Source organism: Pseudomonas japonica (assembly GCF_013522925.1).
Classification (GTDB): Bacteria; Pseudomonadota; Gammaproteobacteria; order Pseudomonadales; family Pseudomonadaceae; genus Aquipseudomonas; species Aquipseudomonas japonica_A.
The window spans coordinates 1-56,900 of the sequence record NZ_JAAMQU010000015.1 but is presented as its reverse complement, the minus strand read 5'-3'; the positions used below and the strand labels follow the sequence as shown (position 1 = coordinate 56,900).

Genomic DNA, 56,900 nt, shown 5'->3' with positions numbered 1-56,900 from the left:
TTACCTTGGGCGATCGGGCCGACAGTGGCGTAGTGCGCCCGGGCGCCGACAAGGCCGATATCCTGGCCACCTTCGACGTGAGCGAAATCCCCGATGCCAAGGCCTGGCTGGCGGAGCGGGACCTGGAAACCGACGCGCATTGCATCCTGCGCCGGGTAATCACCAGCGAAGGCCGTTCGCGCGGCTACATCAATGGCGCGCCCAGCCCGCTTGGGGATTTGAAAGCCCTGGGCGAGCTGCTGATCGACATCCACGGCCAGCATGAGCACCAGTCGCTGCTCAAGCCCGATACGCACCGTCGCCTGCTGGACGAATTCGCCGGCGCCACCGACCTTGCCCGTCAAGTGAACCTGGCGGCGCAACGCTGGCGGCAAACCCGGCAGGAAATCCACCGGCTTTCCAGCACCAGCGATGAGCAGCGCGCCCGCCATCAGTTGCTCAGCTATCAGCTCGAAGAGCTGGAAAACCTGGCGCTGGGCGAGAACGAACTCGAGGAGTTGGAAGAAGCGCAGAAAAACCTCGCCAACGCCGAGGGCCTGTTCGCTACCAGCCGCCAGGTGGTGGAGCAATGCAGCGAAAGCGACTCGGGCAACATCCTCGACGCGCTGGGTGCCTGCCTCAACCGGCTCACCGCCATTGCCAACCCGCCACGGGCCCTGCAGGAAGCAGCGAACCTGCTGGCAAGCGCGCAGATCCAGGTCGAGGAAGCGGTGGGCGAACTCAACCGGTTCGTGGATAACTTCGAAGCAGACCCGGCTCGCCTGCAACTGATTGAAGAGCGCCTGGACACTATCTATACCCTGGCGCGCAAACACCGGGTGCAGCCGACCGAGGTAGCCGCACTCCAGCAGAAAATCTTCGACGAAGTGGAAAGCCTGGCAGCCAGCGATGAATCCATCGAGCGCCTTGAGGGCGAGCTGGCAGCCTTTGCCCGGCACTACCAGGAAAAAGCCACCGAGCTCACCGCTTTGCGTGGCGAGGCAGCGAAGCGCCTGGCGGCGTCGGTCGAGGAAGAAATCCATCGCCTGGGCATGCCCGGCGGCACGTTCCGCATCGAGCTCAAGCCCCACGGCGGTAATGACCTGCACCCCAACGGCCAGGAAAGCATCGAGCTGATGGTCAGCGCCAACCCGGGCCAGCCAATCAAGTCACTGGCAAAAGTGGCGTCGGGCGGCGAGCTGTCGCGTATCAGCCTGGCCATTCAGGTAATCACCGCGCAAACGTCCCGCACCCCTACGCTGGTGTTCGACGAAGTGGACGTGGGCATCGGCGGCCCCACCGCGGAAATCGTTGGCCAACTGCTGCGCCGGCTCGGGGACCGCGGGCAGGTACTGACCGTGACCCACTTGCCTCAGGTAGCTGCTCAGGGCCATCACCACCTGTTCGTGCACAAGCTGCGCGGCAGTGACGAAACCCGCACCGCCGTACGAAGCCTGGCCAAGGCTGAGCGCATCGAAGAAGTGGCGCGGATGCTCGGCGGCGTGGACCTCACCAAGGAATCCCTCGCCCACGCGCGCAAGATGGTGGTCAGCGCCAAGGGCTGACCGCAACGGCTGCTCACCCGCAGACACAAAAAACCCGCCTTTCACGGCGGGTTTTTCATACAGGCCTGGATTATTTGCCCTTGCGGACGTACAGCACCAGGTTGTGATCGACCAGCTCGAAGCCATGTTCGGCAACGATTTCCTTCTGTCGTTTTTCGATTTCGCTGTCGAAAAACTCGATCACTTCACCTGAATCCACGTCCACCATATGGTCGTGGTGGCCACCGTCGGCCAGTTCGAATACCGCATGACCACCATCGAAGTTATGGCGAACCACGAGCCCGGCAGCTTCGAATTGGGTCAATACGCGGTAAACCGTCGCCAGCCCAACATCCTCTCCCGCTTCCATGAGGGCCTTGTACACGTCCTCCGCGCTCATATGGCGCTGCTCGGCCGAGTCAAGCATTTGCAGGATCTTGACCCGTGGAAGGGTCACCTTGAGGCCTGCTTTTCGTAATTCGTTGTTTTCAACCATGGTCAGCTTTCTCGCCGATGCTGCTTCGCAGCTTCATTCATTGCGGGTATGATCGGGGCTTTGTTGACCCAGCCAAGATAGTGGAAGTCGCCCACCGATGCAAAACACCAAGCACTTGCTTACCAGCCTCACCTTCGTGAGCCTGCTCGCACTCGCCGGTTGTTCATTCCCCGGGGTTTATAAGATCGACATCCAGCAGGGCAATGTCGTCACGCAGGACATGATAGACCAGTTGAGGCCTGGAATGACCCGCCGGCAAGTGCGGTTTATCATGGGCAACCCGATGCTGGTGGATACTTTCCACCCAAACCGCTGGGATTACCTCTATAGCATGCAGCAAGGCGGTGCCCGTCGGCAGCAGGAACGCGTAAGCGTGTTCTTCAACGAAGCGGACCAGCTCGCCAGCCTTTCGGGCGATTTCATGCCTGGCGTGAGCCGCGACGACTCGATCCTGGGCAAGGACAACAACGCCGCTCCGGCCGAGGAAAACGCGCCTGTGCAGCCGCAGCAACCAGAAGCGCCAGCCAAGCCAGGCTCGCTGCTGGAGCAGATCCAGCGCGACGTGGACCAGGCCAAGCCGGTGCCGGTGCCAAGCCCCGCGCCGATCGAAACCTCCCCGCAGTAATTCGCGGATGCAAAAAAGCCCGGTTCGCCGGGCTTTTTTTCGCCTTGGGTTTTATGCCCAGCGCCAATCAGCAGCCGGGCACTCGAACCCGGGTCAGCCGTTCAGCTGCTTCGCTCGCTGGCAGAAGGCATCTACCAGGGTATTCGCCGCCTGATTGAACAGCGGGCCCAGGGTGGCGCGCACAATCGGGCCGTCGTAATCGAAGGAGAGGTCGAGGCTGATCTTGCAGGCCTTCTCGCCCAACGGCTTGAACACCCAGATTCCGTGCAACTGGGTGAAGGGCCCTTCCTCGAGGTTCATTTCGATGCGCTCGCCGGGTATCAGCGCATTGCGCGTGACCAACCGCTGGCTCAGCCCGCCCTTGGCGACCTCCAGGCTGGCGCGCATGAAGTCGTCACTGCTTTCGATCACGCGAGTAGACGAACACCAGGGCAGAAACTCCGGATAGCGCGCCACGTCATTCACAAGGTCGTAGAGCGCCTTGGCCGGATACGGAAGCAAGGCAGAGCGTTGAATATGTGTGGTCATGAACGCGTCATTTTCCAAAACTGAGCGGCGAATACGATGAGAATGCCGCACGGCGCCACATAGCGCATCAAAAAGAAGGTCAGCTGGAACATTAGCGGGTTACGCATGGCCAGCTCATCCCGTACCGCGGCGCGACCCATTACCCAGCCGGCAAACACCACAAAACTCAGGCCACCCAGCGGAAGCATGATCCGCGAAGTGAAGAAATCGATTACTCCGAAGAAATCCAGCCCGGTGTCGGCCCCCCATTGATAGAGGCGGAAGCCGGCAGCATCGTTCACGAAAAATTTGGCCTGCTTCCACAGGTTGAACGAGAACACCGTACCCAGCCCGAACAGCCAGCAGGCCAGGGCCAGCCAGGTGGCGACCCAGGCCCGGGATATTTTATAGCGCTCCACCATATACGCCACCATGGGCTCGAGCAGCGAAATCGCGGAGCTCCAGGCGGCCACGCCCACCAGAATAAAGAACACTACACCCATCAGTTGGCCGAAGGGCACACTGCCGAAGGCATAAGGCAGGGTCACGAACATCAGGCCAGGCCCTTCGCCCGGGTTCAGGCCCGCGGCGAACACGATCGGGAACAGCGCCACACCGGCCAGCAGGGACACAAAGGTATCCAGCAAAGCCACCGACACGATAGTGCCGCCGATGGACGCGCTGCGCGGCATGTAGGCACCGTAAATCATGATCGACCCCACGCCCACGCTCAGCGAAAAGAACGCATGGCCCATGGCGGGGAGCAGGCCATCGAGCACCTTGCTGGCGTCGAAGTCGAACATGAAATGCACGCCTTCCATGAAGTGCCCGGTGGTCATGCTGTAGCCCAGCAGGATCAACAGCAGTACGAACAGCAACGGCATCATGATCCGAAGGCTGCGCTCCAGCCCGCCGACCACACCCTTGGCGATGACCACCGCCGAGGTGAACATGAACACGCTGTGCCAGAAGATCAGCCGCAGGGGATCGGCGATCACGTTGCCGAAATAGGCGCCCACCTGATCTGGCGTAACGCCTTCGAAGTCGCCCTTGGCCATGTCCACGATGTAATCGAAGGACCAGCCGCCCACCACGCTGTAGAACGACAGGATCAGCAGCGCCGTGAGCATGCCGGCGAAGGCGGCCCAGGACCATGCGCCTGGCTGGCCGGCTTCGCGGGCAAGCATGGCCAGCGCGTTGGCCGGGCTTTGCCGCGCCCGCCGGCCGATGAGGGTTTCGGCCAGCATGACCGGCACGCCGATCAGGGCGATACAGGCGAGGAACACGAGCACGAAGGCGCCGCCGCCATACTCGCCAACCATGTAAGGAAACTTCCAGATACTGCCCAGCCCGACCGCGGAACCGGTAGCAGCGAGGATGAATACCCAGCGGCTGGCCCAGCTTCCATGGACGGACACCTTTTCACTCGACATCCGTTTACTCGCCCATGAACAAAAAAGAGCGCGCATTGTCCGGGATATACCTCGGTGGCTCAACCCGTGAAGCACTGGTGAAACACTTCGAAACCGTAGCCGCCGCTTGAAGTTATCCCTATAATGCGCGCCCTATGGCTAAGCAAAAGAAGCATCCCACAGGGACGATCGCGCTGAACAAAAAAGCGCGCCACGACTATTTCATCGAGCAACGCATGGAGGCGGGGCTGGTGCTCGCCGGTTGGGAAGTAAAAAGCCTGCGTGCCGGCAAGGCGCAGCTGGTCGACAGCTACGTGCTGCTCAAGGACGGCGAGGCCTGGCTCTTCGGCTCGCACTTCACGCCGCTGACCGCCGCAAGTACCCATGTGATCGCCGACCCTATCCGCACCCGCAAGCTCTTGTTGAACAAGAAAGAGCTCGAGCGCCTGCATGCCTCGGTACAGCAAAAGGGCTACACCGCCGTGTGTACCGCGCTGTACTGGAGCAAGCACCTGATCAAGTGCGAAATTGCGCTGGGCAAAGGCAAGAAGGAATACGACAAGCGCGACACCGAGCGCGAGCGCGATTCCAACCGCGAAATGCAGCGCGCCGTACGCAGCAAGGGCAAGGGCGAAGAGTAACGCCGCTCCCTAAACTGTAGGAAGCGGGCGGAGCTCGCGAAGGGTTTCTCGCTCTTTTCGCGAGCTCCGCCTGCGGCTGCGCTTGCTCCCACAGGGGGTGGCGCAGGCAGTTCAATCTGTGGGGGCAAAAGCTTCGCGAGTCAGGCACTCCCCTACAACCCCTTGCGCCGCTCCGCCCTGGCCAGCCGCTGCGCCTGCTGCTGCACCTCTTCCAGCACTTCCTGCACATACAGAATATGCCGGCTCGACACTTCCCGGGCTTTCTCGGCCTGGCCCTCCATGATCGCCTGATACAGCTCCCGGTGTTGGCTGATCAACATGGCTCGGGTTTCTGACCGCTGCTTGTACATGCCGCCAATGTTGGTGACCACGTTGCGCTTGAGCAGGTCGAACAGGCCACGAATGGTGTGCAGCAACACGGCGTTATGGCTGGCCTCGGCGATCGCCAGATGGAAGCGCGCATCGGCGGCGCCCTCCTCTACCTGGCTGGCTTCATCGGCGCGGGCGTAGCAATCCTGCAGCGTATCGAATGCGGCCGTCAGCCGTTCGCGGTCCACGTCGGTCGCCCGCAACGCGGCGTAATACGCACAGGAGGCTTCCAGCGTGTGGCGAAATTCCAGCAGGTCGTGCTGGGCGCTGGCGCTGTGTTCGAGCAATTCCAGTAAAGGGTCGCTAAAGGTCGTGCCCAGGCTGTCTACCACATAATTACCGCCACCCTGGCGGCTGACCAGAATGCCTTTGGCTGCAAGCTTCTGGATGGCTTCGCGCAGGGACGGCCGAGACACGCCGAACTGCTCGGCCAGTACCCGCTCCGCCGGCAAGCGCTCACCAGCTTTGAGCGTGCCCTCGAGAATCATCCCCTCAAGCCGCTCGACAATATCGTCGGACAAGCGCCGCTGCCGAACCTGATCAAACCCCATCTACCGCCTCCCATGCCTCAGCCGTAAGGGCTGATACCGCGATTTTACCTGCCTGCGAACGATCGCGCCTTAGACCTGCTTACGAGGCGCTACGACCAAAGTCTCGACCAAGGGAAATTGACAGGCCAACCACGGGCACCCTAACCTACCCACCACAACCTGTAAATTGGTATTACCAATTTACCCAAGCGACCGCCTGCCAATAACAACTAGAGGCCGCCATGCAAACCTGGGAACAACTCTACAGCCCGCTGGGCAGCCTTGGGCTGTCTGCCACCTTCGCACTTATCCCCATCGCGTTTTTCTTCGTGGCCCTGGCCTGGCTTCGGCTTAAAGGCCACGTGGCCGGTAGCCTTACGCTGCTGCTGTCGCTGCTGGTAGCGATCTTCGCGTTTCGCATGCCCGCCGACATGGCGCTGGCCGCCGCCGGTTATGGCTTCCTCTATGGGCTGTGGCCTATCGCTTGGATCATTGTGGCCGCGGTGTTCCTGTACAAGCTGACCGTGCAGAGCGGCCAGTTCGAAGTGATCCGTGCCTCGGTGTTGTCGCTGACTGAAGACCAGCGGCTGCAAGTGCTGCTGATCGGCTTCTGCTTCGGTGCCTTCCTGGAAGGCGCGGCAGGTTTCGGCGCCCCGGTGGCCATCACCGCCGCGCTGCTGGTAGGGCTGGGCTTCAATCCCTTGTATGCCGCCGGGTTGTGTTTGATTGCCAACACCGCACCCGTGGCGTTCGGCGCGCTGGGCATTCCGATCATCGTAGCCGGCCAGGTGACTGGCATCGATGCGTTCAAGATCGGCGCCATGGCGGGCCGGCAATTGCCGTTGCTGTCGGTGTTCGTGCCCTTCTGGCTGGTGTTCATCATGGACGGCTGGCGCGGCGTACGCGAAACCTGGCCGGCAGCACTGGTGGCGGGCCTCAGCTTTGCGGTCACGCAATACCTCACCTCCAACTTCATTGGGCCGGAGCTGCCAGACATCACCTCTGCGTTGGTCAGCCTGGTGTCTCTCGCACTGTTCCTCAAGGTATGGTCACCAGCGCCAAGCACCGCGCAGTTGGCAGGAGCAAGTGTCGGCGCCGCAGTGGTTACCGCACCCGCGCGCCAGGCTTGCCCCCACTCAATGGGCGCTATCCTCAAAGCCTGGTCACCGTTTCTGATCCTCACCCTGCTGGTTACGGTGTGGACGCTCAAGCCCTTCAAGGCCCTGTTTGCCGCTGGCGGCTCGCTCTACAGCTGGGTATGGAGCACCCCAATCCCACACCTGGACCAATTGGTGATGAAAGCGGCGCCCATCGTGGCGGCACCTACGGTGATGCCTGCGGTGTTCAAGCTTGATCCCATCTCGGCCACGGGCACTGCGATTTTCCTTTCCGCCTTGGTGAGCATGCTGGTGCTTCGCATACGGCCGTCTATTGGTATTACCACTTTTCTCACCACGGTGAAGGAGCTGCGCTGGCCGATCCTGTCCATCGGCATGGTGCTGGCCTTCGCCTTCGTCACCAACTACTCGGGCATGTCCTCCACCCTGGCGCTGGTGCTTGCAGGTACCGGGGCGGCCTTCCCGTTCTTCTCGCCCTTCCTGGGTTGGCTTGGGGTATTCCTCACGGGCTCGGATACCTCGTCCAACGCGCTGTTCAGCTCACTGCAAGCCACCACCGCGCACCAGATCGGCGTGAACGACACCTTGCTGGTAGCCGCCAATACCAGCGGCGGGGTCACCGGGAAGATGATTTCGCCGCAGTCCATCGCCGTGGCCTGCGCCGCCACCGGCCTGGTGGGGAAAGAATCCGACCTGTTCCGCTTCACCCTCAAGCACAGCCTGTTCTTCGCGGCGCTGGTAGGGCTGATTACGTTGGCCCAGGCGTACTGTTTTACCGGCATTCTGGTGCATTGAAGCTTTACTGAAATGGCACGCCGGACACCCCGGCGTGGCGACCGAGCCCGACCATGGCAATAAAGAAGCCGGGCCATTGTGGAGAACCTGCCTGATGAGCGAGCTTTTTTACAACGCGGCCCCGAACGCCACCCGCCTTGCCGCGCCTATTCCAGCGCCGCGTGAGTACCCGGCGAGCAAGCCGGCGCGGGTGTACCTGTTCGGCACTTGCGTGGTGGACGTGTTCTTCCCGCATGCCGGGCTGGACGCGATCCGCCTGCTGGAGCGTGAAGGCATTGCCGTGGATTATCCACAGGGCCAGAGCTGCTGCGGCCAGCCCGCCTATACCAGCGGCTACACCGACCAGGCCCGCACGGTCGCCGCTGCCCAGTTGGAACTGTTCAAACAGCCGTGGCCCGTGGTGGTGCCGTCGGGCTCGTGCGCCGGGATGTTCCGCGAGCATTATCCGGCGTTGTTCCGGGACGACCCGGCCCGGCTTGCCCAGGCGCAAGCCCTCGCCGCGCGCACCTATGAGCTGGCGGAGTTTCTGCTGCATGTGTGCCAGGTGGAGCTTCGCGATCAAGGCTCGCCGATCAAGGTGGCGCTGCATACGTCCTGCTCGGCGCGGCGGGAAATGAACACCCATGTGCACGGCCGCGCCCTCCTTGCCCAACTGGGCCAGGTGGAGCGTGTGGACCACAGCCATGAAAGTGAATGCTGCGGCTTCGGCGGCACATTCAGCGTGCGCATGCCGGACATCTCCGGCGCCATGGTGGAAGATAAAACTCGCAACCTCATCGACTCTGGCGCGGATGAAGTGATCACTGCCGATTGCGGCTGCCTGATGAACATCAACGGCGCTTTGGAAAAACAGCGCCAACCGCTACGGGGCCAGCACCTGGCGAGCTTTCTGTGGCAGCGCACCGGAGGTGGCCAATGAACAGCCAAACCCGCATTCCCGCTTTGGAAATTCCTACAACCTTCCGCGAGCGCGCCCACACCGCATTAGGCGACAGCCAATTGCGCGGCAACTTCCGCACCGCCATGGATTCGTTGATGACCAAACGGGCCCTGGCGTTTGCCGATGCCGATGAACGCGAGGAACTGCGCGTACTAGGCAACGCGATTCGCGCGCGGGCGCTTTCCAAATTGCCCAACCTGCTGGAAACCTTGGAGCGCAACCTTACCCGCCAAGGCATTCAGGTGCACTGGGCCGAGACCACCGAGCAAGCCAACGAGATTGTGCTGGGGATTGTGGCGAAGCATGAAGCGCGGCAGGTGATCAAGGGCAAGTCCATGGTCAGCGAAGAAATGGAAATGAACGACGTGCTGGCCGCCAAAGGCATCGAATGCCTGGAAGCCGACATGGGCGAGTTCATCGTGCAGCTGGACCACGAAAAGCCTTCCCACATCATCATGCCGGCTATCCACAAGAATGCCGGGCAGGTGGCGTCGCTGTTCGAAAACAAGCTGGGGGTGGAATACACCCGGGACGTGGATGAGCTGATCCAGATCGGCCGCCGCGTGTTGCGGCAGAAGTTCTTCGAGGCGGACATCGGCGTCTCCGGCGTGAACTTCGCGGTCGCCGAAACCGGCACCTTGCTGCTGGTGGAAAACGAAGGCAACGGCCGCATGGTCACCAGCGTGCCGCCTGTGCACATTGCCGTGACCGGTATCGAAAAGGTGGTGGAAAACCTGCGCGACGTGGTGCCGTTACTGTCGCTGCTCACGCGCTCGGCGCTGGGCATTCCCATCACCACCTACGTGAACATGATCTCCAGCCCACGCAAGGCCCACGAGCTCGATGGCCCGCGCGAGGTGCACCTGGTGTTGCTGGACAACGGCCGCAGCCAGGCCTTTGCCGACAGTGAATTGCGCCAGACGCTGAACTGCATCCGCTGCGGCGCCTGCATGAACCATTGCCCGGTGTACACGCGGGTGGGTGGCCACACGTATGGCCAGGTATACCCCGGCCCCATCGGCAAGATTATCACCCCGCACATGGTCGGCCTGGCGGCGGTGCCGGACCACCCCAGCGCCTCCTCGCTGTGCGGCGCCTGCGGCGAAGTGTGCCCGGTGAAAATCCCCATCCCAGCCCTGCTGCGACGGCTGCGCGAGGAAAACGTGAAGCCGCCCAGCGACACGCCGCTGCTGCGCGGCCAAGGCAGCAAATACTCCCGCAAGGAACGCCTCGCCTGGAATGCTTGGGCGCGGCTGAACAGTTCGCCCACGCTGTACCGCGCCTTCCTGAAAATGGCCACGCGGCTGCGCAAGCTCACCCCCGCGAACATCGGCCCATGGACCCAGAACCACAGCGCGCCCCAGCCGGCGCCACGGTCGCTGCATGAACTGGCCGCCGAGCACCTCGCCAAAGGGAAAACCACGCCATGAGCGCCCGCGAAAACATCCTTGGAAAGCTGCGGGCGAGCCTGCAAGGCACCACACCGATTGTGGATAACTTCGACGAGGCCCTGGTCACTGCGCCTTGGTCCTACCCAGCGGAAGAACGCATCGGCCGGCTGCGGCAGTTGATGGAAACGGTACACACCGAAGTCCACCTCAGCACTGCGGCGCAATGGCCTTCATTAGTAGCGAAGCTACTACGCGACCGCCAACTGGACAGCCTGCTGATCGCACCGCGCACGCCCTATGGCCAACAACTGCTCAGCGCGTGGGAAGGCGACACGCAAGCACCGCAAACCAAAGCGTACGACCGCCCGATCGAGGCATGGAAAAGCGAGCTGTTCGATGACACACCGGCCAGCCTCACCGGCACGCTGGGCGCCATCGCGGCGACCGGCAGCCTGATCCTCTGGCCCACCGCCGACGAACCCCGGTTGATGAGCTTGGTGCCGCCGGTGCACTTCGCGTTGCTCAAGGCCAGTGAGATCCACAGCAACTTTTATGAAGTGATGCAGCGCTTCAACTGGGCCGGCGGCATGCCCACCAATGCCTTGTTAGTCTCCGGCCCCTCGAAAACGGCGGACATCGAACAGGTACTGGCCTACGGCGCCCACGGGCCGAAGGACCTTGTGGTGCTGATCCTGGAGGACGCATGACCCTGCCTGCCCGCTTCCTCGCCCATGCACAGGCGTTGATCCCCGCCGAGCGGCGGTTCGACGACCCGATGGCAACGCTGGCCTATGGCACCGACGCCAGCTTTTATCGGCTGCTGCCCAAGCTGGTGATACGGGTGGAAGCCGAGGCGGAAGTGATCAGCCTGCTCAAGGCCGCCGCGGCCGACAAGGTTGCAGTGACCTTCCGCGCGGCCGGCACCAGCTTGTCCGGGCAGGCCATCAGCGATTCCGTGCTGTTGGTGCTGGGCGATCACTGGAACGGCCGCGACATTCGCAACCAGGGCGAGCAGATCCGCCTGCAACCTGGCGTGATCGGCGCCCAGGCCAATGCCTGGCTCAAACCTTATGGCCGCAAGCTGGGGCCGGACCCGGCGTCCATTAACGCCTGCAAGATCGGCGGCATCGTCGCCAACAACGCCAGCGGCATGTGCTGCGGCACCGCGCAAAACACCTACCACACCCTCGCCGGCCTGCGCCTGGTGCTGGCAGACGGCACCTGCGTGGATACCGAAAACCCGGACAGCGTTGCGCTGTTCAGAGAAAGCCATGCGGACCTGCTCGCCACGCTGGAGCAATTGGGCCAGGAAGTACGTGCGGACGAAGCCCTCGCTGCACGTATCCGTCATAAGTACCGGCTGAAGAACACCACCGGCCTGAGCCTCAACGCGCTTGTGGATTACACCGACCCTCTGGATATCCTCAGCCATTTGCTGGTGGGCTCCGAAGGCACCCTGGGCTTTATCAGCTCGGTGACCTACAACACCGTGGTGGACCTGCCCCACAAGGCCACCGCGCTGGTGGTGTTCCCCTCCGTGGAAGAATGCTGCCGCGCCGTTACCGCATTACGCAGCCAACCCGTGGCCGCCGTGGAATTGCTCGACCGCCGCAGCCTGCGCTCGGTGCAACACAAGCCCGGCATGCCAGCGTTCGTGCAGCACTTATCCCCGGGCGCGTGCGCCCTGCTGATCGAAAGCGCGGCCGGCTCTACCGAAACATTGCAAACGCAGGTCGCGCAGGTAGTCGCCACCCTCGCCTCGTTCGAGGTAGAGCAGCGCATCGCCTTCACCACCGACCCTACGGAAAACGCCCGCTTGTGGGCCATTCGCAAAGGCACCTTCCCAGCCGTGGGCGCGGTGCGTGAAACCGGCACCACGGTAATCATCGAAGACGTGACCTTCCCGCTGGAGCGCCTGGCCGAAGGCGTGAACCGCTTGCTGGCGCTGCTGGAAAAACACCGCTACGACGAAGCGATCCTGTTCGGCCACGCCCTGGAAGGCAACCTGCACTTCGTGTTCACCCAAGGCTTCAACAGCCCCGAGGAAATTGCCCGCTACGAAGCCCTGATGGCAGACGTCGCCCAACTGGTGGCAGTGGAATTCGGCGGCTCGCTCAAGGCCGAGCACGGCACCGGCCGCAACATGGCGCCGTTCGTGGAACTGGAATGGGGCACCCAGGCCTACCAGCTGATGTGGACACTCAAGCGCCTGCTGGACCCCCACGGCATTCTCAACCCGGATGTGGTGCTGAGCGAAGACCCGCACATCCACCTCAAACACCTCAAGCCCATGCCCGCCGCCGACGCGCTTGTGGATAAATGTATCGAATGTGGCTTTTGCGAACCGGTGTGCCCGTCCCGCGGGCTTACGCTCAGCCCACGCCAACGCATCGTAATGTGGCGGGACATTCAGGCACGCCGGCGCGATGGGTACAACACCACAGCGCTGGAGCAGCAATTCCAATACCACGGCATCGACACCTGCGCCGCCACCGGGCTATGCGCCGAACGCTGCCCGGTGGGTATCAACACCGGCGACCTGATTAAAAAGCTACGCACTGTCAACGCCGAGCATGGCCGCACCGCCAGCTGGGCCGCCGAACACTTCGCCACATTGATGGCAGGCGCCCGCGTTGGCTTGCGCCTCGCCAATGGCGCGCAGCGGCTGCTGGGCGCACCGCGCATGGCCCGCTACGCCGCCGGTTTACGCCGAGTGAACCAAGCCGTACCCCACTGGCCCGCCGCATTGCCGCAAGCCCAGGCGCCCGTTCAATTCTCTGCACCAAGCGCCGATGCTCGCCCCCGTGTGGTGTACCTGGCGGCGTGCGTTTCCCGCGCGATGGGCCCGGCCAGTAGCGATGCCGAGCAAACGCCCCTTATCGACAAAACCCGCCAGTTGCTGGAAAAAGCCGGTTACCAAGTGGTATTCCCCGAAGGCCTGGACGCCCTGTGCTGCGGCCAGCCCTTCTCATCCAAAGGCTACCCGGACCAAGGCGAAGCCAAGCGCCAAGCAATGATCCGCGCCCTGTTGAAAGCCAGCCGCGGCGGGCTGGATCCAGTGTACTGCGACACCAGCCCGTGCACGCTGCGGCTGGTGGACAACCTCGCCGACACCCGCCTGGACCTGTACGACCCGGTGAAATTTATCCACAGCCACCTGCTCGACAAACTGGACTTCACTCCCCAGCAAGCACCCGTTGCGGTGCACGTCACCTGCAGCACCCAAAACCTCGGCCAAAGCCAGGCATTGCTGGACATCGCCCGCCGCTGCAGCCGCGAAGTAGTAATACCGGAAGGCATTCACTGCTGTGGCTTCGCTGGCGACAAAGGCTTCACCCAACCTGAGCTCAACGCCCACGCGCTGCGCTCACTCAAGAACGCAGTGCAGCACTGCAACGAAGGTATCTCCACCAGCCGCACCTGCGAGATCGGCCTGAGTGAGCACAGCGGCCTCGATTACCACAGCCTGGTGTACCTGGTAGACCGGGTGACACGCCCCAAGCCGGTGCATGCCGATAGGACGTTTGTTGCGCCAAAAGAGGGCGAACACGCGGCGATCAGCTGAAACCTTGTCGTGTTAATTCGTACACAAAAAATAGAACCTCTCGGCAATTCGCGCAGTCCATGAAGTAAGCCCAACCGCGCGGGCGAACCTTGGCGCCTTGGCATTGGCCAATGAGCGTACTTATCCTTCAAAGGAGAAATGCCCATGACCCGTACCCTTCTTTCCGCCTTCGCCCTTTGCGCCGCCACCGTTGTGGCCGCGCCTGCCTTCGCCGCCGACGATCTGTGCGCCGCGAACCTGCAGAAAATCGACGACACCATGACCACCAACACCGCCACCAACCCAGCCCTGGAAAAAACCATGCGCGGCCAGATCGACGCCGCCAAGGCCGACCAGGCCCGCGGTGACACCAAGGCCTGCATCGCCAGCACTGGCAAAATCCTGACCCAGCTGGACAACTACACCAAGAAAGGCGGCGCGGCAGGCAACTGAGCCACGACGGTGCGCTCAACGGTCGACTTTTCTAGCCGAGGGGCGTATGCTTCACAAACCTGCCGCCACTGGCTGCAGGTACGGGGCCGATCAGGATTCGACGCCGGTAACGAAACTTTAGGTGCATGCCGAGTTGGTAACAGAACTCGTAAATCCACTGTTGCAACTTCTATAGTTGCCAATGACGAAACCTACGGCCAGGACTTCGCCATCGCCGCTTAATTGCGACGACTAGAACCTGAGCTTCTGGCTACTTCGGTACCAGCAGTCGCTAGGGGATGCCTGTAAACCCGAACCGACTGTCAGATAGAACAGGATCGCTGCCTAGTATGTCGTGGACGACGCAGCTAAAACTTACACGACTCGCCCAAAGCACCCTGCCCCTCGGGCGGCCGCGGGTTAACTCAGTAGAACGGGCTAAGCATGTAGTACCGACAGCGGAGTACTGGCGGACGGGGGTTCAAATCCCCCCGGCTCCACCAAATCCGAGAAAAGGCGCCTTTCGAGGCGCCTTTTTTTGTGCCTGCGATTTGGGGTTGGTTGTCGCTGCCGGATAGGAGCTGGGCGTAGCCGAAGGCGAAGCTCGCGAATCAGGCGCTGCCATTGCATCCCGGAGCAGCCGGGCTCGCCCGCGACGCTTCTTATCGCTACACCGCGAAATGCTGGATGCAGATACTCTGTTGGCCGTCAACCTTTTTGCAGGTATTTTTCGCTAAAAAGCCTGGACGAGTCGAAGGCCTCGCCGCTTCGCAAGCATGCCCAGATACCGGTCAGGTACTTGCGCATGACAGCGGCGATGGCCTGCATCTTCTTCTTGCCCTTGCCTACCAACGTGTCATAGAAACCCTTGGCATACCGGTCGTAGCGCATGGCACTCATGGCTGGCATGAACAGGGCCGAGCGCAGGTAGGCGTTGCCGGATTTGCCGAACCCTCGCGAACAGCGGCTCATCGTCCAGTACAGCGGTAACTTGTTCTTCACGGTCCGATAGGCCAGCGAATACAAGCCGCCATTCAGAGCTGTCCAGCTTCTGCTCCGCCTTGAATTTATTTAGGGCCTCCTGCCGCTTTTCCTTTGGGGGTACGAAGGCTTTCTCGGCCTTGTCGTAACGCTTGGCCAATTCTTCACTGGCAAGGCGTAAACCGTTGAACGTCGAAAGCTCAACGCCATCCGTACGCTGCTGATGGCGCTGCAAACCGGATTGGATTGCTGAGGACAGCGCTGATAATGCGGTACCCATCAGCGCATCTCCAACTGGCACTTCTCTGGTGCCATGGTGGCGAACACGGGCACGTCTTCGGCCACTTGGTTCTCACTGCCAATACGGGCAATGGAAGCCTGCAGGTTAGCGAGCATTTCGTTCATGCCCGCTTGCATAGCGTTCTGGCCCGCCTGCATATCTTCGGCAATGCTTTCGCCTATGCTGCCGACTCCGCCCATCTTACCCATGGCCACCCCAGCGGCTATCTGGCCGCCGGCTTGTTTGTGGACATCCTCCAGCGTTTGGTGGGGAACGAAAACAGCTTGGAACACGCCATTAAGGCTATCGAGCGGGATTATCCAACTGGGTCCGAGCCAACAGTTCCGCAGAGCAGGCAGCCATGGCACATCAAAATTGGCGGGCTTTGACCGCAAAGAATGCCGTTGGTGCCATTGCGTTTGCCTAGGGATCCATTTTCGGGCAGATTGCCATCAATGACTTGGCTCGTAACTGCCAAGGAAGGCTTTAGCGCGGCACCGCTTGGCCTTCTACCGGCCCACTGCGGCCAACTGATCACGACGACCGAGTTTTTCAGAAATGGACGCTTTTTCAACGCTCTTCAAAAAATGGACCGAGAACCCTTCAGCGCAGTTGTGGGCGCCGTCGTTCGTTGTGGTTGTGGTGCTGCTGTTGGTGGTGTGGTACGCCTGGCCAATCGGTTGCTGCCATGCAATCAATGCAACAGGGGTTCAACGCCCTTGTGCAAGACATGCGCTCGGCCAGTGAAGCCTCTTCCGACAATAGCGCGAAGATGATCGCGCAATTGCTCGCCGAAGGCACAGGGCGCGGCGCGCATTAACCCGCTGCAGCCCTTGCTGAAGTTGTCCGCAGGGGCGCCTAGCCGAGACGAAAGCGCCAATACGCGAGGGAAATCACGGTCGGCATCACGCTGAACCCAAAGGCTGCGTTGCTCGATCAGCCAGCCGTTGGCTGCTACTTCCACATGCATCGCATACCCTTGGGCCTGTCGCCAGCGCAGCAGCGATTCGTGGATCATGCTTGGTACATGGCAGATGCCTTGGGTACTGTTGCGCACGAAGGCACGCAATAATCCGTCGGCCGTGAACAGCAGCATCTGCGTATTTTCGCTGCGTTGACCATTGTCCGAAGGCTGAACCATGTCACTGATCCCAAGAGGGCCGTAAGCCAGCTGAATGGCAGGCCACGCCATGGCGTCAACGGGCGCGCCTAGTGCCTCACCCACAGCACCGCCCAGCAAGCAGCCCCTGACCTGTTCCATCGTATTCATTTGTCATCCCTTTGAATTTTCGCCGCCTACGCTGGCTGCCATTGGGACTCAAGATATGTAGTGGAACACGACAGGTCTAGATTGTAGACTTGTACAGGTAAATTATTCGCGCATATGAGGGCAGGATGAAACGCAAGCAGGCCATCGAGCAGGTACGTTGGGACTTAGCGCTACGCTATCGATTGATCGAGACGGTGGCTTGGTGGGAAGGCCGGTTGACCACGGGGCACCTGATGCAGAGCTTCGGTATCAGCCGCCAGCAAGCGTCGAAGGACATCAATACCTACATTACCGAGCATGCGCCTAAAAACCTTACATATGACAAACAGCTGAAAGGCTACGTGCCGAGCAAGCAGTTCAGGCCCCTGTTCATCGACGACAGCGCCAGCGCTTATCTTCACCTGCTGTATCAAAACAACTCACGAGCGCGGCACATCGAAGGCCTTGCCCTGGCGTATGCGCACACACGAGTGCTGGAGGTACCGGATCGGTCGATCAAGGCAGAGATCCTGCGACCACTACTGAAGGCCTGTAGGGAGCATTTGCGCTTGGAGATCGAATACGTGTCGCTGGCGAACCCTGAGCCGGAAGTGCGGCTGATTGCCCCGCACACGCTGGTATACACCGGCATGCGCTGGCACGTGCGTGCGTTCTGTGAGAAGAACCAGGCCTATCGTGATTTCGTGTTGAGCCGGTTGCGCGGCGTACCCGAACTGATGGATGACGTGACCACGAACGGGATGGAAGGCGACCACGAGTGGAACACCGAAGTGCCTGTACTGATTGCCCCGGACGAGCGATTGGCGCCCGCTCAGAAATCGATCATCGAGACGGACTTCGGCATGGTAGATGGCACGCTGGAGATTCTGACCCGCCAGGCACTGGTGAAGTATGTGCTTCAGCGGTACCAGATCGACCCGAAGAAGCTCGACCCTAAGCCCGAGGCGCAGCAGATCTGGGTGAAGAACCTGAAGGCTCTGAAGGCTTGGTTGTATGACTGAGCAAGCCGGCCGAGCGCCGGTATACCCTCTAACACTACCCGCTCGGCTTATTCAATATTACCGCTAGAGGAGGCCTCCACGATCGCCCAGGCGCGTTCGAGGTGCGGGCTATGAGAGTCCTGCAGAAAATCGAACAGAGTGTCTACGGCTTGGGTCGCGATACCCAGCTGACGAGCCAATTCTGTCCTGCCAAGCCCTGACGCCACAAAAGCATTCCATGTAGAGACCTTTATCGAAGACAGCTCTGAAAGGCAGACCGTTTGCTGGCCGACACAGGGTTCGCTTGGGGTTGGGATTGGTACGTACTCTTCAACATAGAACGAAAACGCCGTTTCCAGACCATCATGCAGCGACTTAAGGGCCATTACCATGTCATCGCCTATGCCATAGGTCCTTGGGATATCGGGGCAGCTCAACCAAAGGCCGTCAGGATCGTCGTGAATCAGGACTGGATAGAGGTATAAGGTCGCGTTCATGATAATTACCAAGACAATTTTTAGTAAACTTAGATTGGAACAGCCGGGCATTTGTCAAGAAAGCCCTCTTAAAAGCGCCAGGTATGGTGAGGTTGAAATATCTGTCCTCCGTAGCGACGCTTGGCGCAAATTTTTCTTAGATATGCGGCCATTCGCCACCAGCCTTAGGACTGGTAGACTCCGTGCCCTGCATCAGCTGCCTCGCAGGTGTCATTCATCCATGAAACGAATCAGAAACTATGTACCACCAAGCGCACCAGAATTGGCAGAGCTCAAAAATAAGTTTGGCCGCACAAGTCAGCAAATGGCAGATATTTACGGTATTTCTCAAGGCGCTAACTGGCGACGGTATACCGGCGGCGCCGATCCCCGCCCTATGTCTATACAGATGCACTTTCACATGGCGGCCCTTCTGACGCTTGCCGAGCCCGAGTTGACACGAGTGCTGGCCACCATGAGCGAGCACGGCGCCCGCCTTGAAGATTCACCTCCCGAGCTAAAGTGAAGAGTTGGCTGCATAGAAAGCCGCAATATTACAACCGCACAAATGCCGCAGCCATGCTGATTATTTGTACATGTAAAGTTTTCATGCAGGGCCGCAGTGCACATGAATTTCTTAAGGTTTTGGTTTACGGCACTTTGACAGTATCAATGGCACAAGTTGAACGAAATATGCAAAGCCGCGGATGCCACGATCAAGATTACGGACACCACCAATACGGGATTCCATATGCGCTTGACCGTAGTGAGTTTCTGTTCGGCCTTCAGTTTGGCTATCTCAGCATGTAGCTTCGTCGTCTCAGCCTTGAGCTTCAGAGTCTCGGCAGCTTTCAGCGCCTGCTTCAGGTCTTCTTTAGTTACGTCCATAACGCATCCTTTTAAACGATTATTGGGGCTTCGCCTGTGCTTGCCACGTTATAGAAGGCTTCACATCGCCACGCGTCACGCGTTTCCGTTGAAGCCACTGCGGCGCCAATCGGACCTGCGCTAAAATCTTACATGTATATTTATACAGAATGGCACATCAAGGGTGAGTACGTTCGTGTGGTTGTGGCAAACGCTCTCTCCAAGCGAGAACAAACCACTGCCTGTGCTGCCTACCAGTCCATTTATCTGATTAAGAAATAGTCGCCAATCATCCTCAATGCTTTCTTGCCCGATGATTCGTAGAGTTCGTGCAAGCCATTCTGATTGGTCAGCTGGTGAAGCTTAAAATGGTTGTAAAATGCTTGCCCCAAACGCTGCTCCGCGAATGTTCCGCTGTACCATAAGTTCAAGAAAAGCTCAAAACTTGCGTGTTCGATCTCGTAACAAGGACCTTCCATCATAAAATTCTCCTATCAGTTCTAGCCTCGGCGCCCAGGACCACAACATCAAAAAAAAACTACTCTTAACCTGTAGCGTGACAACCCAAGTCAGCCCTATAATATGCGCCCCCACCCCCCTTGCGAAGTTCCTAGATATGGATGCAGCGGCCCAGGTAGCTTCTCTGACAGCTAGTCAGGAATTTACAAGCTTAAAGGACTACACCCAAGCTTTCGACCTTTTCAGAGTCATGGGGGTGAGCAATAAGGAGCTCGTTCACTCCAATATCATTGCATCGCTTTTAAATGATCGAGGTACCCATAGCCTAGGCAGCGCCTTCAGGGATGCCTATGTACGCTCGCTCGTTAACTGCAGGCACTCGAATACCGGAGTTCCGGAGCAGGTATTCGAAGCTGCGGCGGGTACACCTGCCGTGGTCGCTCGGGAACTACAGTACATGGACGTATTGATTGATTTCCCTTCCATTGGCCTAGTCATCGCCATTGAGAATAAGATCCATGCTTTGGACCAGCATGAACAGGTCTTAGGGTATCAGCAAGCGCTTTGCGGTCTCTTTCCTCACTATAAGCACCGCCTGGTCGTTTATCTCACGCCTAAAGGTAGGGATTCACCCACGGCGGACCATGAGCATTCTGTGCCTGTGTATTACCAATCGTACGGGCAGCTCGCTCATCTGCTACGCCAGCAGCAAACGCGGACTTCTGGCGCAGTCCGGGAGTTTCTGGAGCAGTTTGCCACTCACATAGAGAAAACAATGACTGGTAGCTCTGAACTTAAGCAGCTATGTTGGCAGCTCTTCGACCAAAATCAGGACGCTTACGAACTTCTGCAGGACCATTACGCGTACTGCCTCGGACGTAAACTCGATGAGAAATTTTCCTACCTCCAGACCCAGCTTTTAGAGGGTGAGCTATTTTCGCCATGGCGAGGGATCGTCGAGATCAAGCTTGTTCGTGATAAAGAAAAAGATAAGCAGCACTACAGCTTGGATGTGCGGCTGGAAGGGTGGCCCTCGGGCTTGTGCGTTAAGATCTACAAGCACACCTGGCTGGGGGTCTTCCCTTACTTCAACAAACGGGACCTCCCAGCCATCAATGAGCGGCTGCCGGTATTCACTTCCCCTGCGCGGCCGGTCCCTGATTTTCCTGACCTCTACCTTGCCTCCAGCAGATATCATGTTAAGCATGAGCGAAAGGTCTGCCCACAGGGAAACAAGGCAACCCCCGACGACTTGAATCTGGCCTTGGCCAAAGCTCGCGAATGTATTGTTGAGATCGAGTCGGCCCTTGCTCCCTCGGAGCTGGTCGCAAACATTTCAGCGCCCGGCACCGAGATTAGCTAGCGGTCGCCACCCCCGCCGTCAGTCCACTCATCCGCTGGAGCGGCGGCGGAATGCTCAGTAGAGGCGTGGAAAGATAGATCATCACAACTGTCCGATACGGAGGTAGACCCGCGGCTGAAGACCCGGTAACTCTGGATCGGCGGCCCGTAATCAACGGCCATTCAGCCCGGTAATATTTTCCGCAACTGCACGCCATTGAGACTCCCGGACGCATCGCCCAAACCCAACACCCTCTATCCCAACCAAGTCATCAGCATCCAGGTCGAAGGGCATCACCCACAGCCTCAACGAGGGGCTGAAATCAAAAGGCGGAAGCGCAAACTGAAAGCTGGCGGAGCGTGGAAAGATCAGAGCCATCTCGCCGCAACCGCCAAGGTATTTTTGCCCGTAGGCAAACAGCTGATAGAAATCCGCTTGGCTTAGGCCGTAGTTACCGGCCCGGTTGAATGCCTGTAGCCGCTTCCATTTTGTGTCCAACACCCAGGCCTGGCGGCCCGATTCCAGGAGAAAGTCTGGTGCCAAACGAAACATCGAGCCGTTCATATGGCTGCACAGGCTATGCCGCGCCGCCTGCGTGGTTAGCCGTGCACCGGGTGTCAACTGCTCACGCAGCCAGCCACCGACATAACTTTCGAACAGCCTTTCCATTGGGAACAACAGGCTGATACCTCGCCATTGGCCCTGTACTGCGAGTGGCATCTGCTGGTTCAAGATCAGCTCGCACCAAGGCTTTACTGCTTGGTAATGGGCCATCAGGCGATCCTCGCTCCAGGCTCGCAAGTCGCGGCTTACCTGCCTGCTTGAAGGGATCTCTGCCAATAGGGCCCGCAACTCATTGGCAAGGCGCCAATTCGAGGCGTCTTGCGTACTCTTGGCTACTGTCTCAAGCGCCAGCTTTAGCAGGCGATTTTCGGCACGGTCGGGAAGGAATACATCGTGGCTGATCTGAAAATGATGTTGGCGCCCCGGAGGCTGGCGCATTTGCTTCACGGCGTTGAGCTGACCGCGGAGAAAGAGCCGCTCCTCCTCCACGCGCTGGTAATCGAACCGTACGCCACGCTTCACCAACACATCGAGCTCACCGAGAAACTGCCCCATCACCCACTCGCTGAGCGGTGCATCGAAGCGCTCTAGGCTGGCAACGGATACCTCACGGGGTTTTAGGTGCAAGGCTCGTTGAATCAGCTTGCGCAGCAATTGCCGACTACTGGCCAGGCAGTCGCCTTCTTCATGGTGCTTCGGCAGGATTTCGAGGCGAGTACCACAGGGCGTTTCGACTACCCCCACATAGGCATCCCACTTCAACGTGCGCCTGCCTTCCAGCTGTAACAGCGAGGCACCGTTGGCCTTGAAGCTTGCACTCAGTTCACATAGCCAATCGAACGCGCTAGAGGTGACCTGAGCCAAGTCCAACGAGTTTTCCACTGCCGCCGTAGTAAGCCGACCGTACTCGCGAATCGAGACCGAGTGACGACTCACTGACCGTTGCCCAAGACGTTCAGGTAACTGTCGATTGAGCTAAACGCAAGCGGGTTAAGTTGCCAACGTTGGTCGTTAAGCCGCCCCGCGATCGTAGCGCCAAACAGCGCTTCGAGGCCAAGCCCAGCCGACGGTCGCTGGACGAAGGGTTGCGTACCATTGTCCTCGGCCTGCTGGTCGTTCAGGACCCATCCAATGCGTTCCCAATCTTCGAAGAAATACTCCTGCAGCAGCGGCAGCACTTGGTTGCGGAAGATCGTTCCCAGGCGTTCTAGCGAGTTGTCTGCCTTGAGCGGGAAGAAATAGGCGTGCCCCAGGCAGTGGTCTCGATCAAGCAGCACCTCAATGCGCCGATTGATTGCTCTTAGCAATTGCCCGATGGTCACTCCCTCAACGCTCACATCGTCTAGAAGCTGAGGCTGAGGCGGCATTTCTCGGAAATTGAAGCGACGGCGCAGAGCGATGTCTAGCCCAGCCAAAGACCGGTCAGTGGTGTTCATGGTGCCGATCAAATAAACATTGTCGGGCACGCTGAAGCTTTGCTTCGAATAGGGCAGCACCACCGACAAGGCCTCCTCGGCTCCGGCGCGCTTGGAAGGCTCGATCAAGGTAATCAGCTCTCCAAAAATGCGCGATACATTGCCTCGGTTGATTTCATCGATGATGAGCACCCGGGCTTCCGGCGGGGGCGCCGTCGGAGCGGCGGGCGCCATGGGAGCGGCGAGGTATTCAACCAGTGGAGCGAGGATATTGTTGTAGCCATTTACCAGAAACGGTTCCAACGCCGCGCTAGGTAGCTTGGCCATTGCGGATTTGTCGCGAATGTCCTGGATTGAAATAGTGCCCAGGCGCACCGCATTGGCCAACTCGCCCAGCATCGTCATAGAGAAGCCTATGAGGTTGCCGTTGGGTTTCCGCAATTCGAGTAAGTCATCCGTCGCACGGACCACTTGATAGTCCCGGCCAAACACCTGGCCAATCCGGAACCCCGTTACCGTTGCGTGCGCGGCGCCAAGCAGTAGCTCCAGCTTCTCCCGGTTCAGCGTCGGGGCACGCAACTCATACAGCGTCATTTGGCTAAACTGGCCGTTAAGCAATTCGCTGTGCGGCAGAGAGGGGCTGTACTCACGCAGCCATTTGACTCGCCGCATCTGCGAGTAACTTGTCTCGAACTCGCTATGCGCCCTGAACTCGTACCCGCCTGTCACCTCGCCTATGGCGCGAAACTTAAAATTCCCGTCGGACACCACGATGAGGTCGCCCACTTGGATGCGGGTAACGAAGGCCGTGACGCTAGTGATACTGTAATCGGTCGCCGGATTTTCCGGGATGAACCCAGCCTGCGCGAAGCGCTCCTGCACGTCCGAGCGGCTGGCACACCCGCTGAAATCAATAGTGTCCCCCCAGCCCAGTAGCACATACCCACCGATGAGGCATTCCTGGTAAATGCTCGCGTCTTCGCCAAGCGTGTTGCCAAGGGACATTTTCCAGATACGGCGCTGCCCTAATTCAATAGGGGCCGGCGCTTGACTAGTCACCTTTACCGCAGCCGCCTCGCACAGCGATTTGAACACCCCATCCACCACGTCATAGCGCAGCTGTTGGGTGACTTCATCGTTGGACGCACGCAATCCTTCGACGAAGTCTTCGTAACTGAAGCTTTGGTGGAAGGTTACGAAACGAATGCGTTCCTGCTGCACCAGCTCGTCGAAGCGACGCTTGAGCGCCGCACGGCTCTCTTGCTGTTCCAGCAGATACGCGGGGTCGAGTACCTCCAGCGCAGCATCGATAGTGGCGTAGGTTTTACCTGTACCCGGCGGCCCAAAGAGGATTTGGTTCTTTGGAACAGTAGTCATGCGCCATCATCCATAGTTACTTCTGTCGAACGCCTTAGGCGTCGTGTCGAGGCCTTGCGTATCAGCCAGGCTCATCCTTGGAGCGTGAATGATGGCAATGTGCAGCAAAACATTTCGTAACGCAATTGTGTGGAAGCGGCGTAGGGACGAGTGGGTTCTTACCCCATGCCGTCATCGTGACGGTTAAGCCAGGATGCGGAGTTGCAGTCGGATCGATGGGTAGGTTGCTAGTGGGTGAGGCATCGGTATAACGAGCCGCCGCTCCATAGATGGCCTTCTATCCTTGAAGAGCGGCGGGGCCGCATTCATGCGGCAGGTCGCAGAAATGACTATTCGCGAGCTGTCGCCCGCTTCCTACCAGGCCCGCTGCAGCCCGACCAGATTTGCTAGGCCAGGGTGCCTATCACCGGTATCAAGCGCAGCGGTAGCAGCTATGTCTGCGGCACAAGCTGATGCGACGCTCGCCGCCTGATTAGCGAGCCGAGCGCGGGTAACCCTACCCCTTAACACAAACCACCTGCCTCAACGTATGCACCACCTCCACCAGATCCCGCTGGGCCTCCATCACTTTCTCGATATCCTTGTAAGCCATCGGGATTTCATCAATCACCGCTTCATCCTTCCTGCACTCCACCCCTTGCGTCGCCTTCACCTGGTCCGCCAAGGTAAACCGCGCTTTGGCCTGCGTGCGGCTCATCACCCGCCCTGCCCCGTGTGAGCAGCTGCAAAACGCTTCTTCATTCCCAAGCCCTCGCACGATAAAGCTCTTGGCGCCCATGGAGCCGGGGATGATGCCCATCTGGCCTTTTTGTGCGGAGACGGCGCCTTTGCGGGTGAGGAGGATGTCTTCGCCGAAGTAGGTGCCGCGCTCGATGTAGTTGTGGTGGCAGTCTACGGCGATGAGGCGGGCTTCGAAGGGTTTGCGGATGATGCCGCGGGCGGCGTCGAGCACGGCGAGCATCATCACGGCGCGGTTCTGGCGGGCGTAGTCCTGGGCCCATTCCACGGCTTCCACATAGTCGTCGAAGCTGCGGGTGCCTTCCTTCAGGTAGGCGAGGTCACGGTCGGGCAGGTTGATCATGTGGGCGCGCATTTCGTCGCGTGCCTTTTCGATGAAGTACGAGCCGATGGCGTTGCCCACGCCGCGCGAGCCGGTGTGCAGCATGAACCACACGTGGTTGGCTTCGTCGAGGCACACCTCTATGAAGTGGTTGCCGGTGCCCAGGGTGCCGAGGTGTTTGTGGTTGTTGGTTTTCTTCAGCACCGGGTGCTTGGCGGCGATGGTGTCGAAGCGGCCTTTCAAGGCGGCCCAGGCGTGGTCCACATGCTTGGGGGCGGCGTCCCATGAACCTTTGTCGCGACCACGGCCCATGGTGCGGCCGTGGGGTACGGCTTTTTCGATGGCCGTGCGCAGGCTGGCGAGGTTATCCGGCAGGTCGGCCGCGCTCAAGGAGGTACGCACCGCGGACATGCCGCAGCCCAGGTCCACGCCCACCGCTGCAGGGATTACCGCGCCTTTGGTGGGGATCACGCTGCCGATGGTTGAGCCTTTGCCCAGGTGCACGTCGGGCATTACGGCCATGTGTCTGAAGATGAAGGGCATGCGGGCGGTGTTCAGCAGTTGCTGCTTGGCCGCGGGGTCTACGGGCACGCCTTGGGTCCACATTTTGATGGGGCTGCCTTCGGGGCCCTTGAGCAGGTCGTAGTGTTGGGCGGTCATAGGTGTGCTCCTTGAAATACGCCGCTTGGGCTCAGGCAAACCTGGCGGCTTGAGGGCATTCTTGGTATTGGATTGGACAGGGGGAATGGGGGTGAATTGCTTTGGAAGCGGGGGTGGGAATTTGAAGATTTTACTGTTTTGCTGAGATTGCCCTCCGAAGGTTTGTGAATATTCCCGGGCTTCGCCCGGTCCTACCGTTTATTTATGGGATTATTGGAGGCCCCGCCGCTTCCCACGGTGTCCCCAACTTTAGGTATCTCCATGCTCAACGAACAACTGGACGCACTCAAGATCCCGAAGAACCTGCGTACGCCGATCGAGCGGTTGTTGCGCTCGCTGGAGGAGGCGAATACGCCGGAAGAGGTGGCCGCGGAGGCGGAGATTCAGCTTGAGTTCGTGCGCGGGCTGGAGTCGGACCGGCGTATTCGCAAGCCCGATATCGAGGCGTTGTATATCTTTTTCGACGACGCGGTGCAGGCGCGTTTGGAAGGCTTGCAGGGTTAAGGTCAACGCGCCCCTAAAAACGCGCGAACCGCCTGCACTGTCGGCCCGGGGGCTTCTTCCATCAGCCAGTGGCCCGCGCCGGGCACCACCACTTCCGTGACATGGTCGGCGGCGTTGCGCATCACGATGGCTTCGTTGTTGCCGAAGGACTTTTCTCCACCAATCGCCAGCACCGGCATGGCCAGCTTGGGGGTGAGCGAGGCCTGGTTGTCTACGGCATCCTGGCGGATGCTGCGAAATTGCGCGAAGGCCGCGTGCATCGCGCCGGGCCTGGCGTAGAGGGTGGCGTAGTGGGCGCGGGTGGCTTCGTCCACTTTTGCCGGGTTGCCGGCGAATTCGTTCCAGAACCGATCCAGGTAAATGCGCTCACGGCCTGCGACCAGCCGCTCGGCATCCGGCCCACCGAAGTCGAAGTGCCACAGGGCGGGCAAGCGCACGATGTCGTTCCATGGCGGCACGCCGGGCACAGGCGCGTCCATCACCACCAGCTTGTCGGTGCGATCGCGGTAGCGGGCGGCGTATGCATAGGCAACCATGGTACCGATGTCATGGCCGATCACCACGGAATGCTCGATGCCTAATGCCGCCAGCACGCCTCGGATATCACCCGCCTGGGTTTTCTTGTCATAGCCGCTTTCTGGGATGGAGGACAAGCCCATGCCGCGCAGGTCGGGCACCACCACGGTGTGGTCCTTCACCAGGTCGGTGGCGAGCGGCACCCACATGTCGCCGGTATCGCCAAAGCCATGCAGCAGCACCACCGCCGGGCCTTTGCCGCCTACGCGTACGTGGAGGGTGGCGCCTTCCACCGGAATATCCTGGGTGCGAAACGCGGCTGGGAAGGGAGCCACCTCGGCTATAGCAGGGGCAGCCAGCACCAGCAATGTAACAGCGGTAAGCAGGGCACGAACCATGTAAGCCTCCATCACCCGGGAGGGGTTCCCGTGGGGTGATTCAAGCGTAGCGGTTACCCGGTTATTCGCCATTCCGCTTACCGGCGCTGCGCGCTAGCGCGCCTGAACCGATTCACGCCTTGTAACTAATCGGCCGCCCAGCCTCCCGAACCTTCCCCTTCATCCACCGTCCGACCTTAGCCACTGACGTTCGCTTTGAGGTACCGGATTGAAAGATTCCATCGTCAATAAATACCGTTTGATCGTCAAAACCCTGGGCTACGTGGGCTGGGCGTTGTTCTGGCTGTTGCTGTGGGACGTGGCGGTCACGGTGGATTTCATGCTGTTCCTGGACAGCAAGCTCAACCTGCCGCTGATGCCGTTGACCCTGCTGGGTTCGGCGCTGGTGGTGTTGATCAGCTTCCGCAACAGCAGCGCCTATGGCCGCTGGTGGGAAGCGCGCACGTTATGGGGCGCGATGGTGAACAACTCGCGCAGCTTTGCCCGGCAGGTGCTTACGCTGCTGGATGACCCGGATGGCGAGGTGAACCCGGTGAAGGCCACGCTGCTGCGCCGGCATGTGGCCTATGTGAATTGCCTGGCGGCGCACCTGCGCGGGCAGCCGTGCCCGGAGGAGGTACGGGCGTTTATCCCCGATGACGAGTTCGCCCGCCATGGCGCTACCAACAACTTTGCCAATGACATTCTCAATGGCAGCGCGGCGCTGCTGGCCAAGGAGTACAAGGCCGGCCACCTGGACAGCATTCGCTTGTCGCGGCTGGAGTCCACCCTGGTGGAGCTGTCCAACAGCCAGGGCGGCATGGAGCGGATTGCCAATACGCCGCTGCCCTACCCTTACGTGTATTTCCCCCGGCTGTTCATTTCGCTGTTCTGCCTGATCGTGCCGGTGGGCCTGGTCGAGTCGCTGGGCTGGTTCACCCCACTGGCGTCGACTGTGGTGGGCTTTATGTTGCTGGCGATCGAGCGCATTGGTACCGACCTGCAGAGCCCGTTCCGCAGGAGTGAACACCAGATCAAGATGGAAGCGATCTGCGAAACCATCGAGAAAAACCTCGCTTCGATGCAGCGTGATGCCTTGGGTGGCGATCGCATCGCTTGACGCCCGGTTAGCGTGGCGAGGCCGGGGGCTCGAAGGCAGCCGCCCGGTTACGCCCGCCTTCCTTGGCCGCGTACATGGCGGTATCGGCATCCTTGATCAATTGCTCGGCGCCCCGGCTGTCATCGGCTGAATACAAGGTGAAGCCAATGCTGGCGCTGACGTTCACCGGGGCCTGGTCGAGCATTACCGGCGCGGCTACCGTGGCGAGCAGCTTGGCCGCAACGCCATTGGCTTGTGAGGGCTCGGACAGGTGGGTAAGCACCACCACGAACTCATCCCCTGCCACGCGAAATACCCGGTCGCTGCCACGCAGGCAGCGGACCATCCGCTGGCCCACTTCCTTGAGCAGCACATCGCCCGCATCGTGGCCCAGGCGGTCGTTGATGGCCTTGAAACCGTCCAGGTCGATAAACAGCACGGCCAAGGTGTCGTCTTCAGTGGCCATCGCCCGCGGCAACCATTCACTCAGCGCTCGCCGGTTCGCCACGCCTGTGAGGGGGTCTTGCAGGGCTTCGCGCTCACGGGCCTCTTCCTTGGCCTTGCGGGCGGAGATTTCATGCAGAAAGGCGTTGAAGAACACGCCGTGCTCCGAATGCAGGGCATTGATGTGCAGTTCGACCGGAATGGTGCGGCCATCGCGGCGCAGGGCCTGCAATTCCAGGCGCTTGCCAAGCACCCGGTTCTCGCCGGTCTGCAGGTAATGCCGCATGCCCTTTACATGTTGCTCGCGCATGGTGGGCGGCACGACCAGGTCTTCCAAGAGTTGGCCAACAGCTTCTTCGCGGCTCCAGCCAAACGTGGCTTCGGCCTGGCGGTTCCAGGCCAGGATGCGGCCTTGGTCGTCGGTACGTACGTAGGCGTCCTGGGTGTATTCCAGCACGGCGGTCAGCTCCACCTCGCGCTGATGCAGTGCCTCGGTGCGCTCGGCCACACGCTGCTCCAGCTCGGTAGCCAGCTTCGCCAATGCTGCCTGGGCAACCTTGCGGGCCTGGATATCGGTAACCACGGCCAGGATGAAATCCAGCTCGCCGTTGGGCAGCAGGTGGCGAGTGAGGGTCACGTGAATCCAGCGGTGCTCGCCATTTTTGCGGATCAGCCGTTTCTCCAGTTCCAGCCTGTTGATCTCGCCATCGCGCAGGCGAGTCCACTGGGGCAGGTTCTCGCCCAGATCTTGCGGATGGGTGAAGTCCTGATAGGTCAGGCGGTGCAGTTCACTTGCCGAATACCCGATCAGTGCGCAGAAGGCAGGGTTTACTCGCTTGAGCATGCCATTGGCGTCGGACAGCACCATGCCTGGCCCGGCGCTTTCGAACACAGAGCGGAAGCGGTCTTCGGCGGTTTCGATCCGTGCATCCGATAGCCGAAGGTGGGAACGCGACAATAGCGCTGCTTCTCGCAGGCGGATCTCGCGCACCACCAACTCGGCCAGGTCTTCAAGCACTTGCAGCTGTTCGCCACTCAACTCACGCGGCCGCGAATCGATGGCGCACAGCGTGCCCAATGCATGGCCGTCACTGGTGCGCAGCGGCACGCCGGCATAAAAGCGAATATTGGGTGCGCTGGTTACCAAGGGGTTGCGAGCGAAGCGAAGGTCGCGGCTGGCGTCGTTGACGATCAACGGTTCGTGCTGGCGGATGGCGTGGTCGCAAAAGGCGATTTCACGGGGTGTTTCCCGCACCCCAAGCCCATAGGCGGATTTGAACCACTGCCGATGCTCGTCGATGAGCGATACCAGCGCAATGGGCACATCGAGCGCACGCGCCAGCAGCCGGGTAATTCGGTCGAATTCCGGCTCGGGTTCCGTATCCAGCAGGTTCAGTGCTCGAAGCAACCGCAGCCGAACCTGCTCGGGTTCTGACGCTACTTTGCTCAACCGTAGGCTCCCTGTACCGGTTAATGTCGAGAACAGATAAAACACTGCCCGGGCGGGCCGGGCAGTTACGGGTGCAAACCGCTCAGCTAGCGGGAGCCACTGCGCTCCATACGCTCACGGTCGCTGAGTTCAACCACGCGCCGGGCGGCGTCGACATCATTGTAGCGGTACTCGTCCAGCCCGTTGTCGTCAGTGATGTGGAAGACAGCCGTGGCGTCCTTGCGCTGGGCTTCACAGGGAATATCCCGGCCTTCGAGCCGCTGAATCTTGACTGCCATGGGTGCGTTCCTCACAGAAGTTCGCTGGGTACAGTACCGCCGTTGGCGGAAATCTTTTGCAGTACGGCTTTGTGCAACCACATGTTCATTTCGGCGGAGTCGTCAAGCTTGTCGGCTGGGCAATTCAGCTCGGTGGCCAGCTCCTTGCGGTGCTCCAGGCTGCTGTCGATGCCAAGCAGCTTCAGCAGGTCGACCACGGAGGTGCGCCAGTTGAGTTTTTCGGCATGCTCGTTGGCCAGGCCGTCCAGCTTGGCGCCCACATCCACGGTGGTATCCGTGCGCGGCGTGGTGGTTCCGGTCATGGGCGGCACCCCACCGTCCACGCTTACCGGCGCGGCGCTACCTGGAGGGGTTGGCGTTGCGGTGGTCGTGGTGGGCTGAGTGTCGTCATGGCCAATGCCCAACTTGCTCAGGATGTCTTTGAAAAGGCTCATCGATGGTTCCTCGTGGTGCCGTAGGTCTTTGGTGGACCCCGGCCCCGCGCGGAAAGTTTGATCGGTGTGACCGCCGCGCTCAGGCGAACACGGTCACCCGGTTGCGGCCGCTGCGCTTGGAGGCGTACAGGGCCTGGTCGGCGCGCTCGATCAGTTCCTGGTAATCGGCCGCCGGCTTGCGCAGGTCGGCAACGCCCAGGCTGATGGTAAAGCGGATGGCTTTATTCTCGTGGGTGACCACCAAGGCCTCGATGGACGCCCGCAGGCGTTCAGCCAGTATGTGGCCACCTTCCTTGTCGGTATCGGGAAGCAGCAGGGCGAACTCCTCGCCGCCGTAGCGGCCGCAGATGTCAGAGTCGCGCACATGCTCGCGCACCACGTCGGCCACGCGCTGGATCACCCGATCGCCGCCCGGGTGGCCGTAGGTGTCGTTCACCTGCTTGAAGTGGTCGATGTCGAACATCACCAGGGCGCAATCGTTGCCGTAGCGGCTGTGGCGGGCGTATTCGTGCTTCAGCGCCTCTTCCCAATGGCCCCGGTTGTACAGCCCGGTGAGGCGGTCGGTACTGGAAAGCTTCTGCAACTGCGCGTTCACCGTTTGCAGCTGGCGGCGGTTGGTGGCCACTTCGGTCACGTCATAGATCACCAGGCAAATGTGCTCTATCCGGTTGTTGATCGAGCGCAGCGGGAACAGCGTGGTGTTCTGGTACATGAACGGCTCGGAGCCGGTGATGGGCTGATAGGTCTCGAACTTCAACAGGTAGGGGCGTTGCTCCCAGATCGTGAAACTGGGCGAGCCCAGCGTGACCACGTTTTCTACCTTGCGGGTAAACCAGGTCTGCTCCACCTCGCGGAACAACGAGAAGAACGACTTGCCTTGGGCTTCCCGGGCCGGGATGCCGGAATGGTTTTCGATGAACGAGTTCCACACCGTCACGTTGAAGGAACGATCAAAGACGACCACGCCTACATCGATGCTTTGGGTAATGGCGAGAAGCCAGTGGAGTTCGGTAAGGTCCATAGGTGTGTTCATATCAATTCATCATGTACGCGAGCTTGCCTTTGAGCCTGGCCAGCGACGTCTCGGTAAACAGGAGCAGCAAGTCGAAGTGTATATCGTAGCCTTCAACGCTATAGCTGATTTCCACGGCGAGGGTTTGCTTCCAGCGGTGGCGGTTGAGCGTGATCAGGTCTTCGATACGGGCGTGCTCGCCCAGTACCTGCGGATGGCTGAGCGAAAAGGTAAGGTCGATCTGCTCGCCAATACCGCTCAGGCAGGCGCCGATCAGCAAGGCGGACAAATCCAGCAGCATTTCCGACTGGCTGCTTTCGCGGTATTCCTGGCGCAACAGCCGGGCCATGTCCGGCAGGCTGCTGTCGTGGAACATCAGCAGTGCCTCACCCGCGATGCCTTCGCCGATATACCCCTGGCAGATGGCCGTGAGTTGATTGCCGCGCTGGGCGTCGGCCAGCGCCATGTGCAATTCACCCACTTCCAGCACATTGACGTTGGGGATAGGCAACTCGATGAACACGTGCAGCACCTTGGCAAGCAAGGCGGCGGCGCGGCCCATGGCAACGTTCACGGTTTCGCGGAACGCGTCGTTGAAGTTGATCGCGGCGTCTGCGCCGGGCTGCTCGATCGGGCCCTGGCCGGTGGCGAACACGCCACACTGGCTGAGTGCGTCGCGCAGTTCATCCGGGTTGGCGGGCTTCTTGAGAAATGCGGTTGCCCCCAGCCCCATTACGCGGCGTACGGCTTCATCCTGCACGTCGCCGGACACCACAATCACTTGGGTATCCAGGCCTTCTTCCTGGATGGCCGCCAGTACCTCATAGCCGTCCATCTCGGGCATGGTGAGGTCCAGCAACACCACTTCGCCCAGGCCGTTGCGAATGGCTTCCAGGCCCAGACGCCCGTTTTCGGCTTGGGTTACCGACAGTTCAAGCCCTTCGGGTAATGCCCGCAGCAACTGCTTGCGGGCCATGTTGGAATCGTCACAGATGAGCAAAGGTACAGCAGCCATTGAGATCTTCGTCCGATTGAAAGCTGTGCGGGGCGCGGCGAGCGGCACTGTAAACAAGCAGCATGGCACTACGCCAGCGCTTTGGCGTGCTTGTATCAAATCACGCACGTATTAAGGTAAAACCTAGCAGCGATGCTTCACTGGTAACGAGCCGGTCGTAGCATAGCTTGGACATCGAGCCCTGCAGTTGTATGATGTCCGGCAACAACTGTCGAAGCTGTCGCATTCAAATTTCCCTCGCTTTGGCAGCGCTCACGCTTCCCGTTAACCGAACAAGGAGACAACAATGCCTGACGTTCTCGGACACAACTTCATCAATGGTGCCCGTAGCGCCCTTGGCGAATCCAGCCTCAAGAGCATAGACGCCGCCAGCGGCGAAGCTCTGCCCTACAGCTTCTGCCAGGCTACCGACGCGGAAGTGGATGCCGCTGCCAAGGCTGCCGATGCCGCCTACCCTGAATTCCGTCAGTTGAGCCCCGTTCGCCGGGCAGAGTTCCTTGAAGCTGTCGCCGATGAGCTGGATGCTCTGGGCGATGACTTCGTCGCTATCGTTTGCCGCGAAACCGCGTTGCCTGCCGCCCGCATCCAGGGTGAGCGTGGCCGTACCAGTGGCCAGATGCGCCTGTTCGCCAAGGTATTGCGCCGCGGCGACTACCTTGGTGCCCGCATCGACCTGCCGCTGCCGGACCGCAAGCCGCTGCCACGCCTGGACCTGCGCCAATACCGTATCGGTGTGGGCCCGGTGGCTGTGTTCGGCGCCAGCAACTTCCCGCTGGCGTTCTCCACCGCGGGCGGTGACACCGCTTCGGCCTTCGCCGCTGGCTGCCCGGTTGTGGTGAAAGCTCACAGCGGCCACATGGCGACCGCCGACCTGGTGGGCACTGCCATCACCCGCGCTGCCGAGCGCACTGGCATGCCTAAAGGCGTGTTCAACATGATCTTCGGCAACCGCGTTGGCGAAGCATTGGTCAAGCACCCGGCTATCAAGGCCGTAGGCTTCACCGGTTCGCTGGGTGGCGGCACCGCGCTGTGCAAGATCGCTGCAGAGCGCCCAGAGCCCATCCCGGTATTTGCCGAGATGTCCAGCATCAACCCGGTGATCCTGCTGCCCGAAGCCCTCAAGGCGCGCGGCGCGACCGTAGCCAAGGAATTGGCAGGTTCGGTGTGCATGGGCGCAGGCCAGTTCTGCACCAACCCAGGCCTGGTGATCGGCGTGAAGTCGGCTGAATTCACTACCTTCCTGGAAGCGCTGAAAACCGAAATCGGTGGCCAGCCCGCGCAGACCATGCTCAATGCCGGTGGCCTGAAAAGCTACAGCAGCGGCGTGCAGCACCTGCTCAGCCACCCAGGCATCACTCACCTGGCCGGCAACGCGCAGGAAGGCAACCAGGCCCAGGCTCAGTTGTTCAAGGCGGACGTTTCGCTGCTGCTGAATGGCGATGCGCTGCTGCAGGAAGAGGTGTTCGGCCCTACCACCGTTGTGGTGGAAGTGGCTGACGACGCTGAGCTCAAGCAAGCCCTGCTGGGCCTGCGTGGCCAGCTGACCGCGACCCTGATTGGCGAAACCGCCGACCTGCAGACCTACCAGTGGCTGGTGCCGATCCTGGAACACAAGGTAGGGCGTATTCTGGTGAACGGTTACCCGACCGGTGTGGAAGTGTGTGAAGCCATGGTGCACGGCGGCCCGTTCCCGGCCACTTCCGACGCCCGTGGTACGTCGGTGGGTACCCTGGCGATCGACCGTTACCTGCGGCCGATCTGCTTCCAGAACTACCCCGACGCGCTGCTGCCAGAAGCCTTGCAGAACGCCAACCCACTGGGCCTTCAGCGCCTGGTGAACGGTGAGTGGAGCACCCAGGCTATCGCCTGATGCTGGTCGCGAACCGGGTGATGATTCTTCATTGCCCGGTTCGCGGGTTTCACCCGCTCCTACTGCACTACCCTCCCTTCCCCACGCCCGCGCGGGTCGGACGCTGTTTCCAGCTGGCCGTTCTCCACCCGAATCATCTGTATGTTCCCCATCAGCCAGCCTTGATCTTCCAGGGTGTAGCCCATCTTTTTCAGGTCATCCGCCACTTCACCAGTGAGCGGCGCCATGGCGTCGTAGTAGATCGTGTCCTTGGGCAGCAACTGATGGTGCACGCGCTGCACGGTCACGGCTTCCACCGGGGTTAGGTGGTAGTCGTACAGATTGTTCAACACCTGGAACACGCTGGTGAAGATCCGCGAGCCGCCAGGCGTACCGACCACCAACGTCACCTTGCCATCGCGGGTCACGATGGTCGGGCTCATGGACGAGAGCATCCGCTTGCCGGGCGCGATGGCGTTGGCGTCACTGCCCACCACACCGAAACCGTTGGCCACGCCAGGCTTGGCGCTGAAGTCGTCCATCTCGTCGTTGAGCAGGAAGCCCGCGCCCGTCACCACCACCCCGCTGCCGTAATCGAAGTTGAGCGTGTAGGTATTGCTGACCGCGTTGCCGTCCTTGTCGATGATCGAGAAGTGCGTGGTCTGGTGAGTTTCCAGGCCCGGGCGAACCTGCTCGGTAGGTGAAATAGCCTTGGGGTTAATCTCCGCAGCGCGTTTGTCGAGGTAGGCCGGGGCGGTGAGCATGCCCACCGGCACCTTGTTGAAGTCCGGGTCGCCGAGGTAATCCGCGCGGTCGGCGAACACGCGTTTCTCGATTTCCGCGAGCAAGTGAATGTAGCGGGCCGAGTTCAGCGGTACGCCGTTGAAGTCACTGCTACGGCGCTCCTTGATCCCCAGCAGTTGCGCCAGCGCGATGCCGCCGGAACTCGGCAGCGGCGCGGTGTAGATGGCATTGCCGCGCCAGTCGATGCGCAGGGGTTCACGCCAGCGGGCCTTGTACCCTTTGAGGTCTGCCGCGGTGATCAGGCCCTTGTCGTGCTGCATCTGGGCAACCAGCAATTGCGCGGTTTTGCCCTGGTAGAACTCGCTCACGCCTTTGTCAGCGATGCGTTCGAGGGTTTGCGCCAGCTCGGGCTGGGCGAAGCGTTCGCCCACTTTCATGCTGCCGAAGTACTGCGGGAAATTGGTGCTGCTCTTGAACAGGCCAAGGGCGTCTTCGCGGTACTGGTATTGCTCCTGCGCCACGATAAACCCGCGCTTGGCATAACCGATGGCCGGGGTGAGCAACTCAGACCACGGCAGCTTGCCGAAGCGTTTGTGCGCCTCCCACAGGCCCATCACGGTGCCGGGCACGCCAGCGGCCCTGGCACCCACTAGGCTCAGGTCCGGCACCACTTCGCCCTTGGCGTCCAGGTACATGTCCTTGGTGGCTGCCTTCGGCGCCGTTTCGCGGTAGTCGAGGAAGTACGGCTTGCCCTTCACGTACAACGTCATGAAGCCCCCGCCGCCCAGGTTGCCGGCTTCGGGGTAGGTGACCGCGAGCGTGAAGGCGGTGGCGACTGCGGCGTCCACGGCATTGCCGCCTTGCTTGAGGATCGCTTCGGCGACCTCGGCCCCGTAGCGGTCCGGCGACGCCACTGCGCCAGCCGGCAAGGCGCTGGCCCAACTGCTGCTCGACGCCACCAATACAGCGGTGGCGACCAGGGTTTTGCAAAGTACGAGGCGCATCGGTTGTCCTTGTAATGAGGTATCCGCCCTCAATTAAGGCCTATAAATGCCACCTCGGCAAAAAGCGCAGCGTGCCGGGCGTTATTGCGCGTACACCTTGAGCTTCTCTTGAATGAAATCCAGGAAGCACTGAATCCGCAGCGCAAGCTGGGTATTGCGGTAGTACACCGCGTGGATCGGTTGACGGTAACCGGTATTGAACCCGGCCAGCACCATCTGCAGGCTGCCTTCGTGAATGTCATGGTGGGTCATGAAGTGGGACAAGCACACGATGCCCTCGCCCGCCAAGGCAAGCTCTCGCAAGGTATCGCCGCTGGAGGCCGCCACCGCCGGGTCGATCGGCAAACGGTCGCCACCCGCATGGCGCAGCGGCCATTGGTTAAGGCCTTCGTTGCGGGTAAAGCCCAGCAGGGTATGGCTGGCAAGGTCCTCCACACGCTCGGGCGTACCGTGGCGCGCCAGGTAAGCCGGGCTGGCCAATATGTTCAGCGGGCTGCTGCCCAGTGGGCGCGCATGCAGGGTGGAATCCGCCAGGGTGCCGATGCGGATCGCCACGTCGGTATTTTCCTCGAGCAGGTCAATGATCAGGTCATTGGTGTTCAGCTCAAGGAAGATATCCGGGTAGCGCTGGCGAAACTCGGCCACGTACGGAACAACGGCGTGCAGCATGAACGGCGAGGCGGCGTTGATGCGCAGCCGGCCCGAGGGCGCCTGCTGGCGGACGGCGAGATGCTCCTCCAGCGCTTCCATGTCCTGCAGAATGGCCTTGGCCCGCTCGAAGAAATACTTGCCTTCTTCGGTCAGGCTCATGCGCCGGGTAGTGCGGTTGATCAGCGTGGTACCCAGCTTGGTTTCGAGCCGCGCCAGGGTACGGCTTACCGCTGAGGGCGACTGCCCGGCCTGCTCGGCGGCGGCCGAAATGGAGCCGCCTTCGATTACCGCGATAAAGAGTTGCAGTTCGTCTGATCGCGCTTTCACATGCAGGGCTCTGGGGGGATTCACAGCCCTTTTAGCACAGTCTCCAGGTGCTGTTGATAACGCGCCACGTCAGCTTCGATAGTGGGCCATTTCATCACATCCACTGCCAGGAAGGTCGGCAAGGCTGTCATGCCGAGGAACTCGTTGGCCTTGTGGAACGGGAAGTACACCGCATCCACCCCTTTGCCTTCGAAGAAATCGGCCGGGTCATCGAAAGCTTGCTGCGGCGCATTCCAGGTGGCGGAGATCATGTAGCGCTTGCCGTGCAGCAGGCCACCGCTGCCGTAGCGCTGGGAAGCATCGGAGCGGGTACGGCCGTCGTTGGCGTACAGGCTGCCGTGGCCCTGAGTGAATACCTCGTCAATGTACTGCTTCACCGTCCACGGGGCGCCCATCCACCAGCCGGGCATCTGATAGATCACCACATCGGCCCAAAGGTATTTCTCCACTTCGGCGGCAATGTCGTAGCCGCCGTCGATGAAGGTGTCTTTCACGTCATGGCCGGCGTGATCGAGCCAGGCCAGCGCAGCGTCGTGCAGGGTTTCGTTGTAGCGGCCGGCAGAGTGAGCGAACTGTTTGCCGCCGTTGAGTAGCAGGATATTCATAGGCTAGCCCTCATAAGTGTCGAATGCCGCGCAGCCTACCTACCCACTACCCTGAAAACCACCCACACAAGCGCAAATCGCTTGTTCCCTCAACGCAACAATCCTCAGCCCATCTTTGCGCTAGGCTAGTGTTAATTCAAACAGGAGGACCGCGATGAGCGACGCGTACGGTTTCATTCTCAAGGCCAAAACCCGCCCCGAAAAAGCCGAGGCGTTCAAGGCGATGTTTCTTGAACATGTAGCGGGAAGCCGCGAAGAACCCGGCTGTATCGAATACCACATGCTGCAGGACGAAGAAGACCCGAGCCTGTTCGTGTTCTATGAAGTGTGGGCGAGCAAGGCGGCGCTGGATGTGCACTCCGCCCTGCCCCACATGAAGGCTTTTTTCGACGTTCGCATGGAGTACCTGGAGCGCGACTTCGAGGTTCAGCGTATCCGCATGCTTAGCCCTTCGTCCGCGCTGCGGTAATCATTCGGCGGCGCGATACCCCTGCACGATGGCGGAGAAATCCAGCCCGCCGTCGCCACGCAGGTTCATGGCCTGATACAGCTGTTGGGCCAGCGCGCCCATTACTACGGGCTGGTTGGCCTGCTTGGCCGCCTCCGTAGCCAGGCCCAAATCCTTGAGCATCAGCCGGGCGCCGAAGCCACCGCTGTAGCCACGGCTGGCCGGCGCCGTTTCCACGATCCCGGGCCAAGGGTTGTAGGTGTCCGAACTCCAGCAACGGCCGGTGGAACTGTTGATCACGCCTGCCAGTACCTTGGTGTCGATGCCCAAGGCATTGCCCAGCGCCATGGCTTCCGCTACGCCGATCATGGAGATGCCCAACAGCATGTTGTTGCAGATCTTCGCCACCTGGCCGGTGCCCACTTCTCCGCAGTGCACGATGTTCTTGCCCATCTGCGCCAGCACCGGCTGCAACGTGGCGAACAGCGCTTCGCTGGCGCCCACCATAAAGGTGAGCGTGCCCGCCTGAGCGCCACCCGTGCCGCCAGATACCGGCGCATCGGCGAAATCCACACCCTGCCGCGCGGCGGCGGCATGCATGTCCCGAGCGGTTTGCGGGTCGATGGTGCTGCAATCCACCACCGGTGTACCGGCCCGAATACCCGCCAGCACGCCGTCTTCCTGCTCGAACACCGCGCGTACGTGAGCCGCGGCCGGCAGCATGGTGATCACCAGCTCGGCCTGTTGCGCGGCCTCTCGAGGCGAGGTGGCCACTTCCGCCCCCAGCGCCCCAAGTTCAGCCAGTACGCCTTGGTTGAGGTCGAACAGCAGCAGGCTGTGCCCGGCCTTGATCAGGTTGCGGGCCATGGGCGCACCCATGTTGCCCAAACCGATAAATGCGATTTTCATGGCTGGCTCCTAGCGCAGGTGGATGGTGGTGTTCACGCCGGTGTCCACGCTGGCGTCGTCGAACCACCGTGCGGTGACCGTCTTGGTTTGGGTATAGAACTGCACCACTTGCTTGCCATACGGCCCCAGGTCGCCCAGCTTGGAGCCGCGCGAGCCGGTGAAGCTGAAGAACGGCACCGGTACGGGGATCGGGATGTTGATACCCACCTGGCCCACGTCGATTTCGCTCTGGAACTTGCGCGCCGCCGCGCCGCTTTGGGTGAACAACCCCGTGCCGTTGCCAAACGGGTTGCGGTTTACCAGGGCGATGGCTTCGTCGAGGGTATCCACTTCCAGTACCACCAGCACCGGGCCGAAGATTTCCTCGGTGTAGATGCGCATGTCGGTGGTCACGCCGGTAAACAGGGTTGGCCCTACGAAGTTGCCTTGCTCATACCCCGGCACGCTTACGTTGCGCCCGTCCAGCTCCAACCGCGCGCCTTGTTCCACGCCGCTGGCGATCAACTCTTCCACCCGCGCTTTGGCCCGTGGCGAGATCACCGGGCCCACATCGGTGCCCGGCTCGCTGCCGGCGTTCACCTTCAGGCGCTCGGCCAGTGCCTTGAGGTCCGGTATCCATTCCCGGCTGCTACCCACCATCACCGCCACCGAAGTGGCCATGCAGCGCTGCCCGGCGGCGCCAAACGCGGCGCCCACCAGGGCATTGAGGGTTTGCTCGCGGTTGGCGTCCGGCAGCACCACGGCGTGGTTTTTCGCGCCCATCATCGCTTGCACGCGTTTGCCGTGCTGGCCGGCCAGGTTGTACACATGGGTGCCCACGGCCGTGGAGCCCACGAAGGAAATGGCCTTGATCGTTGGGTGGGTACAAATGGCATCCACCACTTCCTTGCCGCCATGCACCACGTTCAGCACGCCCGCCGGCACGCCGGCCTCCAGGGCAAGCTTCACCAGCTCCATGGTAGAGAGCGGGTCCTGCTCGGAGGGCTTGAGCACAAAGGTGTTGCCGCACACGATCGCCATGGGGAACATCCACAGCGGGATCATCGCCGGGAAGTTGAACGGGGTAATGCCCGCGCACACGCCGATGGGCTGGCGAAGGGTGTAAGTGTCCACACCACCGGCCACGTTTTCGGCGAACTCACCCATTTGCAGGCTGCCCACCGAGCACGCGTGCTCCACCACTTCCAGCCCGCGGAAAATATCGCCCTCGGCGTCAGCCAGGGTTTTGCCCTGCTCGGCGCTGAGCACGGCGGCAATGCGTTTGCTGTGCTCGCGGATCAGCGCCTGCAGCTTGAGCATGATGCGCATGCGCGCGCCAATGGGCGTATTGCGCCATTCGAGGAAGGCCTGCTGCGCGGCATTGACCGCTGCATCCACCTCGGCAACCGTGGCGAAGGGCACACGCGCCAACACCTCTTGGGTGGCCGGGTTGACCACGTCTTGCCATTGAGCGGTTTGGGATTCGATCCATTGGCCGTCGATCAACAGCTTGACCGTGGCGACCCGAGTGCTTTCGCCTGGAAGGGGCGCATTCATATAAACCTCCGCGTGATTGTTGTTGTTCGCGATCAGCGCTCGATTCAGCGCTGGCAGGGAATGCCTGCATCCAGTATAGGTATGCAAACTTCCAACAAGAATGCGGATATAAGCCGGATCATCATGCAGAAACACATCACGTCACTGGCGGGACTGAACTGGGATGACCTGAAGTTTTTCCTTGAGGTGGCCCGGCTGCGCAAGGCCAGCAGCGCGGCCAAGCGGCTCGGGGTGGACTACACCACCGTGTCCCGCCGCATCACCGCGCTGGAAACCTCGCTCGGCACGCTGCTGTTCGAAAAATCCCGCACCAATGGCTTCAGCCTTACCAACGAAGGGCAGCGGTTGCTGGGCTACGCCGAAGCCATCGAAAGCACGCTGCACATGGCCTGTGAACAGGTTACAGGCTCTGGCCTGGCACCCTCCGGCCATGTACGCATGGGCTGCACCGAAGGCTTCGGCAGCTTTTTCATCACACCGCTGCTGAGCGAGTTCGTAGAGCAATACCCGGCCATTTCGGTAGATATATTGCCCCTGCCCCACTTCATCAGCCTGTCCAAGCGCGAAGCGGATATCGTGATCGCTCTGGAGCGCCCGGAGCATGGGCCGTATGTGTGCTGCAAACTCACCGACTACCGGCTGCGCCTGTACGCCACCGCCGACTACCTCGCCAGGCACGCGCCCATCACCGATGTGGCACAGCTGCCTGATCATCCGTTCGTAAGCTACGTGGACGACCTGGCCTTCAGCTCTGAACTGCTTTACCTCAGCCACCTGCTCCCCGCCGCCAGCGCAAGGCTGCGCAGCACCAGCGTGGTCGCGCAGATGGTGGCGGCGCGGCAAGGGCATGGGCTGGCGATATTGCCCTGCTTCCTCGCCGCCGAAGCGCCGGAACTAGTGCCGGTGTTGCCGGATAAGGTGGAGCTGACCCGGCAGTTCTGGATGTACTGCCGGGAAGATTTGCGCAAGCTCAAGCGCATTACCCTGCTGTGGGATTACATCAGGGCACAGACAGAGCTCAACCGCCCGTTTTTGCTGGGCGAGGCGCAGCTTCGGAAGGTTGATTGATCGCCCTGATCGACGATGCCAAGGGCTGGAAGACGGGGCTGGATTGGGACGCCCCTGCGCTGCCCATCACTTCGAGCTTCAACAGATGACCCAAGTAATTCAGCCCCTCGGCCAGGAGGGTAATGTTATGGCTGTCGCTGCGGCTGGAACTCACCTCGATGTACCCGCAGACCGAGAGCGTCCTTAGCTCCTCCAGGTCTGTGATGGCGATGGAATGCCAATCTCCAGCGGCAATCAGCTTCAGCAGCCTTAAATGCTTTGCATCATACGTATTCATACCGGACCCTCCATGGATGGATAGCCGATAGTAGCCCCGGGCCATCGGTCATGGATAGGGGGGTTTTGACAAACCTGATGAGTGCATCGCATTGGAGGGTTGGGCTTGTGTTCGCAAGCCGTAAGGGGCTGGGGCACTCAGGCGCTCTGGCACGTGGGTGATGAGCCGGCCGCGCCATTGTGTGTGCGCTTTGGATGAACGGAGGGATTTTTTAAGGTGACGGAGCGACCTGCTGTAAGCATTACTCCAGCGTGAGTTTCAGGGTTGCTTTCAGACCGTCGTGGCAGTCCATTCCCGGGCTATGCCCGGTCCCACAGGTGAGTGAGCTCCCACAGGGTGCGGTGGTGACCCAGGCCCACAAAGCCGGCCAAGCATTCACTTCAGAAATCCCTGAACTAATGATTTGCCGCAGCCTATTCAACCCGCCGCCACGTGCTGCCTACCATCGGCGCATCGGAACGGGCCCGTCAGAGGCCCGGCCTCGGTTCACGCTTGCTACTGCCCTTCATTGCTTTCGGCCACGCCGGGGGCATTACGTAGCTGCGCGCCGAGGGGCACCGATGCAACTGGAGATTTTCCGATCACTCTGGGGTTACAGGGCCAGCAAGGCCCAGGCGCTGGAGGAGCTGCTGGCGGCGGGGTTCGACGGCATTGAAGCGAGGCTGCCGTTGGACGCAGCCGAGCGGCGGGAATTCGCGGCGTTTCTTGCCAGCAATCTCGTGCCCTACATCGCTACGGTGTTCACCGCCTACGACGTGCTGCCCGAGCAAAGCGCGCCGCCCTCTGAACACCTGGAAGACCTTCAACGCAAGCTGGACTGGGCCAACGAGCTAGCGCCGCGCTTTGTAAATGTACTGGCCGGCAACGACCGTTGGTCGCTGGCCCAGCAGGTCGACTTCTTCGGCGAGCTACTGGCGCTGGCCAGCCAACAAGGCGTGCCGGTGCTGGTGGAAACCCACCGCGCGCGGTCGCTGTTCAACCCTTGGGTCACCCTCGAACTCATTCGGCAACTGCCGGCGCTGCGCTTCACCAGCGACATCAGCCACTGGGTGGTGTGCTGCGAGCGTTTGTTGAACGACCCCGCCGATGACCTTTCCCCGTTCGTGGAGCGCGTGGCGCACATTCAAGCCCGGGTGGGTTACGACCAGGGCCCGCAGGTGCCGCACCCTGGCGCGCCGGAATACGCCGAAGCGTTGGCCTTCCATCAAGGCCATTGGGAAGCGGTATGGCGCGCGCAGCAAGCGCGTGGCCAGGCCGTTACTACCCTCACGCCCGAATTTGGCGCGGACGGGTACCTGCACCATCTCCCTTTCACCAACGTGCCGGTGGCCGACCTCTGGGGTTTGAACCAGTGGATGGCCAACACCGAACGCGCGCACTTCCAACGTTTCCTCAGCGAGGGCCAGGCGGCATGAGCAACGCCAATTTCAGCAGCATCCCCGTGGTAAACATCGCCGGCCTGTTCAGCGTGGAGCTGGAGCACCGCTTGGCCGTGGCCGAGCAGTTGGGCCGTGCCGCCAGTGAAGTGGGCTTTCTGTATATCACCGGCCACGGCATCGACCCGGCGCTGATCGAAGGCCTGCAGAACGCTGCGAAGGCGTATTTCGCCCAGCCGCTGGACGCGAAGATGAAGCACTACATCGGCACTTCAGAGAGCCACAAGGGCTTCGTGCCCAAAGGCGAAGAGGTGTACGGCGAGGGCGAGCCGGATCACAAGGAAGCCTTCGATATCGGCTTCGAAGTGCCCGCGAACGACCCGCTCTACCTGGCCCGCACGCCGCTACTGGGGCCGAACCATTGGCCAGAGGTACCTGGCTTCAAGAAAGCGGTGCAAGCCTACTATGCCGCAGTGTTTGCACTGGGCAGCAAGCTGTTCAGTGGCTTCGCCCTGGCGCTGGGCCTGCCCGAAGACTACTTCGCGCCCATGGTCAGCCGGCCGCCGTCCAAGCTGCGACTGATTCACTACCCCTTCGATGCACGACGGGTGGATGCGCCCGGCATCGGCGCCCATACCGACTACGAGTGCTTCACCATCTTGCATGCCGACCAGCCTGGCCTGGAGGTGATGAACGACCAGAACGAATGGGTCGACGCGCCGCCACACCCGGGCGCCTTTGTGGTGAACATCGGCGACATGCTGGAAGTGATGACCGCCGGCGCCTTTGTGGCCACCGCCCACCGGGTGCGCAAGGTCGCGGCCGAGCGCTATGCCTTCCCGCTGTTCTATGCCTGCGATTACCACACCCAGATCGCCCCATTGCCCAGCTTCGCCAAGAGTGAGCAGCACTATGAAGCCCTGCCAATCGGGGAACACATGTGGGGCCAGGCCCTGCAAACCTACCAGTACCTGCGGCGCAAAGTGGCGGCTGGGGAGTTGCAGCTACCTACCCATGCGCGCAAGCCCGCCAGTTTCGGCCACCTGAAAAATCAGGCAGCCGCGTTGTGATCGCCCAGCACTTACATCAAAAACTCCAGGAGCCTTCGCCCATGCATTACACCACCCGCTTCGGCCTGCTTGCCGCCGGCCTGCTGTGCGCTACTGCAACCTTCGCCGCACCTACCACCACCCCCGGCGTGTTGAAGGTGGGGATGGAGATTACCTACCCGCCGTTCGAATCCTACGATGCCAACAAGCAAGTGGTGGGCTCCGACCCGGAATTGGCGCACTCCCTCGCCAAGGCCATGGGCAGCAAGGCGGATTTTGTGGATACCAAATTCCCTAACCTGATCAATGGCCTCAACGCCGGGCACTACGACGCGATCATTTCCGGGATGTACATCACACCCGAGCGTGAAGCCCAGGCGCAGGCGATCCCGTACGCCAACACCGGCGCGGCGATCATGGTGCCCAAGGGCAGCGAGCTCAGCCCGAAAACGCCGGAAGACCTCTGCGGCCTGAAAATCGGCCTTGAGCAAGGCACCACCTGGGTGGCGAAATTCCGTGAGCTGTCCACCAGCTACTGCGTGCCGAACAAGAAAGGCGAGATCACCGTGAGCGAGTTCCCGTCGGCACCAGAGGTGACTCAGGCCTTGCTCTCCAAGAATGTGCAGGCACAGGTGGAGATCGCTGGCGCGGCGCACATGATCGCCCAGCGCACCAATGGCCGCGTGGTCGTGACCTCGGAAAAACTGGTATACCCGCAAACCCTGGGCATCTACGTGAAAAAGGGCAACGCCGATACCTATGCCGCCTTGCTGGAAGCGGTGAAGGCCAGCAAGCAGAACGGCGAGTACGACGCCATCCTGAAGAAGTACGACCTGGAAGCGGTTAACTGACGTTTATCAGCCGCCCTTCCGGGGGCGGCGCCTGAGGTGCCTATGCAATTCGACTGGAGTTATTTCGTTTCGCTGTTTTCCATGGCGGACTTCTGGAAAGCCTGCGTCACAGTCATCGCGTTGAGCGCCCTGGCGTGGTTCCTGGGGATGATACTGGGCTTCTTGCTGGCGTCGGCCAAGCTTTCAACCTCGCGCCTCTTGAGCGTGCCAGCCAGCGCCTACATCTGGTTTTTCCGCAGTATTCCGCTGCTGGTGCTGGTGGTGTTTGTGTACAACCTGCCCCAGCTGTTCCCGGCCACCGGCGCGGTGCTGTCCAACCCGTTCTATTCCGGCTTGTTCGCCCTGGTAGTGACCGAGGCGGCCTACATGGCGGAGATCCACCGTGGTGGGCTTATCTCGGTGCTCAAGGGCCAACGGGAAGCCGGCCGCGCGCTGGGCATCGATACCGTGGGCCTGCAGCGGCTGATCGTGATTCCGCAGGCGTTTCGTATTTCGCTGCCCACGCTGATCAACGAATACATCACCGTGGTGAAGTTGACCTCGCTGGTGTCGGTGATTTCCCTCACCGAGTTGCTCACCGTTGGCCAGCGGCTGTATGCGCAGAACTTCCTGGTGATGGAAACCCTGGCTGCGGTCGGCGCGTATTACGTGCTGATCGTGACAGTATTCGGCTGGCTGCTGCAGTGGCTGGAGCGTTCACTAGACCTCAACCGCCGCACGCCTGCAGCCTTGAACGAACACGCCCTTGCCCAGCTTCGCAGCGCACCGGCGGCGGCCACGCGGCCCAGCGAACCGGTGCCTGCTCGCGGCGCGGCGCCAGCGCTTCAACTGCGCAACCTGCACAAGCGTTATGGCGAGCACGAGGTGCTCAAGGGCATCGACCTGACCGTCGCCGCCGGCGAGGTGATTTCTATCATCGGCCCGTCGGGTTCGGGGAAAACTTCGCTGATCCGCACCATCAACGCACTGGAGAGCATCGAGCAGGGCGAAGTGGTGCTGTTTGGAGAGGGCTATATCAGCGCCGGGGACAAGCCCAACACCGCCAGGGTGCGCCAGGGTATTCGGCGCATCGGCATGGTGTTCCAGAACTTCAACCTGTTCCCACACCGCACCCTGCTGGATAACGTCACCCTGGCGCCCCGCTACCATGGCGAGCCCAGGGCCGTGAGCGAGCGCCGGGCGCTGGCCCTGCTCGACAAGGTGGGCTTGCTCGCCCATGCGTACAAATACCCGCAGCAGTTGTCCGGTGGCCAACAGCAACGCGTGGCCATCGCCCGCGCCATGGCGCTCAACCCTGAGATCATGCTGTTCGACGAGCCCACCTCCGCACTGGACCCGGAGCTGGTGGGCGAGGTGCTGAAGGTCATCCGCGACCTGGCCGACGAAGGCATGACCCTGGTGATCGTGACCCATGAAATGGACTTCGCCATGTCCATCTCAGACCGGGTGATTTTCATGGAGAACGGCAAGGTCGCATTCGATGGCTCGCCCCAGGCCATCCGTACCGAAGCAGCGGCGCAACGGGTGCGCCGCTTTATCGGCCTGGAAGAGGAAGCTCCAGCGTCGCTCAGCGAGCGGGCTCGAGCATAAGCCCGCTGAGCCGGCGCACCTTGCGTTTTACCGCTTCCTCGAACACCCCGGGGCGCGGTTCCACCAGGCTGAACCAGCGCCTGGCGCGGGTGATCCCGGTGTAGATCAGTTCCTTGGTCAGCACCGGGTTCAGCGCATCGGGCAGCACCAGCGCGGTGTGCTCGAATTCCGAGCCCTGGGACTTGTGCACCGTCATGGCGTACACGGTTTCCACATCGGTCAGGCGGCTGGGTAATACGAAGCGAACGCCGCCCTGCCCGTCGTTGCGCGGGAAGGCTACGCGCAGCGTGAGCCGTGACGAACCTTCGGCTTCGGGCAAGCGCAAGGCAATGCCGATGTCCCCGTTCATCAAGCCCAGGCCGTAGTCATTGCGGGTCATCAGCACAGGGCGGCCTTCGTACCAATGGTGGTCGCTCTCGATCAGGCCGGCGGCGTACAGCGCCCGGGTTGCCCGTTGGTTCACTGCCTCAACGCCCCAGGGGCCTTTGCGCACCGCGCATAGCAGGCGGAACGTATCGAAGGCGCGCAATACATCCCCCGCCCATACCAACCAGGCAGGGTCTTCAAGTGAAGCGGTGGCTGCGGGGCGGTTGCGCTGCACGAGGGTAAGGTAGTGCCGATAGCCGAGGGGGCCGCCAGTGCGGGCACCGGCGCCCTTGGTCGTCCCATTGAGCAACAGGCGCTCCAGTGCCTGATCCTGCTCGCCATGCAGGCGGCAACTGGCGATGTCTTCCAGCGAGCGGTCGTTCAACACCTTCCGGGCGTCTTCAGGCCGCTGCTGGTTGACGCAGCGGGCCAACTCACCAATGCCACTGCCTTCGCCAAAGCGCCGGGAGTAACGCAGCATCACCAGTTGTTGGGCAAGGGCATGCTCGGCGTCAGTACCCTCCTGCAGGCCAGCCGCGGAGAGGCTTTGCCCGGCGATCGCTTCCAGCCAGGCTTGAGTGGCTGGCGTGTAATAGCCTTGCTCGGCGTCGCGGCACAGGTCGCCCAGCACCGCGCCAGCCTCCACCGACGCGAGCTGGTCCTTGTCGCCCAGCAGGATCAACCGCGCCTTTGGTGGCAGCGCCTCCAGCAGGTTGGCCATCATTTCCAGGTCGATCATTGACGCTTCGTCCACCACCAGCACGTCCAGCGGCAAGGGGTTACCCCGGTGATGACGAAAATGCCGCGTGCCGGGCCGGCTACCCAGCAAACGGTGCACCGTGGTGACATCGGTGGGGATAAGCGCCTTGATCGCGTCGGCGACGTCCAGGCCCTGCACTTGCAGGCCAATGGATTCGGTCAAGCGGGCGGCGGCCTTCCCGGTAGGCGCGGCGAGGCGAATGCGCAACGGGCGGTTCGCCTCGACCCGAGGGCCTTGCAGCAACGCCAGCAGGCGTACCACCGTGGTGGTTTTACCGGTGCCCGGGCCGCCGGTGATGATGCTCAGGGCCGAGCGGGTGGCCAGGGCACAGGCCAGCTTCTGCCAGTCCACCGGCATGGACGCCTGATGAGGGAACAGCGCATCCAGGCGCTCACCCAGGTCGGCCGGAACCTCCGAAGGCTGCGCCAGGCGCTGCCTTAACGCACCATCCACCGCCCGCTCGTAATTCCAGTAGCGGCGCAGGTATAGGCGGCTGCCATTGAGCACGAGGGGGCAATCCGCCGCGCCAAGGGCGCCCGTCGCCACCAGGGGGGAGGCACTCAAAGTGCGTAGCCAGTGGGCAAGTTCCAAAGTGGCGAGCACCTGGGAGGGCAGCACTTCACCTGAAAGGCCGGCGTCCCCCTCGGGGGGCAAGGACAGCGCGAAATCGGGCTCCAGCAGGGTTTGTTCCAGGTCCAGGCATACGTGGCCATGGCCCAGTTGGTGGCTGGTGAGCGCGGCGGCGAGCAATACCAGCGGGTCGGCCGTGCTCACCCGCTCGGCGAAGAAACGTACCAGAGCTTCATCCAGCGGCCGCAGCCACCCGCGCTCCACCCACAGCCGCAGCAAGCGAAACAGGCCGTCGATGGATGCCAGCGGTGAAGTGGTTTCTTTCTGTTCAAGCGTGAGGTCACTCATACCGAAGCCCCCAGGAACAAATCGGCCTGCTCGCCCGGGCCGGCGTCTTCCAGGCGGCCCTGGAACAGCAGGTCGAGCTGCTCGATAAGCGCCCGGGGTGGGCGGCTGAAATACACGCCTCGCGTAGGGGCGCTCAAACCGCGCAGGAATATGAACAAGGCGCCTCCTATGTGCTGGTCGTAGTCGTAGCCCGGCAGGCGAGCCTTCAGTTGCCTGTGAAGCGCCAGCAGGTACAGCACATATTGCAGGTCGTAACGGTGCTCGAGGATCGCGGCCTCCATGGCCAGCGGCGAGTAACTGGAGTCGTCCGGGCCGAGCCAGTTGGATTTGTAATCGGCCACGTAATAGCGCCCGTTGTGTTCGAAGCACAGGTCGATGAAGCCCTTGAACAGGCCGTTGAGCCGCCCGCCCTCTGCCGCGGCGCGCGCCGCCCCGTGATGGGTGTGCTGGCGAACCAGGGTGTCGAGGCGATGAACGTCCACCTCGCTACTGGCGAACCAAAACTCCATTTCGTAGCGATACGTGGCCAGCTCGGCCAGGCAAGCCTCCTGCCCATCGCCCAATGGCAGCGGCGCCTGCAGCATGCCGCCCAGCCATTGCTCAAGGGTGGGTATCCAGCCGCTCCAGCCGCGGGTGGCGCAACGCCGGGCCAAGGTATCGCGCATCAGGGCGGGCCGCTGGGCAAGCGCGGCAAAGCCTTCGCGTGCCGCCCACTCCAATAGCCCGTGAAGGAAGGTGCCAGGGTGAGGGCCCCGCGGGAACTGGTGGATCGGGCCCTGGGCAGGCCCCAGGGAGGTGGCATTGCCGAGGGGCTCATCGTCCAGCAGGTTTTGCGCGCGCAGGCTGTCGGGGGCCAGGCCGCCATCGACGTTTTCGGCGATACGCAAGGCGCTGTAGGACGCGATCCACCAGTGTTCCGCCGCACGCCGCGCGGGGGTAAGGGCCGGCCGCGACTGGCGCTCACTGCGCGGCGGCACATAGATCTCGCCGGTCGCTTCCGGCACCGGGCATACCGCTAAAGCGGGCAAGCCGCCTTGCACGGTGGCGAGCCAATCGCCGAGCGCAGGGGATTCCGCCAAGGGCTGGCCGCCCCCCAGCAAGTAGCCCAGCGCCGAACGGTGCAGCGCCGAGCGGCTTTCGCGGCCACGCTTGAGGTCGGCAACGCCCAGCCAGCACGCGTATTGGGCCCGCGTGAGCGCAACGTAGAGCAGGCGCAGGTCCTCGCCCAAGCGCTCGTCATCGGCGGCAGCGATGGCGGCATCGTCGGGTGCCATGGACACGCACACTTCACCCTCGGGGGTGTGCCAGCTCACCGGCAGCCGGCTGCCATCGATGGGGCGGGCGCTGCAGACGAAGGGCAGGAATACCAGTGGATACTCAAGCCCCTTGGACTTGTGAATGGTCACCACCTTCACCAGTTGCTCGTCGCTTTCCAGGCGCACCACTTGCTCGTCGCCACCGTCGTGGGTGCTGGTCAGCCGTTCCGCCAAGTGCCGAATCAGCGCTTGTTCGCCGTCCAGCTCGGTGGAGGCTTGCTGCAGCAACTCGGTGAGGTGCAAGAGGTTGGTGAGTATGCGCTCCCCATCCGCTCGGGCAGTGAGGGTCTGGGGCATGTCGAAATCGTGCAGCAGGCGGCGCAGCATGCTTAGTACACCCTGGGTGCGCCAGAGCACGCGATATTCGCGGAATTGCATCACCCGCGCTTCCCAAGCCAGTTCGTTGCGGTTCAACGCCTCCAGTTCGGACAAAGGGCGGGCCAGAGTAACGCTGGCCAGCGCGGCGCGCAGCAAACGGTCGGCGTCCGGCTCGGCGCAGGCGCGCAACCAGGCGAGCACATCCAGTGCTTCCTGGCTGTGGAACACCGACTCCTTGTCCGACAGGTAAACGCTGCGCACGCCTCGCGCCCGTAGTTGCGCGCGTATCGCCCGCGCCTCGCCACCGTCGCGCACCAGGATCGCGATGTCGGCAGGTGCGAGCGGGCTGAGTGTGCCGTCCCCGGCTTGGAAGCCACACAGCCCGCGCTTCCCCAGTTCCAACAGGCGCACGATTTCGCTCGCGCAGGCCGGCGCCAGTTGATCGCGGTAGACACCGTTGGCCACGGGCTTCTCGCTATCGAGCGCCCAGAGCGTCAATGCAGGCTTGGGCTCGCCCTGTACTACCCATTCCTGCTTGCGCCCCTGCGCCTCCACCGACAGGAACGGTACCGGGTTGTCATCTGCTTCGCGGAACAGGAACGCGCCACGCCCCTGCTCGCGCGCCTCGGCCTGCTCGAACACACGGTTGACCGCTGTCACCATGGCGTGGCTGGAGCGGAAATTGGTACCCAGGCTGTGCAGGCGCCCGGCACTGGCCCGGCGAGCGCGCAGGTACGTGTGGATATCGGCGCCGCGGAACGCATAAATCGCCTGCTTGGGGTCGCCGATAAGGAAGATGCCAAGGTCTGCGCGGTTATCGGCGATCTGATAGATGCGCTCGAAGATGGTGTATTGGATCGGGTCTGTGTCTTGAAACTCGTCGATCAAGGCCACCGGGAACTGCGTGCGGATCACTTCGGCCAACGCTTCGCCGGCGCTGCCGCGCAATGCGGCGTTCAGGCGAAGCAGCATGTCGTCGAAACCCATTTCGGCGCGGCGACGCTTCTCGTGTTCGAAGCGATGCGCAATCCACGCCGCCGCATGCTGGAGCGCGTCCGCGCCTGGGTCCGGCAAGCCTTTGAGGCGATCACGCAGGGTGAGCATCGCTTCGAAGGCTTCATGATTGGGCGGGTCGGTTTTCCACGCCTCGGCGATGCCTTCCGGTGTAAGACGTTCGAAGCCCTTGCCGATGTCCAGCGTGTGGAGGTTCGGATCGGCATGCCAGTCTGCCAGCCCTTGCAGCCAAGGCTCGAAATAGCGCGGCTGAAGCTTGCGCGCGTCCACGGCTTTATCGGCAATGCCTTGCAGCAGCAGGGCCCGCACCTGCTCCACCCATTCCGCCCACGGCTGCTTGATGCGAGACAGCTCTTCCAGCCGGCGCTGCAAGCCGCTCTCGATGTGATGGCCCGGGTGCGCGGCTTCGTCCAATGGCTGCGCGCCGCTCAGCAACGCACGCACGCGCGCCAGCAGGCTCGCGGGGGACTTCCAGTGTTCGCGTACCCAGGTGAGGGTGTCGCCGACCATTCCGTAGCAGTATTGCCGCCAGTAGTCGCGCACCACTTCGCCCAACAGCTCGCTGTGGTCGGTTTCCAGGCTTTGGGTGAACAGGCTGCCGCTGTCAAAGGCGTGCTCGCGCAACATGCGCTGACACCAGCCATGGATAGTGGACACCGCGGCTTCGTCCATCCATTGCGCCGCGGCGTCAAGCTTGCTTGCACAGACCGGCCATTGGCTGTCGGGGTAGTCTTCTCGCAACTGCCGCACCAAGTCGTCCGGGGCCGGGATTTCATCCCGAAAGAACTGCGCCGCTTGCGCCAAACGGGTGCGGATACGGTCACGCAGTTCCTTGGTGGCGGCATCGGTGAACGTCACTACCAGGATTTGCGGCGGCAATAGCTCCCGCCCGAACCCGCAGGCCTCGCCCCCATGGTTGAGCACCAGGCGTAGATACAGCGCCGAGATGGTAAAGGTTTTCCCGGTGCCGGCACTGGCTTCGATCAGCTGGCTGCCGCGCAGGGGAAAGGTCAATGCCAGGGGGCGCGTCATCGGGTGTTCTCCTGAGCGGAAAGGTCTGCCCAGGGGGCGGCATGCAGGGGTTGGTACAACGTTTCTACCCAGCCTTCGAAGGTTTCGTCCTGAGTCAGGGCGTTGAAGTCCGGGTATTGGCGCGCCAGGGCCATGTCGCGGGTGCGCTCGCCGGCGGCACCGAAATCACTGCCGTCATAGGCCAGCTGAGCGGCTTTTATTCCAGCGTCACGGTCCTTGGCGTCGAGGAAGGCAAAGGCGGTACGGGCAGCGACAGGTAGGGGCTGCGCCATGCCCAGGTGCCAGCCTTGTAGGAGGCCAGCCAAGTGCCCGCTGGCGACGGACTGCTCCAGTGGCGGCAACATCAGGGTAGTGTCAGTCGCCACCACGGCGCTGTGTAGCGGCAGGCCTTCAGCACAAGCGATGAGGTGCTGCACCCAGGTTTCGATCAGGCGCGGCCATTTGCGGCCGCTGCGCGTGTTGATGGCGTTGGCCACCAAGGTAACGCTGAGCAATGACCCATCGCTGCCTTCGTGCACGCCGCCCAGCCAGCCTTCGACTGCTATGCCCTGCGCTTCGAAGTGAAGCGGCAGGGCGCTGTCCAGCCGTTGTGGCCAGCGCACCAGCAAGCCCTGGTAACGTGTGATCAGGTCGGGCAACGGCGCAATCAATTCGGCCTGCAGCAGTTCGCCAAACCCCGCCATAGGCAGCCGGCCCGCAGCCTGCAAGCGTTGGGCGTGGGCTTGTAACACTGTGTTCAGCTCGCTATCGCCGGCGAGCACAGCGGCATCGAGCAGGTGCCGGCTCAGCCCATAATGCTGCAAGCCGTCGAGGGTGAAGGGTTCGGCTTCATCCAGCGCGCCTTGTAGCTCTTCGAAGTAGATCTTCAGCCGCTGCGTGTAGAAATGCTTCACAGGGTTACGAAGGAAATTGGCAAGCACATCAGGCGCGATGGGCGCATCCAGCGTGTACGCCGGAAGCGGTTGTTCCACGCTCTGGGCTTGCACGGGCTCATGCACCCGCTGCCACTCATGCGCATAACTGAAAAGCCCTTCGTGGCCGGCCTCGAAATACCGTGCGCTGAAAGGCTGGAGCGGGTGCTCCAGGGTGAGCCCATGGAGCAGCTCGGTGCTGTCGCTCTCCTCCCCTTCGAGCCGCCAGCCGCTGGCGAGGTGGTCACGTAGTTGGCCGATCAGTACCGACGGCGGCCGCTCGGTATTGTCGCGAATGCTACGGCCCACCCAGCTGATGTACAGCTGGTGGCGCGCAGACAACAAAGCCTCCAATAGCAGATAGCGGTCGTCTTCCCGTCGCGAGCGGTCGCCTGGGCGGTAGTCCGCAGCCATGAGGTCGAAATCCAGGGGCGGCTGCGCGCGGGGATAGTCGCCGTCATTCATGCCCAGCAGGCACACTACATCGAAGGGAATGGCGCGCATGGGCATCAAGGTACAGAAATTCACCGAGCCCGCCAGGAAGCGTTGGTTCAAGCTCCCCTGATCCAGCCCGACCAACCAGGCTTCACGCACGACCGTAAGCGGCAGGGCGTCCTGCAGCTGCACATGTTCGCAAGCTTGCAGCCACTGGTCCCGCAGCTCATCCAATTGAATGAGGAGGTACTCGGCGTGTTCGTCTTCCGGCAGGAAGAAGTCCACCAACAGCTGCTGCAAGCGCTCACCCCACTCCTGTGGGGCGGCGGGCGAAGCCAGGGTTTGATACCAATGGTCAAGACGATCGACCAACGCATACAGCGGGCCAACCAGAGCAGCATCCAGCCCACCGACTTCATCGTATGGCTCTATCCCGTCGAAGCCGGCTTCGCCGCCTACCGCGTAGCCCAACAGCATGCGGCGCAGGCCAAACCTCCAACTGTTCTGCTCGATCCCTTCGGGCAGCCCCAGTGCCGTGCGCTGCCGTGCATCTAGCCCCCAGCGAATGCCTGCACCCTCGATCCAGCCATGGAGAATTGCCAGGGATTGCTCGGGTATGCCAAACCGCGCCCGTAGCGCTGGCACGTCGAGAAGGTCCAGCACTTCACCGACCGCGAAGCGGCTATCCGGCAAGTGCAGCAAATGCTCCAACGCAATCAACAAGGGCTCACGGCCGCGCTGGCCCTGGTCATTGAGGGTAAAGGGTATGTGACGACGGTCGTCCCGCGGCACCTGGCCAAATACTGCCCGTATGTGCGGGGCATAGGCATTGATATCCGGCACCATCACAATTACGTCCCGGGGGTTCAGATCCGGGTTGGCGGAAAAACGCTGTAGCAATTGATCGTGCAGCACTTCCACTTCACGCTGGGGGCTGTGCGCCAGGTGAAAACGAATGGAGTCATCTGTTGCCGGGTTAACCGCAGGCCATAGCTCGCGGGTTTCCCGCAGGGGCCGTAGCTCCAGTATGTCGTTCTGCAGTTGGCTCAGGAGGGTGGGGGTGTCACTCTCGCTATAGAGGTCGATCTTGCCGTCGCTGAATGCGCCACGGTAGCTGTCCGGCTGGTCGAATTCATCGAGCAGGCTGATGTAGTCGCGCCCTTGTTTACCCCAGGCGGCCAGCAAAGGGTGCGCATGCTGGTGAAGGTCTTGCGCTTCTACTTGAAGCGGCATACCTGACTTGCGTTGCTGGCGCCGGTATTCACGGCGGAGCAGGTCTTTGTCGGCGACGATGTCGGCCCAATGGTGGCGACACGGGTTATGCACACACAACAGCACCTGGGTGAAGCGTGAGAGCCCGGCAAGCGCATGGAGTATCTGGGCAGGCAGGGACGATATGCCGAAGACGATGACCCGTTCTGGCAAATCAGCCGGTGGGGTTTGCGCTGTGGTGATAACTTCCATGTAGCGCTGATGCACGCCTGCCCGGCTTTGGGCCATACCTTCCTGGCCTACGTCCTCGAGCAACGCTTGCCATAACGCAGCCTGCCATCTGTTGGCCTCGGCCAGCGGCTTCGCCTCCCCTCTTGCCGAGCGAAGCTGAAACGCGCCGTTGCCCCAATCTTCCAGCCAGTCTGCCCGGTACACCTGATACTGGTCATACAGGTCTGCCAGACGTTGAGCGAGCTGGTAACGCTTTCGCATGTCCGTGTCGTCGCCGAGAAAACGCGCCAGTGGCTCGAATGAGGGCTTGAGCACGAGGCAGGGTAATAAACGCATGAGCCGCCAGGTAAGCGGCACTTTGTCCAAGGGCGACACTTCAGGAATCAGGTCCCTTCCCAGTACGGCACGGTACAGCTGCCACATGAAGCTGCCGGGCAATTGCACATCGATCGCAGCGGCAATGCCACAGCCGCCGTTCTCCGGATCCTGGGCAAGGGCCATCTTCAGCCACTGGGCGATACCGTTGCTTTGTACCAGGGCAACTTCGTTCTGCAAGGGCCGCAGCGGGTAACGCCGCATCCACTCCACTACCAGGCTGCGCAAGTCATCGGGGCGGTTGCCATGGATGACCATGAACCCTGGTGTAATGGCTTCGGTTGCTGACATTCCGCCGTCCCGGAGACAAAGAATTGGAGGGAGACGATGCCACTACTGACTTTGGGTCGCAAGGCGTGTGATGCCGCGGGGCTGTGGGGTTTTAGGGGTACAGAAAAGACAAAACCCCCGATCGCAGGGCGATCAGGGGTTCTGGGTTTGAATCTTGACGATGACCTACTCTCACATGGGGAAACCCCACACTACCATCGGCGATGCATCGTTTCACTGCTGAGTTCGGGATGGGATCAGGTGGTTCCAATGCT

General features: G+C 61.4%; 49 protein-coding genes, 1 rRNA gene, 1 other RNA gene and 1 pseudogene (1 of these 52 running past the window's edge). 23 read left to right on the top strand and 29 right to left on the bottom strand.

Translation table 11 applies throughout. From position 1 onward, the window contains the following. Positions 1-1,544, top strand: the 3' portion of a protein-coding gene (gene recN / locus G7016_RS21335) for a DNA repair protein RecN (protein ID WP_181117717.1). Its footprint begins 130 nt before the window's first position; 1,544 of the gene's 1,674 nt are visible here — the last part of the coding sequence; its start codon lies beyond the left edge, outside the window; it ends in the stop codon at positions 1,542-1,544. 70 nt (positions 1,545-1,614) lie between these two features. Here the strand turns inward: recN and fur are convergent, their stop codons facing one another. Beyond that, positions 1,615-2,019 carry a ferric iron uptake transcriptional regulator gene (gene fur, locus G7016_RS21330; RefSeq protein ID WP_181117716.1) on the bottom strand — a complete coding sequence of 135 codons (405 nt, stop codon included), beginning with the start codon at positions 2,017-2,019 and terminating at the stop codon, positions 1,615-1,617. Positions 2,020-2,116: 97 nt separating this feature from the next. On the opposite strand from fur, the gene G7016_RS21325 reads away from it, so the two are divergent. Continuing rightward, the gene (locus G7016_RS21325) at positions 2,117-2,644 is read left to right on the top strand and encodes an outer membrane protein assembly factor BamE (protein WP_181117715.1); all 528 of its coding nucleotides are present in this window, start codon (positions 2,117-2,119) and stop codon (positions 2,642-2,644) included. A gap of 93 nt (positions 2,645-2,737) precedes the next feature. Here G7016_RS21325 and G7016_RS21320 read toward each other — a convergent pair whose 3' ends face one another. Next, the gene (locus G7016_RS21320) at positions 2,738-3,172 is read right to left on the bottom strand and encodes a type II toxin-antitoxin system RatA family toxin (RefSeq protein ID WP_181117714.1); all 435 of its coding nucleotides are present in this window, start codon (positions 3,170-3,172) and stop codon (positions 2,738-2,740) included. Next, positions 3,169-4,584, bottom strand: coding sequence for a sodium-dependent transporter (locus G7016_RS21315; protein ID WP_181117713.1), 1,416 nt, complete (start codon positions 4,582-4,584; stop codon positions 3,169-3,171). Before G7016_RS21315 ends, G7016_RS21320 begins: the two co-directional genes overlap by 4 nt. A gap of 134 nt (positions 4,585-4,718) precedes the next feature. On the opposite strand from G7016_RS21315, the gene smpB reads away from it, so the two are divergent. Next, positions 4,719-5,204: an SsrA-binding protein SmpB gene (smpB, locus tag G7016_RS21310; protein WP_181117712.1), complete on the top strand. Its 486-nt coding sequence runs from the start codon at positions 4,719-4,721 to the stop codon at positions 5,202-5,204. A gap of 152 nt (positions 5,205-5,356) precedes the next feature. On the opposite strand, the gene G7016_RS21305 is transcribed toward smpB, so the two are convergent. Next, positions 5,357-6,124, bottom strand: a complete 768-nt coding sequence (locus G7016_RS21305) for an FCD domain-containing protein (protein ID WP_181117711.1) — start codon at positions 6,122-6,124, stop codon at positions 5,357-5,359. A 221-nt stretch (positions 6,125-6,345) separates the two neighbouring features. Between G7016_RS21305 and G7016_RS21300 the strand changes: the two genes are divergently transcribed. The 7 genes from G7016_RS21300 (at position 6,346) to ssrA (ending at position 14,826) form a co-directional block, all read left to right on the top strand. Beyond that, a complete protein-coding gene (locus G7016_RS21300) occupies positions 6,346-8,016 on the top strand; it encodes a lactate permease LctP family transporter (RefSeq protein WP_181117710.1) in 1,671 nt (556 codons plus the stop codon). A 94-nt stretch (positions 8,017-8,110) separates the two neighbouring features. Further along, positions 8,111-8,935, top strand: a complete 825-nt coding sequence (locus G7016_RS21295; protein ID WP_181117709.1) for a (Fe-S)-binding protein — start codon at positions 8,111-8,113, stop codon at positions 8,933-8,935. Continuing rightward, positions 8,932-10,386 carry a LutB/LldF family L-lactate oxidation iron-sulfur protein gene (locus G7016_RS21290; RefSeq protein WP_181117708.1) on the top strand — a complete coding sequence of 485 codons (1,455 nt, stop codon included), beginning with the start codon at positions 8,932-8,934 and terminating at the stop codon, positions 10,384-10,386. The genes G7016_RS21295 and G7016_RS21290 overlap by 4 nt, the downstream gene beginning before the upstream one ends. Next, positions 10,383-11,054, top strand: coding sequence for a LutC/YkgG family protein (locus tag G7016_RS21285; RefSeq protein WP_181117707.1), 672 nt, complete (start codon positions 10,383-10,385; stop codon positions 11,052-11,054). The genes G7016_RS21290 and G7016_RS21285 overlap by 4 nt, the downstream gene beginning before the upstream one ends. Next, positions 11,051-13,912, top strand: coding sequence for an FAD-binding and (Fe-S)-binding domain-containing protein (locus tag G7016_RS21280; protein WP_181117706.1), 2,862 nt, complete (start codon positions 11,051-11,053; stop codon positions 13,910-13,912). The genes G7016_RS21285 and G7016_RS21280 overlap by 4 nt, the downstream gene beginning before the upstream one ends. A 144-nt stretch (positions 13,913-14,056) precedes the next feature. Then, positions 14,057-14,344, top strand: a complete 288-nt coding sequence (locus G7016_RS21275) for a hypothetical protein (RefSeq protein ID WP_181117705.1) — start codon at positions 14,057-14,059, stop codon at positions 14,342-14,344. 82 nt (positions 14,345-14,426) lie between these two features. Then, positions 14,427-14,826, top strand: a transfer-messenger RNA (tmRNA) gene (gene ssrA, locus G7016_RS21270). Between the two features lie 205 nt (positions 14,827-15,031). Here the strand turns inward: ssrA and G7016_RS21265 are convergent. Beyond that, the gene (locus G7016_RS21265) at positions 15,032-15,325 is read right to left on the bottom strand and encodes a transposase (protein WP_308812203.1); all 294 of its coding nucleotides are present in this window, start codon (positions 15,323-15,325) and stop codon (positions 15,032-15,034) included. 258 nt (positions 15,326-15,583) lie between these two features. Next, positions 15,584-15,793 (bottom strand): hypothetical protein, encoded by a 210-nt coding sequence (locus tag G7016_RS21260; RefSeq protein WP_181117769.1) that lies wholly within the window; start codon positions 15,791-15,793, stop codon positions 15,584-15,586. Between G7016_RS21260 and G7016_RS25660 the strand changes: the two genes are divergently transcribed. Further along, on the top strand, positions 15,716-15,973 hold the full coding sequence (locus tag G7016_RS25660; RefSeq protein ID WP_375139710.1) for an ADP-ribosylglycohydrolase family protein: 258 nt from the start codon (positions 15,716-15,718) through the stop codon (positions 15,971-15,973). The genes G7016_RS21260 and G7016_RS25660 overlap by 78 nt on opposite strands. 464 nt (positions 15,974-16,437) lie before the next feature. Here G7016_RS25660 and G7016_RS25655 read toward each other — a convergent pair. Then, positions 16,438-16,776, bottom strand: a pseudogene (locus tag G7016_RS25655) (ADP-ribosylglycohydrolase family protein); the annotation flags it as partial. A gap of 203 nt (positions 16,777-16,979) precedes the next feature. Between G7016_RS25655 and G7016_RS21250 the strand changes: the two are divergent. Next, a complete protein-coding gene (locus G7016_RS21250) occupies positions 16,980-17,855 on the top strand; it encodes a WYL domain-containing protein (RefSeq protein WP_181117703.1) in 876 nt (291 codons plus the stop codon). A 47-nt stretch (positions 17,856-17,902) separates the two neighbouring features. On the opposite strand, the gene G7016_RS21245 is transcribed toward G7016_RS21250, so the two are convergent. Further along, positions 17,903-18,331: a type II toxin-antitoxin system HicB family antitoxin gene (locus G7016_RS21245; RefSeq protein ID WP_181117702.1), complete on the bottom strand. Its 429-nt coding sequence runs from the start codon at positions 18,329-18,331 to the stop codon at positions 17,903-17,905. A gap of 220 nt (positions 18,332-18,551) precedes the next feature. Here G7016_RS21245 and G7016_RS21240 point away from each other — a divergent pair, with 220 nt between their 5' ends. After that, complete coding sequence (locus G7016_RS21240) at positions 18,552-18,836, top strand: XRE family transcriptional regulator (protein ID WP_181117701.1); 285 nt, start codon at positions 18,552-18,554, stop codon at positions 18,834-18,836. 143 nt (positions 18,837-18,979) lie between these two features. On the opposite strand, the gene G7016_RS21235 is transcribed toward G7016_RS21240, so the two are convergent. Beyond that, entirely contained in the window at positions 18,980-19,198 is a 219-nt protein-coding gene (locus G7016_RS21235; protein ID WP_181117700.1) for a hypothetical protein, read from the bottom strand. A 242-nt stretch (positions 19,199-19,440) separates the two neighbouring features. Then, positions 19,441-19,659, bottom strand: coding sequence for a hypothetical protein (locus G7016_RS21230; RefSeq protein WP_181117699.1), 219 nt, complete (start codon positions 19,657-19,659; stop codon positions 19,441-19,443). Positions 19,660-19,793: 134 nt separating this feature from the next. On the opposite strand from G7016_RS21230, the gene G7016_RS21225 reads away from it, so the two are divergent. After that, the gene (locus G7016_RS21225; protein ID WP_181117698.1) at positions 19,794-20,999 is read left to right on the top strand and encodes a PDDEXK-like family protein; all 1,206 of its coding nucleotides are present in this window, start codon (positions 19,794-19,796) and stop codon (positions 20,997-20,999) included. Between the two features lie 150 nt (positions 21,000-21,149). On the opposite strand, the gene G7016_RS21220 is transcribed toward G7016_RS21225, so the two are convergent. The 3 genes from G7016_RS21220 to G7016_RS21210 form a co-directional block, all read right to left on the bottom strand. After that, positions 21,150-22,478, bottom strand: coding sequence for an McrC family protein (locus tag G7016_RS21220; protein WP_181117697.1), 1,329 nt, complete (start codon positions 22,476-22,478; stop codon positions 21,150-21,152). Then, positions 22,475-24,334, bottom strand: a complete 1,860-nt coding sequence (locus G7016_RS21215; protein WP_181117696.1) for an AAA family ATPase — start codon at positions 24,332-24,334, stop codon at positions 22,475-22,477. Before G7016_RS21215 ends, G7016_RS21220 begins: the two co-directional genes overlap by 4 nt. 496 nt (positions 24,335-24,830) lie before the next feature. Next, positions 24,831-26,054, bottom strand: coding sequence for an RtcB family protein (locus G7016_RS21210; RefSeq protein WP_181117695.1), 1,224 nt, complete (start codon positions 26,052-26,054; stop codon positions 24,831-24,833). A 261-nt stretch (positions 26,055-26,315) separates the two neighbouring features. Between G7016_RS21210 and G7016_RS21205 the strand changes: the two genes are divergently transcribed. Continuing rightward, positions 26,316-26,558: a hypothetical protein gene (locus G7016_RS21205; RefSeq protein WP_181117694.1), complete on the top strand. Its 243-nt coding sequence runs from the start codon at positions 26,316-26,318 to the stop codon at positions 26,556-26,558. A 2-nt stretch (positions 26,559-26,560) separates the two neighbouring features. On the opposite strand, the gene G7016_RS21200 is transcribed toward G7016_RS21205, so the two are convergent. Beyond that, positions 26,561-27,472, bottom strand: a complete 912-nt coding sequence (locus G7016_RS21200) for an alpha/beta fold hydrolase (RefSeq protein WP_181117693.1) — start codon at positions 27,470-27,472, stop codon at positions 26,561-26,563. A 208-nt stretch (positions 27,473-27,680) separates the two neighbouring features. Between G7016_RS21200 and G7016_RS21195 the strand changes: the two genes are divergently transcribed. Then, positions 27,681-28,571 (top strand): bestrophin family protein, encoded by an 891-nt coding sequence (locus G7016_RS21195; RefSeq protein WP_181117692.1) that lies wholly within the window; start codon positions 27,681-27,683, stop codon positions 28,569-28,571. Between the two features lie 7 nt (positions 28,572-28,578). On the opposite strand, the gene G7016_RS21190 is transcribed toward G7016_RS21195, so the two are convergent. From G7016_RS21190 to G7016_RS21170, 5 genes are all read right to left on the bottom strand, one after another. Next, positions 28,579-30,444: a sensor domain-containing diguanylate cyclase gene (locus G7016_RS21190; RefSeq protein ID WP_181117691.1), complete on the bottom strand. Its 1,866-nt coding sequence runs from the start codon at positions 30,442-30,444 to the stop codon at positions 28,579-28,581. A gap of 86 nt (positions 30,445-30,530) precedes the next feature. Continuing rightward, positions 30,531-30,722: a hypothetical protein gene (locus tag G7016_RS21185; RefSeq protein WP_181117690.1), complete on the bottom strand. Its 192-nt coding sequence runs from the start codon at positions 30,720-30,722 to the stop codon at positions 30,531-30,533. 11 nt (positions 30,723-30,733) lie between these two features. Continuing rightward, a complete protein-coding gene (locus tag G7016_RS21180; protein WP_181117689.1) occupies positions 30,734-31,156 on the bottom strand; it encodes a DUF3597 domain-containing protein in 423 nt (140 codons plus the stop codon). A gap of 79 nt (positions 31,157-31,235) precedes the next feature. Further along, positions 31,236-32,189, bottom strand: a complete 954-nt coding sequence (locus G7016_RS21175; RefSeq protein ID WP_181117688.1) for a sensor domain-containing diguanylate cyclase — start codon at positions 32,187-32,189, stop codon at positions 31,236-31,238. 1 nt (position 32,190) lies between these two features. Further along, complete coding sequence (locus tag G7016_RS21170) at positions 32,191-33,183, bottom strand: response regulator (RefSeq protein WP_181117687.1); 993 nt, start codon at positions 33,181-33,183, stop codon at positions 32,191-32,193. 286 nt (positions 33,184-33,469) lie between these two features. On the opposite strand from G7016_RS21170, the gene G7016_RS21165 reads away from it, so the two are divergent. Then, a complete protein-coding gene (locus G7016_RS21165) occupies positions 33,470-35,053 on the top strand; it encodes an aldehyde dehydrogenase (NADP(+)) (protein WP_181117686.1) in 1,584 nt (527 codons plus the stop codon). Between the two features lie 59 nt (positions 35,054-35,112). Here G7016_RS21165 and ggt read toward each other — a convergent pair whose 3' ends face one another. From ggt to G7016_RS21150, 3 genes are all read right to left on the bottom strand, one after another. Beyond that, positions 35,113-36,780, bottom strand: a complete 1,668-nt coding sequence (gene ggt / locus G7016_RS21160; RefSeq protein ID WP_181117685.1) for a gamma-glutamyltransferase — start codon at positions 36,778-36,780, stop codon at positions 35,113-35,115. Positions 36,781-36,861: 81 nt separating this feature from the next. After that, the gene (locus tag G7016_RS21155; RefSeq protein ID WP_181117684.1) at positions 36,862-37,758 is read right to left on the bottom strand and encodes a LysR family transcriptional regulator; all 897 of its coding nucleotides are present in this window, start codon (positions 37,756-37,758) and stop codon (positions 36,862-36,864) included. 20 nt (positions 37,759-37,778) lie between these two features. After that, a complete protein-coding gene (locus G7016_RS21150) occupies positions 37,779-38,363 on the bottom strand; it encodes an NAD(P)H-dependent oxidoreductase (protein ID WP_181117683.1) in 585 nt (194 codons plus the stop codon). Between the two features lie 154 nt (positions 38,364-38,517). Between G7016_RS21150 and G7016_RS21145 the strand changes: the two genes are divergently transcribed. Next, positions 38,518-38,832, top strand: a complete 315-nt coding sequence (locus tag G7016_RS21145; protein ID WP_181117682.1) for a putative quinol monooxygenase — start codon at positions 38,518-38,520, stop codon at positions 38,830-38,832. Here the strand turns inward: G7016_RS21145 and mmsB are convergent, their stop codons facing one another. Together mmsB and G7016_RS21135 are read right to left on the bottom strand one after the other, a co-directional pair. Continuing rightward, the gene (mmsB, locus tag G7016_RS21140; RefSeq protein WP_181117681.1) at positions 38,833-39,720 is read right to left on the bottom strand and encodes a 3-hydroxyisobutyrate dehydrogenase; all 888 of its coding nucleotides are present in this window, start codon (positions 39,718-39,720) and stop codon (positions 38,833-38,835) included. 9 nt (positions 39,721-39,729) lie between these two features. Beyond that, on the bottom strand, positions 39,730-41,256 hold the full coding sequence (locus G7016_RS21135; RefSeq protein ID WP_181117680.1) for a CoA-acylating methylmalonate-semialdehyde dehydrogenase: 1,527 nt from the start codon (positions 41,254-41,256) through the stop codon (positions 39,730-39,732). A gap of 123 nt (positions 41,257-41,379) precedes the next feature. Between G7016_RS21135 and G7016_RS21130 the strand changes: the two genes are divergently transcribed. After that, a complete protein-coding gene (locus G7016_RS21130) occupies positions 41,380-42,324 on the top strand; it encodes a LysR family transcriptional regulator (protein ID WP_181117765.1) in 945 nt (314 codons plus the stop codon). Here the strand turns inward: G7016_RS21130 and G7016_RS21125 are convergent. Continuing rightward, entirely contained in the window at positions 42,275-42,601 is a 327-nt protein-coding gene (locus G7016_RS21125; protein WP_181117679.1) for a hypothetical protein, read from the bottom strand. The two genes, G7016_RS21130 and G7016_RS21125, sit on opposite strands and share 50 nt — an antisense overlap. 560 nt (positions 42,602-43,161) lie before the next feature. Between G7016_RS21125 and G7016_RS21120 the strand changes: the two genes are divergently transcribed. Genes G7016_RS21120 through G7016_RS25405 form a run of 4 tightly spaced genes read left to right on the top strand, consistent with a single transcriptional unit; the run spans position 43,162 to position 47,467 of the window. Further along, positions 43,162-44,016 carry a sugar phosphate isomerase/epimerase family protein gene (locus G7016_RS21120; RefSeq protein WP_181117678.1) on the top strand — a complete coding sequence of 285 codons (855 nt, stop codon included), beginning with the start codon at positions 43,162-43,164 and terminating at the stop codon, positions 44,014-44,016. Continuing rightward, a complete protein-coding gene (locus G7016_RS21115) occupies positions 44,013-45,047 on the top strand; it encodes an isopenicillin N synthase family dioxygenase (RefSeq protein WP_181117677.1) in 1,035 nt (344 codons plus the stop codon). The genes G7016_RS21120 and G7016_RS21115 overlap by 4 nt, the downstream gene beginning before the upstream one ends. A 41-nt stretch (positions 45,048-45,088) precedes the next feature. Further along, on the top strand, positions 45,089-45,877 hold the full coding sequence (locus tag G7016_RS21110) for an ABC transporter substrate-binding protein (protein WP_181117676.1): 789 nt from the start codon (positions 45,089-45,091) through the stop codon (positions 45,875-45,877). A 42-nt stretch (positions 45,878-45,919) separates the two neighbouring features. After that, positions 45,920-47,467: an amino acid ABC transporter permease/ATP-binding protein gene (locus tag G7016_RS25405; protein WP_181117675.1), complete on the top strand. Its 1,548-nt coding sequence runs from the start codon at positions 45,920-45,922 to the stop codon at positions 47,465-47,467. Here the strand turns inward: G7016_RS25405 and recD are convergent. From recD to rrf, 4 genes are all read right to left on the bottom strand, one after another. Beyond that, entirely contained in the window at positions 47,445-49,511 is a 2,067-nt protein-coding gene (gene recD, locus G7016_RS21100; RefSeq protein WP_181117674.1) for an exodeoxyribonuclease V subunit alpha, read from the bottom strand. The two genes, G7016_RS25405 and recD, sit on opposite strands and share 23 nt — an antisense overlap. Continuing rightward, positions 49,508-53,191 carry an exodeoxyribonuclease V subunit beta gene (gene recB, locus G7016_RS21095; RefSeq protein ID WP_181117673.1) on the bottom strand — a complete coding sequence of 1,228 codons (3,684 nt, stop codon included), beginning with the start codon at positions 53,189-53,191 and terminating at the stop codon, positions 49,508-49,510. Before recB ends, recD begins: the two co-directional genes overlap by 4 nt. Further along, positions 53,188-56,646 carry an exodeoxyribonuclease V subunit gamma gene (gene recC, locus G7016_RS21090; RefSeq protein WP_181117672.1) on the bottom strand — a complete coding sequence of 1,153 codons (3,459 nt, stop codon included), beginning with the start codon at positions 56,644-56,646 and terminating at the stop codon, positions 53,188-53,190. Before recC ends, recB begins: the two co-directional genes overlap by 4 nt. Positions 56,647-56,798: 152 nt before the next feature. Beyond that, positions 56,799-56,900 (bottom strand): 5S ribosomal RNA (gene rrf, locus G7016_RS21085); the annotation flags it as partial.

Excerpts from the sequence above, each read along its gene's own strand:
- fur (WP_181117716.1), bottom strand. The coding sequence starts at position 2,019 with ATGGTTGAAAACAACGAATTACGAAAAGCAGGCCTCAAGGTGACCCTT.
- G7016_RS21325 (WP_181117715.1), top strand. The coding sequence starts at position 2,117 with ATGCAAAACACCAAGCACTTGCTTACCAGCCTCACCTTCGTGAGCCTG.
- G7016_RS21320 (WP_181117714.1), bottom strand. The coding sequence starts at position 3,172 with ATGACCACACATATTCAACGCTCTGCCTTGCTTCCGTATCCGGCCAAG.
- G7016_RS21315 (WP_181117713.1), bottom strand. The coding sequence starts at position 4,584 with ATGTCGAGTGAAAAGGTGTCCGTCCATGGAAGCTGGGCCAGCCGCTGG.
- smpB (WP_181117712.1), top strand. The coding sequence starts at position 4,719 with ATGGCTAAGCAAAAGAAGCATCCCACAGGGACGATCGCGCTGAACAAA.
- G7016_RS21305 (WP_181117711.1), bottom strand. The coding sequence starts at position 6,124 with ATGGGGTTTGATCAGGTTCGGCAGCGGCGCTTGTCCGACGATATTGTC.
- G7016_RS21300 (WP_181117710.1), top strand. The coding sequence starts at position 6,346 with ATGCAAACCTGGGAACAACTCTACAGCCCGCTGGGCAGCCTTGGGCTG.
- G7016_RS21295 (WP_181117709.1), top strand. The coding sequence starts at position 8,111 with ATGAGCGAGCTTTTTTACAACGCGGCCCCGAACGCCACCCGCCTTGCC.
- G7016_RS21290 (WP_181117708.1), top strand. The coding sequence starts at position 8,932 with ATGAACAGCCAAACCCGCATTCCCGCTTTGGAAATTCCTACAACCTTC.
- G7016_RS21285 (WP_181117707.1), top strand. The coding sequence starts at position 10,383 with ATGAGCGCCCGCGAAAACATCCTTGGAAAGCTGCGGGCGAGCCTGCAA.
- G7016_RS21280 (WP_181117706.1), top strand. The coding sequence starts at position 11,051 with ATGACCCTGCCTGCCCGCTTCCTCGCCCATGCACAGGCGTTGATCCCC.
- G7016_RS21275 (WP_181117705.1), top strand. The coding sequence starts at position 14,057 with ATGACCCGTACCCTTCTTTCCGCCTTCGCCCTTTGCGCCGCCACCGTT.
- G7016_RS21260 (WP_181117769.1), bottom strand. The coding sequence starts at position 15,793 with ATGGGTAAGATGGGCGGAGTCGGCAGCATAGGCGAAAGCATTGCCGAA.
- G7016_RS21250 (WP_181117703.1), top strand. The coding sequence starts at position 16,980 with ATGAAACGCAAGCAGGCCATCGAGCAGGTACGTTGGGACTTAGCGCTA.
- G7016_RS21245 (WP_181117702.1), bottom strand. The coding sequence starts at position 18,331 with ATGAACGCGACCTTATACCTCTATCCAGTCCTGATTCACGACGATCCT.
- G7016_RS21240 (WP_181117701.1), top strand. The coding sequence starts at position 18,552 with ATGAAACGAATCAGAAACTATGTACCACCAAGCGCACCAGAATTGGCA.
- G7016_RS21235 (WP_181117700.1), bottom strand. The coding sequence starts at position 19,198 with ATGGACGTAACTAAAGAAGACCTGAAGCAGGCGCTGAAAGCTGCCGAG.
- G7016_RS21230 (WP_181117699.1), bottom strand. The coding sequence starts at position 19,659 with ATGATGGAAGGTCCTTGTTACGAGATCGAACACGCAAGTTTTGAGCTT.
- G7016_RS21225 (WP_181117698.1), top strand. The coding sequence starts at position 19,794 with ATGGATGCAGCGGCCCAGGTAGCTTCTCTGACAGCTAGTCAGGAATTT.
- G7016_RS21215 (WP_181117696.1), bottom strand. The coding sequence starts at position 24,334 with ATGACTACTGTTCCAAAGAACCAAATCCTCTTTGGGCCGCCGGGTACA.
- G7016_RS21210 (WP_181117695.1), bottom strand. The coding sequence starts at position 26,054 with ATGACCGCCCAACACTACGACCTGCTCAAGGGCCCCGAAGGCAGCCCC.
- G7016_RS21205 (WP_181117694.1), top strand. The coding sequence starts at position 26,316 with ATGCTCAACGAACAACTGGACGCACTCAAGATCCCGAAGAACCTGCGT.
- G7016_RS21200 (WP_181117693.1), bottom strand. The coding sequence starts at position 27,472 with ATGGTTCGTGCCCTGCTTACCGCTGTTACATTGCTGGTGCTGGCTGCC.
- G7016_RS21185 (WP_181117690.1), bottom strand. The coding sequence starts at position 30,722 with ATGGCAGTCAAGATTCAGCGGCTCGAAGGCCGGGATATTCCCTGTGAA.
- G7016_RS21180 (WP_181117689.1), bottom strand. The coding sequence starts at position 31,156 with ATGAGCCTTTTCAAAGACATCCTGAGCAAGTTGGGCATTGGCCATGAC.
- G7016_RS21175 (WP_181117688.1), bottom strand. The coding sequence starts at position 32,189 with ATGAACACACCTATGGACCTTACCGAACTCCACTGGCTTCTCGCCATT.
- G7016_RS21170 (WP_181117687.1), bottom strand. The coding sequence starts at position 33,183 with ATGGCTGCTGTACCTTTGCTCATCTGTGACGATTCCAACATGGCCCGC.
- G7016_RS21165 (WP_181117686.1), top strand. The coding sequence starts at position 33,470 with ATGCCTGACGTTCTCGGACACAACTTCATCAATGGTGCCCGTAGCGCC.
- ggt (WP_181117685.1), bottom strand. The coding sequence starts at position 36,780 with ATGCGCCTCGTACTTTGCAAAACCCTGGTCGCCACCGCTGTATTGGTG.
- G7016_RS21150 (WP_181117683.1), bottom strand. The coding sequence starts at position 38,363 with ATGAATATCCTGCTACTCAACGGCGGCAAACAGTTCGCTCACTCTGCC.
- G7016_RS21145 (WP_181117682.1), top strand. The coding sequence starts at position 38,518 with ATGAGCGACGCGTACGGTTTCATTCTCAAGGCCAAAACCCGCCCCGAA.
- mmsB (WP_181117681.1), bottom strand. The coding sequence starts at position 39,720 with ATGAAAATCGCATTTATCGGTTTGGGCAACATGGGTGCGCCCATGGCC.
- G7016_RS21135 (WP_181117680.1), bottom strand. The coding sequence starts at position 41,256 with ATGAATGCGCCCCTTCCAGGCGAAAGCACTCGGGTCGCCACGGTCAAG.
- G7016_RS21130 (WP_181117765.1), top strand. The coding sequence starts at position 41,380 with ATGCAGAAACACATCACGTCACTGGCGGGACTGAACTGGGATGACCTG.
- G7016_RS21125 (WP_181117679.1), bottom strand. The coding sequence starts at position 42,601 with ATGAATACGTATGATGCAAAGCATTTAAGGCTGCTGAAGCTGATTGCC.
- G7016_RS21120 (WP_181117678.1), top strand. The coding sequence starts at position 43,162 with ATGCAACTGGAGATTTTCCGATCACTCTGGGGTTACAGGGCCAGCAAG.
- G7016_RS21115 (WP_181117677.1), top strand. The coding sequence starts at position 44,013 with ATGAGCAACGCCAATTTCAGCAGCATCCCCGTGGTAAACATCGCCGGC.
- G7016_RS21110 (WP_181117676.1), top strand. The coding sequence starts at position 45,089 with ATGCATTACACCACCCGCTTCGGCCTGCTTGCCGCCGGCCTGCTGTGC.
- G7016_RS25405 (WP_181117675.1), top strand. The coding sequence starts at position 45,920 with ATGCAATTCGACTGGAGTTATTTCGTTTCGCTGTTTTCCATGGCGGAC.
- recD (WP_181117674.1), bottom strand. The coding sequence starts at position 49,511 with ATGAGTGACCTCACGCTTGAACAGAAAGAAACCACTTCACCGCTGGCA.
- recB (WP_181117673.1), bottom strand. The coding sequence starts at position 53,191 with ATGACGCGCCCCCTGGCATTGACCTTTCCCCTGCGCGGCAGCCAGCTG.
- recC (WP_181117672.1), bottom strand. The coding sequence starts at position 56,646 with ATGTCAGCAACCGAAGCCATTACACCAGGGTTCATGGTCATCCATGGC.